This is a genomic window from Nonomuraea sp. NPDC048892 (genome assembly GCF_040649735.1).
In the GTDB taxonomy this organism is placed as follows: domain Bacteria; phylum Actinomycetota; class Actinomycetes; order Streptosporangiales; family Streptosporangiaceae; genus Nonomuraea; species Nonomuraea maheshkhaliensis.
In genome coordinates this window covers 1-43,798 of sequence record NZ_JBEZFZ010000049.1, presented here as the reverse complement: position 1 = coordinate 43,798, position 43,798 = coordinate 1, and the positions used below count along the sequence as shown (strand labels likewise).

The 43,798-nt window shown below is 70.1% G+C and carries 45 protein-coding genes; 19 read left to right on the top strand and 26 right to left on the bottom strand.

What is annotated here, in order from left to right; translation table 11 throughout:
* Window positions 1-738: 738 nt before the first annotated feature.
* Entirely contained in the window at window positions 739-1,821 is a 1,083-nt protein-coding gene (locus AB0C28_RS54570; RefSeq protein ID WP_357863193.1) for a serine hydrolase, read from the top strand.
* Here AB0C28_RS54570 and AB0C28_RS54565 read toward each other — a convergent pair.
* Genes AB0C28_RS54565 through pstS form a run of 5 tightly spaced genes read right to left on the bottom strand, consistent with a single transcriptional unit; the run spans window position 1,790 to window position 6,270 of the window.
* Window positions 1,790-2,488: a response regulator transcription factor gene (locus AB0C28_RS54565; protein ID WP_357863196.1), complete on the bottom strand. Its 699-nt coding sequence runs from the start codon at window positions 2,486-2,488 to the stop codon at window positions 1,790-1,792. The two genes, AB0C28_RS54570 and AB0C28_RS54565, sit on opposite strands and share 32 nt — an antisense overlap.
* 26 nt (window positions 2,489-2,514) lie before the next feature.
* The gene (gene pstB / locus AB0C28_RS54560) at window positions 2,515-3,291 is read right to left on the bottom strand and encodes a phosphate ABC transporter ATP-binding protein PstB (RefSeq protein WP_358085130.1); all 777 of its coding nucleotides are present in this window, start codon (window positions 3,289-3,291) and stop codon (window positions 2,515-2,517) included.
* Window positions 3,292-3,306: 15 nt separating this feature from the next.
* Window positions 3,307-4,182, bottom strand: coding sequence for a phosphate ABC transporter permease PstA (gene pstA / locus AB0C28_RS54555; protein WP_357863202.1), 876 nt, complete (start codon window positions 4,180-4,182; stop codon window positions 3,307-3,309).
* The gene (gene pstC / locus AB0C28_RS54550; protein ID WP_358085127.1) at window positions 4,179-5,159 is read right to left on the bottom strand and encodes a phosphate ABC transporter permease subunit PstC; all 981 of its coding nucleotides are present in this window, start codon (window positions 5,157-5,159) and stop codon (window positions 4,179-4,181) included. The genes pstA and pstC overlap by 4 nt, the downstream gene beginning before the upstream one ends.
* Window positions 5,160-5,163: 4 nt before the next feature.
* Entirely contained in the window at window positions 5,164-6,270 is a 1,107-nt protein-coding gene (gene pstS, locus AB0C28_RS54545; protein WP_346110372.1) for a phosphate ABC transporter substrate-binding protein PstS, read from the bottom strand.
* Between the two features lie 120 nt (window positions 6,271-6,390).
* Between pstS and AB0C28_RS54540 the strand changes: the two genes are divergently transcribed.
* Together AB0C28_RS54540 and AB0C28_RS54535 are read left to right on the top strand one after the other, a co-directional pair.
* Window positions 6,391-6,864, top strand: a complete 474-nt coding sequence (locus tag AB0C28_RS54540) for a low molecular weight protein-tyrosine-phosphatase (protein ID WP_357863209.1) — start codon at window positions 6,391-6,393, stop codon at window positions 6,862-6,864.
* Window positions 6,864-7,649, top strand: a complete 786-nt coding sequence (locus AB0C28_RS54535; protein ID WP_357863212.1) for a fructosamine kinase family protein — start codon at window positions 6,864-6,866, stop codon at window positions 7,647-7,649. The genes AB0C28_RS54540 and AB0C28_RS54535 overlap by 1 nt, the downstream gene beginning before the upstream one ends.
* Window positions 7,650-7,653: 4 nt before the next feature.
* Here AB0C28_RS54535 and AB0C28_RS54530 read toward each other — a convergent pair whose 3' ends face one another.
* Complete coding sequence (locus AB0C28_RS54530) at window positions 7,654-8,487, bottom strand: TetR/AcrR family transcriptional regulator (RefSeq protein ID WP_358085133.1); 834 nt, start codon at window positions 8,485-8,487, stop codon at window positions 7,654-7,656.
* 64 nt (window positions 8,488-8,551) lie between these two features.
* Here AB0C28_RS54530 and AB0C28_RS54525 point away from each other — a divergent pair, with 64 nt between their 5' ends.
* Window positions 8,552-10,279, top strand: coding sequence for a right-handed parallel beta-helix repeat-containing protein (locus AB0C28_RS54525; RefSeq protein ID WP_358085124.1), 1,728 nt, complete (start codon window positions 8,552-8,554; stop codon window positions 10,277-10,279).
* Between the two features lie 31 nt (window positions 10,280-10,310).
* On the opposite strand, the gene hisN is transcribed toward AB0C28_RS54525, so the two are convergent.
* Window positions 10,311-11,108: a histidinol-phosphatase gene (hisN, locus tag AB0C28_RS54520; RefSeq protein WP_357863218.1), complete on the bottom strand. Its 798-nt coding sequence runs from the start codon at window positions 11,106-11,108 to the stop codon at window positions 10,311-10,313.
* A 90-nt stretch (window positions 11,109-11,198) separates the two neighbouring features.
* Between hisN and AB0C28_RS54515 the strand changes: the two genes are divergently transcribed.
* Window positions 11,199-11,663 (top strand): DUF4442 domain-containing protein, encoded by a 465-nt coding sequence (locus AB0C28_RS54515; protein WP_358085122.1) that lies wholly within the window; start codon window positions 11,199-11,201, stop codon window positions 11,661-11,663.
* 579 nt (window positions 11,664-12,242) lie between these two features.
* On the opposite strand, the gene rsgA is transcribed toward AB0C28_RS54515, so the two are convergent.
* Window positions 12,243-13,319: a ribosome small subunit-dependent GTPase A gene (rsgA, locus tag AB0C28_RS54510; protein ID WP_357863290.1), complete on the bottom strand. Its 1,077-nt coding sequence runs from the start codon at window positions 13,317-13,319 to the stop codon at window positions 12,243-12,245.
* A 795-nt stretch (window positions 13,320-14,114) separates the two neighbouring features.
* On the bottom strand, window positions 14,115-15,467 hold the full coding sequence (gene aroA, locus AB0C28_RS54505; protein WP_357863221.1) for a 3-phosphoshikimate 1-carboxyvinyltransferase: 1,353 nt from the start codon (window positions 15,465-15,467) through the stop codon (window positions 14,115-14,117).
* A gap of 247 nt (window positions 15,468-15,714) precedes the next feature.
* Between aroA and AB0C28_RS54500 the strand changes: the two genes are divergently transcribed.
* Together AB0C28_RS54500 and AB0C28_RS54495 are read left to right on the top strand one after the other, a co-directional pair.
* Window positions 15,715-16,461 carry an SOS response-associated peptidase gene (locus tag AB0C28_RS54500; RefSeq protein ID WP_357863224.1) on the top strand — a complete coding sequence of 249 codons (747 nt, stop codon included), beginning with the start codon at window positions 15,715-15,717 and terminating at the stop codon, window positions 16,459-16,461.
* A gap of 154 nt (window positions 16,462-16,615) precedes the next feature.
* A complete protein-coding gene (locus AB0C28_RS54495) occupies window positions 16,616-16,948 on the top strand; it encodes a TraR/DksA C4-type zinc finger protein (RefSeq protein WP_357863227.1) in 333 nt (110 codons plus the stop codon).
* 96 nt (window positions 16,949-17,044) lie between these two features.
* On the opposite strand, the gene AB0C28_RS54490 is transcribed toward AB0C28_RS54495, so the two are convergent.
* Entirely contained in the window at window positions 17,045-17,782 is a 738-nt protein-coding gene (locus AB0C28_RS54490; protein WP_326635444.1) for a methyltransferase domain-containing protein, read from the bottom strand.
* 233 nt (window positions 17,783-18,015) lie between these two features.
* On the opposite strand from AB0C28_RS54490, the gene AB0C28_RS54485 reads away from it, so the two are divergent.
* The 7 genes from AB0C28_RS54485 (at window position 18,016) to AB0C28_RS54455 (ending at window position 24,548) form a co-directional block, all read left to right on the top strand.
* Entirely contained in the window at window positions 18,016-18,621 is a 606-nt protein-coding gene (locus tag AB0C28_RS54485) for a sigma-70 family RNA polymerase sigma factor (RefSeq protein WP_345565875.1), read from the top strand.
* Entirely contained in the window at window positions 18,618-18,884 is a 267-nt protein-coding gene (gene rsrA / locus AB0C28_RS54480; protein ID WP_346110363.1) for a mycothiol system anti-sigma-R factor, read from the top strand. Before AB0C28_RS54485 ends, rsrA begins: the two co-directional genes overlap by 4 nt.
* A gap of 10 nt (window positions 18,885-18,894) precedes the next feature.
* Window positions 18,895-19,836, top strand: coding sequence for an NAD-dependent epimerase/dehydratase family protein (locus AB0C28_RS54475; RefSeq protein ID WP_358085119.1), 942 nt, complete (start codon window positions 18,895-18,897; stop codon window positions 19,834-19,836).
* Between the two features lie 221 nt (window positions 19,837-20,057).
* Window positions 20,058-21,413 carry an HD-GYP domain-containing protein gene (locus tag AB0C28_RS54470; protein ID WP_357863234.1) on the top strand — a complete coding sequence of 452 codons (1,356 nt, stop codon included), beginning with the start codon at window positions 20,058-20,060 and terminating at the stop codon, window positions 21,411-21,413.
* The gene (locus tag AB0C28_RS54465) at window positions 21,410-22,702 is read left to right on the top strand and encodes an HD domain-containing phosphohydrolase (protein WP_357863237.1); all 1,293 of its coding nucleotides are present in this window, start codon (window positions 21,410-21,412) and stop codon (window positions 22,700-22,702) included. Before AB0C28_RS54470 ends, AB0C28_RS54465 begins: the two co-directional genes overlap by 4 nt.
* A 235-nt stretch (window positions 22,703-22,937) precedes the next feature.
* Complete coding sequence (locus AB0C28_RS54460; RefSeq protein ID WP_357863239.1) at window positions 22,938-24,293, top strand: biotin carboxylase N-terminal domain-containing protein; 1,356 nt, start codon at window positions 22,938-22,940, stop codon at window positions 24,291-24,293.
* 42 nt (window positions 24,294-24,335) lie between these two features.
* Window positions 24,336-24,548, top strand: a complete 213-nt coding sequence (locus AB0C28_RS54455; RefSeq protein WP_345389604.1) for a biotin/lipoyl-binding carrier protein — start codon at window positions 24,336-24,338, stop codon at window positions 24,546-24,548.
* Here the strand turns inward: AB0C28_RS54455 and AB0C28_RS54450 are convergent.
* Window positions 24,538-24,918: a thioesterase family protein gene (locus AB0C28_RS54450; protein WP_358085116.1), complete on the bottom strand. Its 381-nt coding sequence runs from the start codon at window positions 24,916-24,918 to the stop codon at window positions 24,538-24,540. The genes AB0C28_RS54455 and AB0C28_RS54450 overlap by 11 nt on opposite strands.
* Window positions 24,919-25,177: 259 nt before the next feature.
* Between AB0C28_RS54450 and AB0C28_RS54445 the strand changes: the two genes are divergently transcribed.
* Window positions 25,178-26,806: a protein kinase gene (locus AB0C28_RS54445; protein WP_358085113.1), complete on the top strand. Its 1,629-nt coding sequence runs from the start codon at window positions 25,178-25,180 to the stop codon at window positions 26,804-26,806.
* 5 nt (window positions 26,807-26,811) lie between these two features.
* On the opposite strand, the gene AB0C28_RS54440 is transcribed toward AB0C28_RS54445, so the two are convergent.
* From AB0C28_RS54440 to AB0C28_RS54415, 6 genes are all read right to left on the bottom strand, one after another.
* Window positions 26,812-28,458 (bottom strand): acetolactate synthase, encoded by a 1,647-nt coding sequence (locus AB0C28_RS54440; RefSeq protein WP_358085109.1) that lies wholly within the window; start codon window positions 28,456-28,458, stop codon window positions 26,812-26,814.
* Between the two features lie 116 nt (window positions 28,459-28,574).
* Window positions 28,575-29,354 (bottom strand): DUF4097 family beta strand repeat-containing protein, encoded by a 780-nt coding sequence (locus AB0C28_RS54435; protein WP_357863250.1) that lies wholly within the window; start codon window positions 29,352-29,354, stop codon window positions 28,575-28,577.
* Window positions 29,351-30,007 (bottom strand): response regulator transcription factor, encoded by a 657-nt coding sequence (locus tag AB0C28_RS54430; protein ID WP_357863253.1) that lies wholly within the window; start codon window positions 30,005-30,007, stop codon window positions 29,351-29,353. The genes AB0C28_RS54435 and AB0C28_RS54430 overlap by 4 nt, the downstream gene beginning before the upstream one ends.
* Window positions 29,998-31,158 carry a sensor histidine kinase gene (locus AB0C28_RS54425; protein ID WP_346110353.1) on the bottom strand — a complete coding sequence of 387 codons (1,161 nt, stop codon included), beginning with the start codon at window positions 31,156-31,158 and terminating at the stop codon, window positions 29,998-30,000. The genes AB0C28_RS54430 and AB0C28_RS54425 overlap by 10 nt, the downstream gene beginning before the upstream one ends.
* 137 nt (window positions 31,159-31,295) lie before the next feature.
* Window positions 31,296-32,015: a dethiobiotin synthase gene (bioD, locus tag AB0C28_RS54420; RefSeq protein WP_358085107.1), complete on the bottom strand. Its 720-nt coding sequence runs from the start codon at window positions 32,013-32,015 to the stop codon at window positions 31,296-31,298.
* Between the two features lie 25 nt (window positions 32,016-32,040).
* Entirely contained in the window at window positions 32,041-32,760 is a 720-nt protein-coding gene (locus tag AB0C28_RS54415) for a GntR family transcriptional regulator (RefSeq protein ID WP_346110351.1), read from the bottom strand.
* Between the two features lie 487 nt (window positions 32,761-33,247).
* Here AB0C28_RS54415 and AB0C28_RS54410 point away from each other — a divergent pair, with 487 nt between their 5' ends.
* Window positions 33,248-34,717, top strand: a complete 1,470-nt coding sequence (locus AB0C28_RS54410) for a histidine kinase N-terminal domain-containing protein (protein WP_346110350.1) — start codon at window positions 33,248-33,250, stop codon at window positions 34,715-34,717.
* 185 nt (window positions 34,718-34,902) lie between these two features.
* Here the strand turns inward: AB0C28_RS54410 and AB0C28_RS54405 are convergent, their stop codons facing one another.
* Both AB0C28_RS54405 and AB0C28_RS54400 read right to left on the bottom strand, forming a co-directional pair.
* Window positions 34,903-35,157, bottom strand: a complete 255-nt coding sequence (locus tag AB0C28_RS54405) for a WhiB family transcriptional regulator (RefSeq protein ID WP_346110349.1) — start codon at window positions 35,155-35,157, stop codon at window positions 34,903-34,905.
* Between the two features lie 269 nt (window positions 35,158-35,426).
* On the bottom strand, window positions 35,427-36,404 hold the full coding sequence (locus AB0C28_RS54400) for a diacylglycerol kinase family protein (protein WP_346110348.1): 978 nt from the start codon (window positions 36,402-36,404) through the stop codon (window positions 35,427-35,429).
* 89 nt (window positions 36,405-36,493) lie between these two features.
* On the opposite strand from AB0C28_RS54400, the gene AB0C28_RS54395 reads away from it, so the two are divergent.
* Window positions 36,494-36,877, top strand: coding sequence for a hypothetical protein (locus AB0C28_RS54395; RefSeq protein WP_357863262.1), 384 nt, complete (start codon window positions 36,494-36,496; stop codon window positions 36,875-36,877).
* Between the two features lie 6 nt (window positions 36,878-36,883).
* On the opposite strand, the gene AB0C28_RS54390 is transcribed toward AB0C28_RS54395, so the two are convergent.
* The 3 genes from AB0C28_RS54390 to sodN form a co-directional block, all read right to left on the bottom strand.
* Window positions 36,884-37,663 (bottom strand): RNA polymerase sigma factor SigF, encoded by a 780-nt coding sequence (locus AB0C28_RS54390; RefSeq protein ID WP_346110346.1) that lies wholly within the window; start codon window positions 37,661-37,663, stop codon window positions 36,884-36,886.
* Between the two features lie 17 nt (window positions 37,664-37,680).
* Window positions 37,681-38,118: an anti-sigma factor gene (locus AB0C28_RS54385; RefSeq protein ID WP_106252184.1), complete on the bottom strand. Its 438-nt coding sequence runs from the start codon at window positions 38,116-38,118 to the stop codon at window positions 37,681-37,683.
* A 128-nt stretch (window positions 38,119-38,246) separates the two neighbouring features.
* Entirely contained in the window at window positions 38,247-38,648 is a 402-nt protein-coding gene (gene sodN / locus AB0C28_RS54380; protein WP_106252185.1) for a superoxide dismutase, Ni, read from the bottom strand.
* An 89-nt stretch (window positions 38,649-38,737) separates the two neighbouring features.
* On the opposite strand from sodN, the gene AB0C28_RS54375 reads away from it, so the two are divergent.
* Complete coding sequence (locus AB0C28_RS54375; protein ID WP_357863267.1) at window positions 38,738-39,055, top strand: S24 family peptidase; 318 nt, start codon at window positions 38,738-38,740, stop codon at window positions 39,053-39,055.
* Between the two features lie 53 nt (window positions 39,056-39,108).
* Here AB0C28_RS54375 and AB0C28_RS54370 read toward each other — a convergent pair whose 3' ends face one another.
* From AB0C28_RS54370 to AB0C28_RS54355, 4 genes are all read right to left on the bottom strand, one after another.
* Window positions 39,109-39,540: a CGNR zinc finger domain-containing protein gene (locus tag AB0C28_RS54370; protein WP_357863269.1), complete on the bottom strand. Its 432-nt coding sequence runs from the start codon at window positions 39,538-39,540 to the stop codon at window positions 39,109-39,111.
* 118 nt (window positions 39,541-39,658) lie between these two features.
* Window positions 39,659-40,402, bottom strand: coding sequence for an amino acid ABC transporter ATP-binding protein (locus AB0C28_RS54365; protein WP_357863272.1), 744 nt, complete (start codon window positions 40,400-40,402; stop codon window positions 39,659-39,661).
* Window positions 40,399-41,226 carry an amino acid ABC transporter permease gene (locus AB0C28_RS54360; RefSeq protein ID WP_357863275.1) on the bottom strand — a complete coding sequence of 276 codons (828 nt, stop codon included), beginning with the start codon at window positions 41,224-41,226 and terminating at the stop codon, window positions 40,399-40,401. Before AB0C28_RS54360 ends, AB0C28_RS54365 begins: the two co-directional genes overlap by 4 nt.
* Before the next feature lie 3 nt (window positions 41,227-41,229).
* Window positions 41,230-42,090 (bottom strand): ABC transporter substrate-binding protein, encoded by an 861-nt coding sequence (locus AB0C28_RS54355; protein WP_357863278.1) that lies wholly within the window; start codon window positions 42,088-42,090, stop codon window positions 41,230-41,232.
* Window positions 42,091-42,364: 274 nt separating this feature from the next.
* Here AB0C28_RS54355 and AB0C28_RS54350 point away from each other — a divergent pair, with 274 nt between their 5' ends.
* Window positions 42,365-43,576: an NADP-dependent malic enzyme gene (locus AB0C28_RS54350; RefSeq protein ID WP_358085104.1), complete on the top strand. Its 1,212-nt coding sequence runs from the start codon at window positions 42,365-42,367 to the stop codon at window positions 43,574-43,576.
* Window positions 43,577-43,798 lie beyond the last annotated feature (222 nt).

Genomic DNA, 43,798 nt, shown 5'->3' with positions numbered 1-43,798 from the left:
GTGGGAGAGTAGGTCACCGCCGGACAATCTTTTGAGGAGAGGGTTCCGACACCTGTTGCGGGTGTCGGGGCCCTCTTCTTGCGTTTCCGGGCCCTGTTCTGGCGTCCTGAAGCGGTGGACATGCTTGTGCACGTCATCGACTGCGCCACTCTTCGAGAGCTGTTCGGGGGCTGTCCGGGGGTTTGGTGGGCTGCCGTCCCCAAGGGGGCTTCGGGTGAGGCCGTCCCCAGGGAAGATCTGGGCCGTGCGGCGGCGAAGGTGGGGTGCGGGGAGTGATGCCCACCCTGGCTCTATTGCTCTCCGGGGTGAGAGCTGGCCTGAACGATGAGGTGCCCTTCTCTCCTGCGTCGCCAGAACTGCTCTTCGGTAGCGCATTCTTTAGAGTCCCAGCGTGCTTGCCGGCGGGCGTTCTCGTCGTCGGTGATGGTCTCCTGCAGCCGTCGCAGTTCCCGCGAGGTGTAGCGCTGTGCGAACGCGACTAGGTGTTCGGGAGGGGCGAGCCGGCGACGGAACCGCGCGGCCAGCGCAGCAGCGCTCCCTGGAACTCTCGGCCGCCGCAGCGGCCACCGCAGCACTCCCCGGAACTGCGCGGCCACCGTGGCTGTCACCGTCTCGGCGTCACTGACGACGCCGAGATGCATCTTCTCCCTTCGGAGCCCAGGCCCTGGCCGAAGCAACCTGGAGATCCCACAAGGGACGCTCTAGCGGCATGTTGGTATATGTCGTGATAATGATCACGTGGTCGAGGCCGTGGCGAAGGCGATACTGCGGCTGGTCGTCGTGCTCGCCCTGATCCTGCCGCTGGTGCCGGTGAACAGATCGCAGGAGCCGGCCGGGGTCAGCGTTGCCGCCGTGCCCAGGGCTGAGAGCATGCGGGACGCGGTGCCCGAAGAGGCCGGGACGAGGCGTGACGTGCTGCCGGGGCCCGAGCTGGGGCGAGCCAGGGTGGCCGGCGACAGTTTGGGCAAGACGGCGGGGGACGGTCTGGCCAGGATCGGTGTCGGCGCTCGGGGCAGGGTCGGTGCGGGTGGTCTGGGCAACCTGGCTGTGGCGAGCGTGAGCAGGGAGGCTGTGCCCGGGGTCTCGGCCGAGCGGGTCTCGCGGCGGCTGGATCGCTTCCTGCGAGGGCGGCCGGGGCCGGTCACCGCCATGGTGAAGGACTTGGCGACCGGACGGGTCTACCGCTACCACGCCGGCGAACGGCTGATCACGGCCAGCACGGCCAAGGTGCAGATCCTCATGGCGCTGCTGCTGCGTACCCCGTGGAAGAAGCTTCCGGCAGAAGTCAGGCGGGACGCGGAGATGATGATCCGCTACAGCGACAACCACGCCGCGGACCGGCTCTGGACGCGGATCGGCGGGGCGGACGGGTTCAACCGGGCGGGGAAGCGGCTCGGGTTGAAGCACACGGTCGGCGTGCCGGGGCAGTGCGTCGATCTCTACTGCTGGGGGATCACCAGGACGTCCGTCGACGACCAGGTCAGGCTCATGGCGGCGCTGGTGTCCGGCAGGAGCCCGCTCAGGGCCGGTGACCGGAAGCAGGTGCTCGGGCTCATGGGTGAGGTCGTCGACGGGCAGAACTGGGGCATCAGCGCCGCCGCCTGCGACGGGGAGCGGGTGGCGCTGAAGAACGGCTGGCTCAAGCGGGTCTCCACCAAGCGCTGGGCCATGATCAGCGTGGGGCTGATCCGGGGCGGCGACGGCCGCGACTACGCGCTCGCCGTACTCACCGAGGGCAGCCCCGAGGTGGCGTACGGCGTGGCGACGGTCGAGGGCGTGGTGGAGCGGATCATGCGTGACTTCCGTGACTGCCGGGCGTGACCAGCCGATAGCCCACGCCGCGTACGGTCTGGATGAGCTGGTCGTCCTCGTCGCCCAGGCGCGCGCGCAGGCGTTTGACGTGCACGGCGATGGTGTTCGTCGAGGTGTTCGCGGCGGCGTGCCAGACGTGGCGCATGATCTGCTCGCGGGTGACCGTGCGGTCGGCGTTGCGCATCAGGTACTGGAGCAGCTCGAACTCGCGCAGCGGCAGGTGTACGGCGCGCCCGGCCACGCGTACCTGGTAGGCCTGGATGTCCAGTTCGACCCCGCCGACGGCCAGGACCTTGCGTGACTCGGGCGAGGCGGCCTGGATGAACGGCAGCAGTTCGGGCACCCGGTAAGGCCTGGCGACGCAGGCGGCCGCCCCGGCGGCGAGCGCGCGCAGCGCCTGCTCGGCGTGTCCTTCGCCGACGCCGAGCAGCACCGGTACGACGCGCGCCAGCCGTACCGCGCGGACGAACTCGACCGCGTCGATGACCGGCAGCGTGGCCGAGACGAGCACCACGTCCGGGCTGAGAGCTCCCGCCTGCAGCAGCCCCTGTGCCCCGTCGGGCGCTCCTGTGACGGCCACGCCCTCGAGTTCGAGGGCCGTGGCCACGTCCTCTACGACCGAGTCGTCCGGGTCGGCGATGAGCAGCACGGGCTTGGTCCTCGTGTCCCCGTTCATCGTGGATGCCGCCTGCTGTCGGGTCATCAGCCGAAGCGCCCCGTGATGTAGTCCTCCGTGGCCTTCTCCGCGGGGTTGGTGAACATGCGGGAGGTCTCGTCCATCTCGATGACCTTGCCGGGTTTGCCCTGCTCGGCCAGGTTGAAGAACGCGGTCCTGTCGCTGACGCGGGCCGCCTGCTGCATGTTGTGGGTGACGATGACGATGGTGAACTCGTCCTTGAGCTTGGCCATCAGGTCCTCGATGGCCAGGGTGGAGATGGGGTCGAGGGCCGAGCACGGCTCGTCCATCAGCAGGACCTGCGGCTTGACCGCGATGGCGCGGGCGATGCAGAGGCGCTGCTGCTGTCCGCCGGACAGGCCGGCTCCGGGCTTGTTGAGGCGGTCCTTGACCTCGTTCCAGAGATTGGCGCCCTTGAGCGACTCCTCGACGATGGCGTCCGTCTGCGACTTGCTGACGCGGCCGTTGAGGCGCAGGCCCGCGGCCACGTTCTCGTAGATCGACATCGTGGGGAACGGGTTGGGGCGCTGGAAGACCATGCCGATCATCCGGCGCACGGAGACGGGCTCGACCGTGTTGGCGTACAGGTCCTCGCCGTCGAGCAGCACCTTGCCGTCCACGCGTGCGCCGGGGATCACCTCGTGCATGCGGTTGAGCGTGCGCAGGAATGTCGACTTGCCGCAGCCGGACGGGCCGATGAACGCGGTGATCGAGCGGGGTTCGATGGTCATGGACACGTCCTCGATCGCCTTGTGCGACCCGTAGTACGCGTCGAGACCCGAGACCTGGATCTGCTTGGACATTGTGCTGATAACCCCCTATCGGCCCCTGGCGGGCGAGCGCCACCAGGCGATCAGGCGCGCCACCAGGTTGAGCAGCATGACGATCAGGATGAGCGTGAGGGCGCCGGTCCACGCCCGGTCGATCGCGGTGTCGTTGGGGCGGGCCGCCTGGTCGAAGACGAACAGCGGCAGCCCCATCTGCGGCCCGGTGAACGGGTCGTTGTTGATGGAGTTGGTGAAGAACACCGTCATCAGCAGCGGCGCCGTCTCGCCCGCGACGCGGGCCACGGCCAGCATGACGCCGGTGACGATGCCGGTGAACGCGGTCGGCAGCACGACCTTGACGATGGTGCGCCACTTGGGGACGCCCAGCGCGTACGAAGCCTCGCGCAGGTCGACCGGCACCAGCCGGAGCATCTCCTCGGCCGACCTGACCACGGTCGGCATCATCAGGATCGACAGCGCGAGCGCGCCCGCCCAGCCGGAGTAGGAGAAGCCGAGGAACAGGATCCAGAACGCCAGCACGAACAGGCCGGCGACGACGGAGGGGACGCCGGTCATGACGTCCACGAAGAAGCTGATAGCGCGGCTGAGCCGGCCGTTGTTGCCGTATTCGACCAGGTAGATCGCGGTCAGCAGGCCGACGGGCACCGAGATGACGGAGGCGAGCAGGACCTGTTGGAGGGTGCCGATGATGGCGTGGTAGGCGCCGCCGCCGGCGTCCCTGGCGCCGATGCCGTTCATGGAGTGGGTGAGGAACTCCAGGTCGAACCGGGGCAGACCATTGGAGATCACCAGCCAGAGCACCGAGATGAGCGGCACCACGGCCAGCGCGAACGCCAGATAGACCAGGCCCTGAACGACCCGGTCCTTGATCCGGCGGCTGGTGGAGATGTGTTGGATCGCGGTCATGCGCCGGCCCTCGCGTACTCCTTGCGGCGGTTGATGATCAGGCGCGCACCCATGTTGACCAGCAGGGTGATGACGAACAGCACCAGACCTGAGGCGATCAGCGCGCCCCGGCCGATCTGGGTGGCCTCGCCGAAGCCGTTGGCGATGTTCGCGGCGATGCTGTTGGCGTGCGGGGTGAGGATCTGGAAGGTGATGTCGAAGGTAGCGGGGAAGATCAAGGCGACCGCGATGGTCTCACCCATGGCGCGGCCGAGGCCGAGCATGGCGGCGCTGATGACGCCCGGCCGGCCGAACGGCAGCACGGCCATCCTGATCATTTCCCAGCGGGTGGCGCCGAGGGCGAGCGCCGCCTCCTCGTTCATCTTCGGAGCCTGGAGGAACACCTCGCGGGAGATGGCGGCGATGATCGGCAGGATCATGATGGCCAGCACGATCGATCCGGCGATCATGGTCTTGCCGCCGATGGCGCCTTCGCCGGCGAACAGCGGGAACCAGCCGAGGTGCTCGTTGAGCCACTGCGACGGCGTCCTGATCAGCGGGATCAGGAACGCGAGCCCCCACAATCCGTACACGACGCTGGGCACGGCGGCGAGCAGGTCGATCAGGTAGCCGAGCGGCGCGGCCAGCTTGCGTGGCGCGTAGTGCGAGATGAACAGGGCCACGCCCACGGCGATCGGGGTGGCGATGACGAGCGCGAGCGCGGAGCTGAGCACGGTGCCGAAGGCCAGGGCGGCGATGCCGAAGACCTGCTCGCCGTTGGGGTCCCAGGTGAGCTCCATGAAGAAGTTCGCCTGGTTGGCGCGCAGGGCCGGGATCGCCTCGCTGATGAGGAACACGGCGATGGCCGCCATGATCCCCAGCAGGACGACGCCCGCGGCCGTGGACAGGAAGCGGAACGGGCCTTCACCGTGGCTGCGCCGCGAGGCGGACCGGCTCGTGGCCGGCCCGCCGTCACGGGTGCGTACGTTGGTCGCCATGAGGTCAGGAGATCGCCTCGACGGCGGTCCGGACCTTCGTCAGCAGTGTGCCCGCGAGCGGGGCGTAGCCCAGCTCCTTGAGCGCTGCCTGGCCTTCGTCGCTGGCGGTGTAGGTGAGGAAGCTCTTGACGATCTTCTGCTCCTCCGCGGCGAGGCCCTTCTCGCAGGTGATCTCGTACGTCACCAGGACGATCGGGTAGGCGCCCGCGGTCTTGGTGGCGTAGTCGATCGAGAGGGCGAGGTCGTTGCCGGTGCCCTTGATCTCGGCGGTCTCGACCGTCTTGGCCGCGCTCTCCGGGGTGAGCTCGACGAACTCGCCGGCGCCGTTGGCCACCTTCGCCTTCTGCAGCGAGGAGTTCTCGGCGTAGGAGAGCTCGACGTAGCTGATCGCGCCCTCGGTGTCCTTGACCGAGGAGGCGATGCCGTCGGAGCCCTTGGCGCCCTGACCCTTGGCCTCGGCCGGCCACGCCTTCGCGGGCTCGTGCGGCCACTCGGCGGTGGCCTTGAGGAACTTGGTGAAGTTGTCGCTGGTGCCCGACTCGTCCGAGCGGTGGAAGGCCTGGATCGGGGTGGAGGGCAGCTTCGCGTCGGGGTTGTCGGCCTTGATAGCGGCGTCGTCCCACTTGGTGATCGTGCTGTTGAAGATGCCGCCGAGCGTCTTGGGCGACAGCTGCAGCCCCTCGACGCCGGGCAGGTTGTAGACGACCGCGACGGGGCCGGTCACCATGGGGATGTTGATCGCCTTGCCGGTCTTGCACCGGGCGTCGGCCTGCGCGGGCTCGTCTTCCTTCAGCGCCGAGTCGGAGCCGGCGAAGGCGACCGTGCCCTGGATGAACGCCTGCACGCCCGCGCCCGAGCCGCTGGGCTGGTAGTTGAGGGTGACACCGGGGTTGGCGGCCGTGAAGTTCTTCGTCCACTCGGTGATCGCGTTGGCCTGGGCCGAGGAGCCCGCGGCGTTGATCGAGCCGCTGAGGGCGTTGTCGTTGCCCGCGGCGGCGGGCGCGCTGGCGGAGCTGGTGCCCGCGGCTCCCGCGTTGTTGTCTGTGCCGCACGCAGCGAGCGAGAGCGCGCCGACGACGGCGACGGCGGCGAGCCGGCCTGCATACTTCACGGTTGGGTCCTCCCACTTGGTCCTTAGTCGCCTCGAAAGTTATGCAGCGAAGGTGACTCAGACCCCCCAACCAGGGTGAACGTTCGGTGAACGCACCAGGTCACCCTCATGATGGGAGCTATGACTTATCGCGTATGCGTGGTGTGCATGGGGAACATCTGCCGTTCGCCGATGGCCGAGGTGGTGCTCCGTCAGACGCTCGAAACCCGCGGCCTGGGCGGGCTTGTGAGCGTCGAGAGCGCGGGGACCGGCGGGTGGCACGTGGGCGATCCCATGGACGAGCGCGCTCTGGAGATCCTCACCAGGAACGGCTACGACGGCTCCGCGCATCGGGCCCGGCAGTTCACCAAGGACTGGTTCGACCGTTATGACCTGGTCCTCGCGATGGACCGGGACAATCTGTCCAATCTGCGCAGGCTGGCTCCGGCCGGGGTGGAGGTGCGGTTGTTCCGCTCGTTCGATCCGGCGGCGGGGGAGGGGGCCGAGGTGCCGGATCCGTACTACGGGGGGAGTGAGGGGTTCGAGGAGGTGCTTTCGCTGGTGCGGGACGCCTCGGAGGGGGTGGCCGAGCACATCGCGGAGGAGCTCGGCTGATGAGGATCACTGATGATCTCGGGGCGTCGCACGGGTGGCGGCTGCGGCGGGGCGTGCTGGACGACGGGCGCGAGGTGTTCGCCAAGAACGGGAACGCCTCCGAGGTCTTCGCCTCGGAGGCCGCCGGGCTGCGCTGGCTGAGCGAGGCCGTCGCCGTGCCCGAGGTGATCGAGGTGGGTCCCGACCGGCTCGTGCTGTCCTGGGTACGTCAGGAGCCGCCGTCCGCCGGGGCCGCCGAGCGGTTCGGCCGGGCGCTGGCGCGGCTGCACCGTGCGGGGGCGGAGGGCTTCGGGGCGCCGTGGCCGGGGTTCATCGCCGAGTTGCCGATGGACAATTCACCCGCTCCCGACTGGCCGTCCTTCTACGGGGAGCGGCGGGTGCTGCCGTTCCTGCGTATGGCGCGGCTGCCCGCGGCGGACGTCGCGCTGGTCGAGCGGGTCGTCGAGCGCCTGGCCGAGGTGTCGGGGCCGGCGGAGGCGCCCGCCAGGATCCACGGTGACCTGTGGAGCGGGAACGTGCTGTGGTCGGGCGGGGGCGGGGTGCTGATCGATCCGGCGGCGCACGGCGGGCACCGGGAGAGCGATCTGGCGATGCTCGACCTGTTCGGGCTGCCGTACCTGGATCGGGTGCTCGGGGCCTACCGCGAGGAGTTTCCGCCGGCGGAGGGGTGGCGGGAGCGGGTGCCCCTGCATCAGCTGCATCCGCTGCTCGTGCACGTGGTGCTGTACGGGGGCGGGTATCGGGAGAGCCTGATGCGGGCGGTGCGGCGGGTGCTTTCGCTGTGAGCGGTCAGGGGCGTCTTCTGTTGCGGTACGCGCGCTGGCGGCAGGCTCGCGAGCAGTAGACGCGGGGGCGGCCCGAGGGGGCGGGCTCCAGCGGGGTGCCGCATTCCTGGCAACTGTCGTCACGGGTTTCGTCACGCTTGTTTATGAGGGCTTCGATGCCGTCAAGGACGCGGGCCAGGCCGAACTCGAAAGAGTCCTCCGGCTGGTCCCAGCCGCCGCACTCCCACAGGTGGGTGAGGGTGGGGTAGCGGTCGAGGCGCTCGTACAGGGACTCGCGGGCGCCCCACCACTCCTGCTCGGACACGCCGCTGCGGCGCTCCTCGCGCTGGGTCTCGACCAGGACCAGGGCCTCGGCGTCCACGAAGCGGCCGACCAGGGCGATCGCCGCGATCACCTCGGACGGCCTGAGCGACGTGCCGGCCAGTGCGGCGAGCATGTGGTCGTAGTGCGCGACGCCGTTGGGCCCCGGCACGTGGCGGGTGCCGCGTACCTCGGCCATCCAGGGATGCCGCCGGCGCAGCTCCCACGCCTGCCTGGCGACCGCCTCCAGCCGGGTGCGCCAGCCGGCCTCTCCTTCCTGGGGCCGCGGATGCTCACCCATCACCTCGTCGAGCATCAGCTCGATGAGCTGCTCGCGCCCGGGGACGTGGCGGTAGAGCGACATGGTCGTGAAACCGAGCCGGTCGGCGACCTTGCGCATCGACAGGCCCTCCAGCCCTTCTGCGTCGGCCAGCTCGACCGCGGCGCGCACGATCCGGCCCGTGGTCAGCCCGCGCCGGGGCTCGTGCTCCTTCTCCCGCCACAGCAGCTCGACGCCGTCGTCCGGATCCCGTGTCATTGGCACCGTCTCAGTTTATGGTGTATTACTTCGTGTACGGCATAAACAGCGAAAGGCGGCTGTCTTGTTCCCATTCCACGTCGCTCCGGCGGGCGACGACTCCTGGCCCGGCTCCGCCGAGCGTCCGTTCGCCACCCTCGAACGCGCCAGGGCCGCGGCCAGACAGGTGAGCGGGGAGGCCGTGGTGCTCCTCAGGAGCGGGATCCACGTGCTCGCCCGGCCCTTCGAGCTCACAGAAGCCGATTCGGGGACCGTCTACCGTGCGTACGGGTACGGCACGCCCGAGCGTGAGGAGGCCGTCGTCAGCGGCGGCCGGGTCATCACCGCCTGGCGGGAGGCCGATGGCGTCTGGCGGGCGGAGGTCGGCGACCTCGACACCCGCCAGCTCTACGTGGACGGCCGCAGGGCCCCGCGCGCCTCCGTACCCGGACTGCCGGGGGAGGCGGTCGCGACCGCGACCGGCTACGTCACCGACAGCGCGGAACCGCGCGCCTGGCGGGGGGCCGAGTTCGTCTACCGGGGCGTCTACCCCTGGACGGAGGCGCGCCTGAGCATGGCGGAGGCGTCGGCCGACGGGGGCTCGACGGTGATCACCATGGCCCAGCCCGGGTTCGGCCTGGCGACCGAGCTGTACAACTCCACCTGGGAGGGCGTCACCAACGCCGGGCCCGGCCTGCCCACACGGATCGAGAACGACCCGGCCTTCCTGCGCGAGCCGGGCACCTTCGTGCTCGACCGGTCGCGGCCGGGCGCGCACGTGCTGCTGTACCTGCCCCTTCCCGGTGAGGATCCGGCGCGTACGCGGGTGGTGGCGCCGGTGCTGGAGACGCTGATGAGCGTGGCGGGGGCGCGCGGGGTGGCGTTCGAGGGGCTGGTGTTCGCCGACGCGACGTGGTTGCGGCCCGGCCGGCCCGAGGGCTTCCCGCACTACCACGGCAGCGGCTACTACGAGGGAGGCGGCGTCGAGGTCGCGCACCTGGGAGAGGGGGCTTCCGTTACGTATCCATCGGATTCCGTCACGATTCCTGCCTGCGTGACGTTCGAGGACACCGACGCCGCGCGGATCGAGGGCTGCCGTTTCACTCAGCTCGGGGCTTCTGGGCTGGGGGTCACGGGAGGTGACGGGCTCGTGGTGCGCGGCTGTTCCTTCGACACGCTGTCCGCGGGGGGTGTCGTGGTGAGCGGCAGCCACGGGACCGAGATCGCGGACAACCTGGTGCGGGAGGTGGGGCTGGAGTTCAGCGGGTCGCCGGGGATCGCCGTCACCGGGACCCGCGGCTGCGTCGTCGCGCACAACGAGATCACGAAGGTGCCCCACTGCGGGATCGTGGCCGGGCCGGGGGAGGGGACGCGGATCCTGCACAACCTGACCGTGAGCACCATGGAGGTGCTGGCCGACGGCGGGGGCGTCTACCTGTCCGGGCCTCAGGGGGATTCGGCGGCCGGCGGGGCCGTGGTGCGGGGGAACGTCATCGAGGACGTGCGGACGCCGTACAACTTCGGGCTCTATGCCGACTACGGGGCCAGCTGGGTGACGCTGGAGGAGAACGTCGTCGTCCGGGCCGACAACACGGCCGTGCTGCACGTGGCGCCGCCGCTGGAGAACGTGGTCTTCCGGGGGAACGTCTGGGACGCCGACCCGATCGGGCATGAGAACCCGCCGGAGGGGGTGACGTACGAGGGGAATGTGACGGTCAAGGACGAACACGAGCTGAACGCCGCCACGGCGACGATCCGGTCGCTCGCCGGCCGCCGCTCGGCTTCGGAGGGGGCACCGCCGGTCGAGGGCTGAGCGCGTGCTGCGGGCTCCGCCTCCCGCGTGCCTAGCCTTTGACGATGGTGCCGTTGAGGCGGTCGATGACCTCGGTGTGCAGGACGCCGTTCGTGCAGACGAGGCTGCCGCCCTCCAGACCCTTCACGCCGGCGACGTCGGTCCAGATGCCGCCGGCCTCCTCGACGATGACCGTGAGCGCCGCCATGTCCCACGGTGAGAGCTCGGGCTCGGCCGACAGGTCCACCGAGCCCTCCGCGACCATCATGTGCGACCAGAAGTCGCCGTAGGCCCGCGTGCGCCAGCAGGAGCGGCTCAGGTCGAGGAAGTTGTCCAGCTTGCCGGACTTCTCCCAGCCGCCGAAGCTCGAGTACGAGAACGAGGCGTCCTCAAGGGTCGACACGGACGACACCCGCATGCGGGTGGCCTTGGTCAGGCTCTTGCCGGTCCACGCGCCGCCCTCGGCCGCCGCCCACCAACGCCGGCCGAGGGCGGGGGCCGACACCAGGCCGACGACGACCTTGCCGTACTCCATGAGCGCGATCAGCGTCGCCCAGACGGGCACGCCGCGCACGTAGTTCTTGGTCCCGTCGATGGGGTCGATGATCCAGGACCTGGCGCCCCATCCGGTCTTGCCGAACTCCTCGCCCACGACCGCGTCACGTGGTCTGGCGCGGCGCAGCGTGCCCCGGATGGCCTCCTCCACCGCGCGGTCGGCGTCGCTGACCGGCGTCAGGTCGGGCTTGGTCTCGACCTTGAGGTCGACCGCCTTGAACCGTCGCATGGTCAGGTCATCGGCGGCGTCCGCCATGACGTGAGCGAGTCGAAGATCATCCGAGTAACCCTGCACGATCGCCCACGCTACCGTGTCGGATATACGGAGCATCAGTCGCAGACGCTCCTTTTCTGGTAACTCTCGTTTCAGTTACTGGCCAGTAGCATGTCCAGCATGTCGCTAGATATCGGTGATCTCCTGCTACAAACGGTCCCCTTTGCCCGCACTTTGGGCCTTGTTTTCGATTCGGTGGAAGAAGGTGTGGCGATTTGCCGCGTTCCTGACCGTGAGGACCTGCGCAACCACGTGGGCGGGCCGCATGCGGGGGTGCTCTTCACTCTCGCCGAGTCCGCGTCGGGGGCCGCCATGCTGTCCCTGTTCGGCGACCAGCTCAGCCGGGCCACACCACTGCCCACCACGGCCACCATCGCGTACCGGAAGGTGGCCCAGGGCGAGATCCGGGCCGAGGCCCGGCTGCTCGCGGGGAGGGAGGAGGTCGTGGGGCGGCTGGAGGCGGGGGAGCGGCCGGAGTTCGACGTGGCGGTGTCGCTGACGAACGAGGACGGGGTGGCGGTCGCGGATCTGACGGTGACGTGGACCCTACGCCCGAACCGGCCAGTGGTGGCGTGATCTGGTCGGCTTGTGTCGGGTGTCTGGCGGGGGCGTCGCGGCCGTTTTTCGTGGTCTGAGGGCGTTGTGATCGGGTTGCCTGACGCGGTCTGCGGGCGGTGCTGCCCGATCGCCTCGCGTGGCCTGGGGCGGCGTGACCCGATCGCCTCACGCGCGGTCTGCGGGTGCCATGACCCGGTCGTCTTGCGTGGTCTGCGGGAGACCTACCCCAAGTGCTGGACGCGTTTGCTCGTGGCGTACCTGATCGCCCGGACATGTCCGCCGACCGCGGAGCTTCCGATCACAGAGCAGTTGGCCCGATCGCCGGGCACTCGGCCGCAGGTCCTTCGATCGAGAGGCCGCCCACCGCCGGACCGTCGACCGCCGGGCCTCCGATCGCGGGGCGGAGGCGGCGATGACGGAGGACTCAGCGGGATGGGCTGAACGGTCGGCGGGACGGCGTGAACGGTCAGTAGGACGGCGTGAAGGGGCTACGGGACATCGACGACGACCTCGTGGACGACCCCGTGTCGTTCTCGACCCCGTGTCGTACTGGCGCTGATCGGGCCCGTGCGGGGGGCAGGAGATTTCGTGGGGAGATCAGGAGATCTCGTCCGGTACGGGCTCGCGGCGTGTCGTGGGTGAGTCGTCCGGGGTGCCGTCGCGGCTGGACAGGAGGCGGCGCAGGGACCTCAGGCGGGCGGGGTCGGCCTTGCCCTCCGCCACCAGTGTGTCCAGCGCGCACCCTTCGCCCAGGTGCGTACAACCCTTCGGGCAGTTGACCGTGCCTTCGTTCAGATCGGGGAAGGCCGCCAGCACCGTCTCCACCGAGACGTGGGCCAGGCCGAAGCTGCGCACGCCGGGGGTGTCGATGATCCACCCACCCTCTGGCAGTTCCAGGGCCACGGCCGAGGTGGAGGTGTGGCGCCCGCGGCCGGTGACCGCGTTGACCTGGGAGACGGCCCGGTTCGCGTCGGGGACCAGGGCGTTGACCAGGGTCGACTTGCCGACCCCCGAATGGCCGACCAGAACGCTGATGCGCCCGGTCAGGTGGTCGCGCAACTCGTCGAGCGAACCACCCTTGTGCACCACCACGTGCGCCACGCCCAGCGGTTCGTACTGTGCCACCAGCTCGTCGGGCGGAGCGAGGTCGGACTTGGTGAGGCAGAGCAGGGCGTCGATCTCGGCGTCGAACGCGGCCACCAGGATCCTGTCGATCATCCGGGGCCTGGGCGGCGGGTCGGCCAGCGCGGTCACGATGACGAGCTGGTCGGCGTTGGCCACGACCGGACGCTCGATGCCGTCCGTGTCCTCGGTGTCGTCGGCCGAGCGGCGCAGCATGGACGTGCGCGGCTCCACCCTGACCACCCTGGCGAGGGTGTCGGGGCGGCCCGACACATCTCCCACGAGCGCCACCCTGTCACCCACGACGATGCCCTTACGCCCGAGCTCGCGCGCCTTCATGGCGACCACGAGACGGCGCTGGGGCGGCTTTCGCTTCTGGGCCGAGCCTTTCGGGCGTTCCGGCTCGATCAGCGTGGTGTAGCGGCCGCGGTCGACGGCCACCACGAACCCCTCGACGGCGTCTTCATGCGCAGGACGAATCCGGGTCCGGGGCCTGGAGCCCTTGCCCGGCCTGACCCGTACGTCGTCCTCGTCGTATTCCCGCTTGCTCAGCGGTCTGCTCCCATGCGCTCGCTTCCTCTCATTGCGGTGCCCGGCTCAGTGCCCATCGGCTCTGTGCCGGCCTGCTCTGTGCTGATCTGCTCAGTGGTGGCCGGTTGTTCGGTGCTGATCGGTTCTGCGGCGATCGATTCCGTGCTGACCGGCTTCATGGCGGCCGATTGGCCTGATGGCGTCGGTGGGTGGGGCCGGTGCTGAGCTTGCGCCTGACCGGTGAGTGCGGCGTCCCGTCCGGTGCGATCGGTGAGTGCGCTGTGCTGACCTGTGGCCCATGAACGGACGTGCTGAGCTGTGTGGCCGGCGCACGTGACGTGCTCTGTTGTGCGCTCGATGAGCGTGATGTCCTGGCTGGTGTGGCCGGGGAACGTGGTGCGCTCTGCTGCGTGGACGGTGAGAGCGGTGTCAGGCCCGGCGTGAGTGGTGGCGGTGCCAGGCCCAGTGCGAATGGTGGCGGCGTCAGGCCCAGTGCGAGTGGTGAACGTGATGTGCCGGCCTGGGTGGCTGGTTGGCGTGGCGACCTGTCGGTGGGTGTGGTCGGTGGGTGTGCTGTGGCGGTGGGTGGAGCTGGTGGTGCTGGTGTGGCGTTTGGTGGGGCTGGTGGTGCCGTGGTGGGTGCCAGCTGGGGCTGGGCGGGTGGCGGTGTCGTGCTGGTGCGTCTGTTCATCGTCATGCGGGCAGCGCCGTCTCACGCGCCGCCGCCCTCTTCCGCTGTGCCCGGCGTGTCCAAGGTAAAACCAGCGCTCGCGGGCCGGCGAGTGTCGGCCCTGGTCGGGCGTATGTGAGCGGTGTTCATCGGGCGTCCAGCATCGCCGTCCACATCTGGACGAACTCCGGCAGGGTCTTGGCGGTCGTCGCGATGTTCTCCACCTCGACGCCGGGCACGGCCAGGCCGATCACCGCGCCGGCCGTGGCCATGCGGTGGTCGGCGTAGCTGTGGAAGGTGCCGCCGTGCAGCGGGCGGGGGCGGATGATCAGGCCGTCCTCGGTCTCCTCCGCGTCACCGCCGAGGCGGTTGATCTCGGTGGCGAGTGCGGCCAGCCGGTCGGTCTCGTGGCCGCGCAGGTGGCTGACGCCCCGGATGCGGCTGGGCGTGGTCGCCAGTGCGGCGAGGGCGGCGATCGTCGGGGTCAGCTCGCCCACCTCGTGCAGGTCGGTGTCGATGCCGGTGATCACGCCTGTCCCTCTGACCACCAGATCGGTGACGCCGGAGCCGGTGGCCGCCGGCGCACTCGTCCTGGACGAAGCCGCATCCGTGGCGGAGGAGTCGGCCGGGGAGCCGGCGGAGCGGGTGACCTCGGCGCCCATCTGGGTGAGCAGGTCGCGGAGGGCGTCGCCTGCCTGCGTGGTGGTGAGGGGCCAGCCGGGGATCGTCACCGTGCCACCCGTAACCAGGGCCGCCGCCAGGAACGGGGCCGCGTTGGACAGGTCGGGCTCCACCGTCATGTCTCTGGCCGCGATCGGGCCGGGCGCCACCCGCCACACGTCGGGCTCGCTGTCGTCGACCGCCACGCCGACCGCCCTGAGCATCTCGACGGTCATCTCGATGTGGGGCTGCGAGGGGACCGGCGGGCCCACGTGGCGGATCTCGACGCCCTTCTCGAACCGGGCCGCCGTCAGCAGCAGGCCCGAGACGAACTGGGACGAGCCGGACGCGTCGAGCACGACCTCCCCGCCCGTCAGCGGACCGCTGATCGTGAACGGCAGGGCGTCGTTGTCGATGCGTGCGCCGAGCGCGCGCAGGGCGTCGAGGATGGGGCCCATCGGGCGCTTGCGGGCATGTGGGTCGCCGTCGAACGAGACGGGGCCGTCGGCGAGCGCGGCCATCGGCGGCACGAAGCGCATGACCGTGCCCGCCAGGCCGACGTCGACGTGGGCGCCGCCGCGGATGGGGCCTGGGGCCACCTGCCAGTCGACCCCCGCCGCGCTCTCCTCGGTCGGGATCAGGGTCGTGCCCAACGAGCGCAGCGCCGACGCCATGAGGTCCGCGTCGCGGCTGCGCAGCGCCTGGCGCACGATGCCCGGGCCGTCGGCGAGGGCCGCGAGGAGGAGCGCGCGGTTGGTCACCGACTTGGAGCCGGGCAGCGGGACGGTGGCGGTGACCGGAGCGGTCGCCACCGGTGCGGGCCAGTGCGGAGCGGGCATGGTCAAAGAGTACTGGCCGTGGCGGGGCGAGGGTCACAGCCTGTGGATAACGACTGTCGCACTGTTGCGGCCTGTGGATGGCCGCGTCCCTCGGCATGTCGGATGGACGTCGCCTCCATATCGGGTGGACTTGGCGCTGGCGTGTCGGGTGGGCCTGGTCCGGGCGTGTCGGGTAGGTCTCGTCCTGGCGTGTCGGGTGCGCGTGCCCAAACATGCGATCGAAAGCCGGACATGGCAGTGTGGGGACATGTGCGGTAGATACGCGTCGGCGCGTAAGAAGCACGAGCTGCTTGAGGAGTTCGAGGTCGAGCAGGACGCCGAGCCCGACAAGGAGCTCGGCGCCGACTACAACGTCGCCCCGACCAAGAACGTCTACGCCGTCCTGAGCCGGGTGCCCAAGGAGGCCGAGCGGGCGGTGCGGCAGCTCAGGGTGGTGAAGTGGGGCCTGGTGCCGGCCTGGGCCAAGGACCCGTCGATCGGCTCGCGGCTGATCAACGCCAGGGCCGAGACGCTGGCGGAGAAGCCGTCGTTCCGGCAGGCGTTCGCCAAGCGCAGATGCCTGCTGCCGGCGGACGGCTACTTCGAGTGGATGCCCGTCGAGGGAGAAAAGAAGAAGAAACAGCCGTACTTCATCCATCCCGCAGACGGCGGGGTGCTGGCGATGGCGGGCCTGTACGAGTTCTGGAAGGACCCCTCGCGCGAGGACGACGACCCGCTCAAGTGGCTCGTCACCTGCACCGTCATCACCACGGACGCGGAGGACCAGCTCGGCCGCATCCACGACAGGATGCCGATGATGATCGAGCGCGAGCGCTGGTCCGAGTGGCTCGACCCCAAGCTCACCGACACCTCCCAGGCCGCCGGGCTGCTGGTGCCGGCCGAGTCGGGGCGGCTCACCGCGTACGCGGTCTCCACGGATGTGAACAACGTCCGGAACAATGGCCCCGACCTCATCAAACCGCTACCCGAGGAGGAGGAAACCGCGCTTTTCTAAAGGTGTAAGAGGCGCGATAAGTGGGCATCCGGTGAGGAAAGCGATGCATCCGTTTACTCGGAGTCACCGCCAAAATGCCCCCTAATTGCGCCGGGCGGGACATCCGGGGAGTCCTAGCCGCGGGTTGCCCTTATTCACCCGGAGGTGCGGATTCGTGGACGTCACGACCGCTCGTGAGCGGCTGGAAGACATGCTCGTGGAGCTGGACCGCTCGATTGGGGTCCTGCGGGGCGACCCCGTCGCCGTACGCGAATACTCCGCGGCGGACGCCGGCTCGGACCTGACCGACAACGACCGCGCCCAGGCCATGCTGACCGTGGCCACCGCGCAGCGGCAGGCGGTCGTCGAGGCCATCAAGCGCGTCGAGGAGGGGGTGTACGGCAGATGCGTCGACTGCGCCCTGCAGGTGCCGGAGGGCCGCCTGGAGGCCCGCCCTGAAGCCGCGCGCTGCGTGCAGTGCCAGGGCAAGCGGGAACGCCGCCGCTGACCACAGGGGTCGTCGCCGAGGGCACGCGAACCGCCCCCGCACGAAGCGCGAGCCGCCGGACACGAAGAACGGCGGCACGGCGTTCGTCGTCGGGCGTCAGGTCTTGCGGGCGCTGGCCACCAGGTGGATGCCGACCGTGTCGTCGTCGTCGGGATGGGCGTCGAGCTCCGTGCGCACCAGGTAGTTGAGCGCGCGCGAGTCCGACCCGAGCACGTGGTCGACCGTCGACGGCGACAGCACCGTGCGTGGCCGCATCCACTCCACTTCGAGCCCGGCCCCCACCAGCAGCTCACGCAGCTGCCCGCTGCTGAAGCAGCGCGTGATGCTGCCGTCGGGCCAGGGCACCAGCATGACCTCGCCGGTCTGCCGCAGGTGCTGCCACTGCCCCTGCTCTGCCAGGATCGCCATGCCCAGCACCAGCGAGTCGACGCACACGAGTGCCCGCCCGCCGGGACGCAGCACGCGGGCCACGTCGCTCATCGCGGACTCGGCCATCAGCTCGATCGACATCACCCGCTCCTCCGCGAGCACCGCGTCCACGCTCGCGTCGGGCAGGAAGGACAGGTCGTCGGCGCGTACGTGGCGGACCCGGTCGGCGTCGCGCAGCCGGGAGCCGTCGAGGGTCCTGCGGAAGTCGAGCACCTCGATCACCCGGTGTCCGGCCCTGGCGGCCTGGCCGGACCAGCGCCCGCGGCCGCCGGAGAGGTCGAGGATCACGGAGGGGTCGGCGGGGAGCCATCGGTTGAGTTGTTCGGCGGCTACGGCACGGTAGAAGGTCCAGTACGGCCCGAGCGTCCCTGAGCCGTTCAGTTCCTCGGCCGGAATGGGCAGCACACGCGACTCCTGGGTTCCGGAAAAAGGGCTACCAGCCGGTACGTATGACGTTCCCCGCACCGGGTCCTTCGTACCTTCTATCTTGCGGGAACAGACAAGGGCGCGGGCGTGTTGCGACGAGCATGCTCACATTGGTCGAACCCCGGCCCACTGACCGACTGGTCGCGGGCCAGCGGGTATCCTCCCCTGAGTACGGTGTTCCGCCACAGCCGGCCACCGGTGATCTTAGGGGGGTGGGTCCGGTGCCCGCGACAGGCGCGGAGACGCTGGAGCAGCGAAGCGAGCGATTCGAGCGCGACGTCATGCCGTATCTCGAGCAGCTCTACTCCGCCGCGCTCCGGATGACCCGAAATCCCGCGGACGCGGAGGACCTGCTGCAGGAGACCTTCGCCAAGGCGTTCGCTTCTTTCCACCAGTTCCAGCAGGGCACGAATCTCAAGGCGTGGCTCTACCGGATCCTGACCAACACCTTCATCAACAGCTACCGCAAGAAGCAGCGGGAGCCGAAGCAGTCGGGCACGGAGGAGATCGAGGACTGGCAGCTCGCCAGGGCCGAGTCGCACACGTCGAGCGGCCTGAAGTCGGCCGAGGTGGAGGCGCTCGAACACCTCCCCGACGGCGACATCAAGCAGGCTCTGGCGGCTCTGCCCGAGGAGTTCAGGATCGCGGTCTACCTGGCCGACGTCGAAGGCTTCCCCTATAAGGAGATCGCCGACATCATGGGGACCCCCATCGGGACCGTGATGTCGAGGTTGCACAGGGGACGCAGGCAGCTGCGGGGCCTCCTTGAGGATTACGCTCGCGGGCGTGGCCTGGTCCCGGCGGAGGGATCGAAATGAGCTGTGGCAACGCGCACGACACCGACTGTCGTGAGGTGCTCGACAAGGTCTACGCCTATCTCGACGGCGAGCTGACCGAGGGTGACGTGGCCGACATCCGGGTTCATCTCGACGAGTGCAGCCCGTGCCTGAAGGAATACGACCTGGACAAGGCGGTCAAGGCGCTGGTGGCCAAACACTGCGGCTGCGACCCCGTTCCCTCGGACCTGCGCTCCAAGGTGCTGGCCCGCATCGAGCAGGTGCGTTCGGAGCTGGCCGACTAAGATTCACCCCATGCGCGTGTTGGTCACCGGGGGTGCCGGGTTCATCGGGTCGAATCTCGTCGATCGTCTGCTCGCGGACGAGCACGAGGTGCACGTGGTCGACGACCTGTCCACCGGCAAGAGGGAAAACCTGGCCGGTGCGGCGGCGCACGACCGCTTCACGCTGCACGAGATGGACATCCGCGATCCCGCGCTGGTCGCGCTGGCGACCGAGCTGCAGCCTGAGGTGGTCTGTCACCTGGCCGCGCAGATCAGCGTGCGCAAGAGCGTGGCCGATCCGGTGCACGACGCCAGGCTCAACGTCGAGGGCATCGCGGCGGTGCTGACCGCGGCCCACGAGGGGCGCACGCGCAAGGTGGTGTTCGCCTCGTCCGTGGCCGTCTACGGGCGGCCCGCCACCATTCCGGTGCCGGCCGACGCCGCGACCGACCCGCGGTCGCCGTACGCGGCCTCGAAGCTCAGCGGCGAGATCTACCTGGCCACGTTCCGCGCTCTTTACGGCCTCGAATACACCACGCTGGTGCTGTCCAACGTCTACGGCCCGCGGCAGTCGCCCGAAGGCGAGGCGGGTGTGGTGGCGATCTTCACCGACGCGCTGTTCAACGGCACGCCCACGGTCCTCTACGGCGACGGCACCCAGACCCGCGACTACGTCTTCATCGACGACGTGGTCGACGGCTTCGTCAGGGCGTGCGGCGCGGAGGGCAACGGGCGCAGGTTCAACCTCGGCACTGGCATCCAGACCACCGACCGCCGCCTGCACTCCCTCATCGCCGACGCGGCCGGCGCCCAGGACAAACCGGGCTTCGCGCCGCCGCGTCCCGGTGATCTGCCGGCGATGGCGGTCGATCCGGTGCCGGCCCACGACGGGCTGCGCTGGCAGCCACGCACCGACCTGCCGACCGGGGTGAAGAAAACAGTCGAATGGGCCGCGAATCGTCGCGTGAAGTAGTGGCATGATTACGCTTTGCTTGCGATTTCCGACTCCGCCCTTGCGCCCACGCCGACTTCTGTAGCGTGAACCCCACAAGTCGACGTGGAGGCATGGGGATGATGAAGGTTATGGTCGCCCGGCTGCTCACGGCCATCGTGCTGATCACCCCGGTGATCATGGTGGTCGGCGGAGCGGTGCCTCCTGGGGTGTCCTGGACCTGAACACCGTGGGGGGCCGCAATGCGTGAACTGCCGTGGCCCGCAAGGGTCTATCTGGTCGCCGTGATCGGTGCGGCGGCCGCTCTCATCGGACGCAGCGTGCTCGTCTCCGGCACGCCCGTGGCCGTGGAGGATCTCGACATCCTCCTGGTGCTCGCCCTGCTGTTCCTGGTGTGCGAGTCGATGCCGACGCTGCTCAACGTGGAGCAGTTCGCGGTGTCGGTCAGCTTCTCGGCCTCGCTGGCGGCCGTGGTGCTGATCGGGCCGGAAGGCGCCGCGCTGGTCGGCTTCACCGCGCTCTTCAGCGTCCGGCCGGGGCTGCCGCTGGTCAAGCGGCTGTTCAACGGGGCCCAGTTCGCCATCTGCGGCTACGTCGCCGGGCGGGTCTACGAGGCGCTGGACGGCCGGGTGGGGGTGCCCGAGGTCAACGCGTTCGACGACCTCATCGGCCCGTACGCCGCGGCGACCGCCGTCTTCGTGCCGCTCAACATCGCGCTCACACTCACCATGATCGGGCTGGCCACCCATGTGCGGGCCACCGAGATGCCGGTGCGGGGCATGGCCCAGTTCCTGCTGTCCTATCTCGGATACGGGACGTTCGGGCTGCTCGTGGCCGGGCTGTGGGCCACCGTGGCGTCGATCTCGGCGGTGCTGGTGCTGCTGCCGCTGTTCGTGGCGCGGTGGGCGTTCGGCCAGTATCACGCCCAGCAGCGCTCCTACGACGCCACGATCGCGGCGCTCTGCCAGGCCGTGGAGACGAAGGACTACTACACCAGGGGTCACTGCACGCGCGTCTCGCACGCCTCCTCCATGATCGCTCAAGAGATCGGCATGGGGCTCGAACGGGTGCGCGCCATCCGCTACGCGGGCATGCTGCACGACGTCGGCAAGCTCGGCGTGCCCACCAAGGTACTGCAGAAGGACGGGCCGCTGACCGAGGAGGAGTTCGCCGCGATCCAGCTCCATCCGATGCGCGGGCTGGAGATCGTGCGCGGCATCGGCTTCCTCGACGAGGCCTACGCCGGGATCATGCACCACCACGAGCGCCACGACGGCACCGGCTACCCGATGGGGCTGGCCGGTGACGAGATCCCCGAGTTCGCCAAGGTGATCGCGGTGGCCGACGCGTTCGACTCGATGACCTCCGACCGCTCCTACCGGGGCGCGCGGCCGGTGCCCGTGGCCGTGGACGAGCTGCGCAAGAGCGCGGGCACCCACTTCGACCCGGTGATGGTGGCGGCCTTCATCAGGGCGCTCGAACGCGAGCCGTGGCAGCCGCCGCGCCGGGTCGACCCGCCGCCGCCCGAGGCCGCCGAGACGCCGATCAAGGACCACGACGACCCGACCATGCCCATCCAGGTCGTGACCGGGCCATGATCACCACAGAGCGCGTCAGGCGTACCGAACGATCCAGGAACACGGTCCTGCGCCGGCTCGACTCCGGGCAGCTGCTGCTCATCTGCGCGGCGGGCATCGTCGCGCTGGCCGGCGTCACCTACACCGCGGCCGTCGGGCTGCAGCGCCCGCAGATCGCGGTCGGGTTCGGAGCGCTCATCGCCGTCGGCGAGCTGGCCAGGCTCACCATGCCGGGCAACAGGGAGGTGGCGCCGATCGGCGCCGCCGCCGCGCTCGGCTACACGCTGCTGCTCGACCTCAGCCAGAACCCGCTCACCCACCCCGCGTTGCAGGTCGTCGCCGTGATCGCGGTCGGCATGGTCGCGGGGGCGCTGCCGCACCTGGCGGTGGGCCGGCCGCCGCGCCTCGACGCGATGGCCAGGCGGCTGCTCACCGGCTCGCTGCTCGCCTTCGCCTTCCGGCCGCTGGCCGGCACCCTCTACGAGCTGACCAAGCCGCCGACCAGCACGTGGTGGCCGGCGCTCGCGGTGATGGTGTCGCTCATCGCGGTCACCCTGCTGATCGACGTGCTGATCGCCGCGATGCTGCGGGCCGAGCAGGTGCGCACGGCGTTCAGGGTGGCCGTGCGCGACGAACTCAACATGGCCTTCCCGCTGGGGGCCGCGGTGGCCTCCTCCGGCGTGCTGCTGGCGCTGGCCACGCACAGCATGGACCTGGTGGCGCTGCTGGTGTTCGCCGCGCCGCTGCTGGTCACGCAGGTGGCCTTCCGTAAATACGCCGGCATCAGGGCCACCTACCTGCAGACCGTGCGCGCCCTGTCGCGGGTGACCGAGGTCGGCGGCTACGTCGAGCCCGGGCACTCGCGCCGGGTGAGCCGCCTGGCCGTGGCCATCGGCAGAGAGCTGGGCATGGCCGAGCCCGAGCTGCTCGAACTCGAGTACGCCGCCCTCATGCACGACATCGGCCAGCTCTCGCTGCGCGACCCGATCCCGGGCGGCGCGACCGTGCTGACCGATCCCGAGCAGGCGCGCCGCATCGCCGAGCTGGGCGCCGAGGTGATCAGGCAGACCGGGGTGCTGGACCGGGTGGCCGAGGTGGTCAGCCGGCAGTGCGACCCGATCAGCGACGACCCGCCGCTGTCGAGCCGGATTATCCGGGTGGCCAACGCCTACGACGACCTGGTGGGGCCGTCGACCGACCGCGACCGCGGGGGTGCGGCGCTGGAGCGGATCCGGTTGTCGTCCGGCAGCGCGTACGATTCTCATGCGGTCGAGGCGCTCGCCCGGGTGATCGACCGCGGCCGCGTCTGAGACCGTACGCGTCGTATCGCGTAAGTTCGAGACGCACAACGCCCGGACATTCCGGGCGCCCTTGCCCGGCGCCGCGATGGGCGCATTCCTGGGGCGCGTTCCTGTCCTACAGTCCGGGGGGCGACAGTCGTGTTCACGGACGCTCACCTTTGTAGGGTTTCTACAGATCGAACTCGCCGGATCGGTGGTTTCGGGGGAAAGGGGTCAGGCCTCCGGCGGCCATAGGCTGGTCGGCGTGCTTAATGAGACGCTCGGATCCGTTCTGATCGCCAACCGAGGGGAGATCGCGCGGCGGATCATCCGTACGGTCAAGCGGCTGGGCCTGCGGGCCATCGCGGTTCACTCCGAGGCCGACGCCGACCTGCCGTTCGTGTGTGAGGCCGATGAGGCCGTGCTGATCGGCCCGGCCAGTCCCGCGCAGAGCTACCTCGACGTCGCGAAGGTGCTGGAGGCGGCCCGCGCGACCGGCGCGAAGGCGATCCACCCCGGTTACGGCTTCCTCGCCGAGAACGCCGCGTTCGCCAGGGCCGTGATCGACGCCGGGATGGTCTGGATCGGGCCGGCGCCCGAGGCCATCGACAAGATGGGCGACAAGATCAACGCCAGGAACCTGATGGAGGCCGCCGGCGTGCCGGTCGCCGCGGGCACCCGCGAGCCGGTCACCGATCTGTCGCTGGCGCTGAAGGCCGCCGAGAACATCGGCTACCCGGTCATGGTCAAGACCGCGGGCGGCGGCGGTGGCATCGGGATGAGCGTGGCGCACGACGACGACGGGCTGCAGAAGGCGTACGAGCAGGCGGCCAGGGCGGCGGCGCGCTTCTCCGGCGACGCGCTGGACGGCCCCGCCGTGCTGCTTGAGCGCTACATCGAGCGGGCCCGCCACGTCGAGGTGCAGATCCTCGGCCTTCCCGGCGGCCGGGTCGTGGCGCTGGGCGAGCGTGACTGCTCGGTGCAGCGCCGCCACCAGAAGGTCGTCGAGGAGTCCCCTTCGCCCGGCATCACCCCTGAGCTGCGCGAGCGCATGCTGGCCGCCGCCGTACGCGTCGGCGAGGCCGTCGGCTACCTGGGCGCGGGCACGGTCGAGTGCCTGGTCGACGCCGACAAGCAGGACTTCGTGTTCCTGGAGATGAACACCAGGCTGCAGGTGGAGCACCCGGTCACCGAGCTGGTCACCGGGCTCGACCTGGTCGAGCTGCAGTTGCGGGTCGCCGCGGGGGAGAGCCCCGAGGTGCGGCCGGAGCCCCGTGGGCACGCGATCGAGTTCCGGGTCTACGCTGAGGACCCGAAGCGGTTCTTCCCGGGGCCGGGCACGATCACGGCCTGGGACGAGCCGTCCGGCGACGGGGTGCGGGTCGACTCGGGCTACGTGGCGGGCAACGCCGTCACGCCGTTCTACGATCCGCTGATGGCCAAGCTCTGCGTCTACGGCTCCGACCGGGCCGAGGCGCTGGAGCTGGGCCGCAAGGCTGTGGCGGAGTTCACGGTGGAGGGGCCGAAGAACAACCTGCCGTTCTGCGCCGAACTGCTGGAGAACGCGGAGTTCGCCACCGGCGACTACGACACCGGTCTGGTCGCGCGGATGCGCGCCTAGACCGCATGAGACCGTTGAAGCACGCGAAGAAGGGGAGTCCCGGTGGCTGAGGTACGCGCTGAGATGGTGGCGAACGTGTGGAAGGTCGTCGTCAAGGAGGGCGACACCGTCTCCGACGGCGACACGCTGGTCATCCTGGAGTCCATGAAGATGGAGATCCCGGTGATCGCCGAGGACGACGGTGTGGTGGCGCAGCTCAAGGTGGCGGAGGGCGATGTCATCCAGGAGGGCGACCTGATCGCCGTCATCGAGTAGCGCGGGCCATGAACCTGGCGCGGTCGACCACGACGCGTTCGATCGTGCCCTTGCCGACGACGGTTCGCCGGTCGTGGGCCTCGAAGGCGAAGACCAGCCGCCGGCCGTCGACCTCCGTGAGCTCCACGCCGACCTGGACGTGGGTGCCGAGCGGGCTGGCGGCGGTGTGCTCAAGCTCGACCCGGGTGCCGACGGACGTCTCGCCCGGGGCGAGGTGCCGCTCGATCGCGCGCATGGTGGCCGCCTCGGCCAGCGCGAGCAGCCGGGGCGTGGCCAGCACGGGCACGTCGCCGCTGCCGAGCTTCTTGGCGGTGTCCTCCATCTCGACCATGATGAGCAGCTGGGCACGCAGGCCGGGAACGAGCGTCATGGGATCACCCTATGGTGGCGAGGGGTGCGGGCCGTCGGATCCGGGGGTGTCGACTTACCGGAAACGCGGACAAGTGTGGCACTAAGGCCCCAGGATAGGCTTTGTACGGCTTGAGGCATTTAAGTGGCATGTGGGACAGGTGAGTCGTACACTCTCTGAGTTCCGTGACCACTGTGTTACCTCACCGCGACACAAGTTCGCTTTGTTGAGAACGGCGGGGTGGGAGAGGTTTCGGACGTAGGGGGGTAGCGGGGGAATCATGGTGGCCCAAGGGACGACGCTGGCGGGGCGGTATCGACTGGATACCCGCATCGGCGCCGGTGGCATGGGCGAGGTGTGGCGAGGCGAGGACATCGTGCTCGCCCGCACCGTCGCCGTCAAAGTGCTGCTCCCAGGCCGTATGGAGGACCCCGGGTTCGTCGCTCGCTTCCAGGGGGAGGCGCGGGCGATGGCCACGATCAACCACTCCGGCGTGGTCGACGTCTACGACTACGGCGTCAGCGGCGACACCGTCTACCTGGTGATGAAGTTCGTCGACGGGGAGCCGCTCGACCGGCTGCTCGGCCGGCTGGGCCGCATCCCGCCGCAACCGGCCATGGAGCTGATCGCGCAGGCCGCCTCGGCGCTCCAGGCCGTCCACGACCAGGGCATCGTGCACCGCGACGTCAAGCCGGGCAACCTGCTCGTGCAGCGCGACGGCACGCTCGTGCTCACCGACTTCGGCATCGCGCGCTCCGACGTCGCCAACCGGCTCACGGACGCCGGCATGGTGCTCGGCACCGCCGCCTACTGCGCTCCCGAGCAGGCCGAGGGCGCGCCCGTGACGCCCGCCGTCGACATCTACGCGCTCGGCGTGGTCGCGTACGAGTGCCTGGTGGGTCAGCGCCCGTTCGACGGCGAAAGTGCGGTCACGATCGCGCTGAAGCACATCCGCGAGGCTCCGCCGCCGCTGCCGCAGGACATCCCTCCGCAGGTGCGCAACCTGGTGGAGATCGCTCTGTCGAAGGATCCGACCAGGCGTTACCCGAGCGCCAGAGCGATGAGCGAAGCCGCCCGTGCCATCGCCAACGGGCAGATGCCCGCCGTCCCCGACCTGCCGGCCGCCCCGCCGGCCACCGGCGCCACCATGGCGCAGCCCCGCGACGGCTATCAGCAGCAGCAGCACCACCAGCAGCAGCAGGGGGACCCGGCCTACCAGACCGGCGTCAGGATGGCCCACGAGGACACCACCCTGAGCCAGCGGCGCGGGGGAAGCAGGCGCGCGGCGGTCAAGGGCTCACGCAGGACCGGGCTGATCGCGGGCATCACCGCGGCAGTCGTGCTCGGCGCCGGCGCCACCGCCGTGGCCCTGACCGGCATCACCAACATGGGGCTGCCCGAGCCGACCGTCAGCACCATCGACATCGCCAACCCGAAGCCCAGCACCAGGTCGCCCAAGCCCAGCAGGACCCCCACCAAGGATCCCGAGCCCACGCCGACGCCCGACAAGCCGACCAGGGTGCCGACGCGAACGCCGACGCTCGACAGGCCGACCAGGACGCCGACGAAGACGGCCACCAAGTCGCCGACGACCAGCCCGTCCCCCTCCAAGTCGCCCACTCCCACGACGACGGTCAAGACGATCCTGGTGCCGGACGTGGTCGGCAGGCGCTTCCTGGAGGCGCAGAGCATGATCGAGGCGGCGGGCTTCCAGTCGAAGACCGACGACCGCACCACCACCGTCGACGGCCGGCGTTGCGGCAGGATCCAGAAGACCACGCCGAACGCCGGAGTGAAGCTGGAGGAGGGCAAGACGGTCGTGATCCTCCTCGTCGACAGCGCCTGCCCCGAGGACGAGCCGCCGGAGACCTCCACCCCGACGCCGACGAAGACGCCCACCGCGAAGTAGCGCGCTCAGACCCCCGTCGTGTTGCGGGGGTAGGCGACCTGCGGGTCGGTGGCGATGTTCACCATGTACGGCAGGCCAGAGTCGAACGCCCGGCGCAGGGCGGGGCCGATCTCCGACGGCTTGGTGACCAGCTCACCCCCGCCGCCGAGGGCCGTCACGACCTGGTCGTAACGGCACTGCGGCTGCAGCTCGGCCGCGACGTCGTAGCCGTACAGCATCTGCATGGGGTGCTTCTCCAGGCCCCACATGCCGTTGTTGCCGCAGATCATCACGACGGGGAGCCGGTGGCGGACGAGGGTGTCGACGTCCATCAGCGAGAAGCCGGCCGCGCCGTCGCCGAGCAGCAGCACCACCTGCGAGGACGGCCTGGCCAGGCGGGCGGCGATGGAGTAGCCGAGGCCGGTGCCGAGGCAGCCGTAGGGGCCCGGGTCGAGCCAGTTGCCCGGCTGCTTCGGCTCGACGTACTTGCCGGCGTAGGAGACGAAGTCGCCGCCGTCGCCGATCACCACGGCGTCGTCGGCCAGGACCTTGCCCAGCTCGCCGTAGATCCGCATGGGGTGGATCGGGTCGGTGTCGGCCGCGAGCAGCTCGGCGTCGCCGGCGATGGCCGCGGCGGCGCTCTCGGACAGCTTCGACACCCACGAGGCGTACGCGTCGGGCTTGACCCCGGCCTCGCCGCAGGCCGTTCCGAGGCTCCAGAAGACCACCGACAGGTCGCCGGCGGCGGAGGCGGCCGGCTGCATGTGGGTGGTCAGCTGCGAGGGCGCGTCGGCGATGTGCACCACCCTGGCCAGCGGCGCGCCCTCCTTGCCGCCGAACCAGCCGTAGCCGAGCCGGAAGTCGAGCGGCGTGCCGACCACGATGACCAGGTCGGCCTGGGCGAAGGCCAGGCCGCGGGCCCTGGTGACGAGCAGCTCGTGCCCTGAGGGCAGGATGCCGCGGCCCTGGCCGTTGGGGATGACCGGCAGCCGCCAGGTCTCGGCGAAGTCGCGGGCGGCCTCCTCGGCGCGGTCCATCCACACGTCGGAGCCGTAGACGAGCACCGGCCGCTCGGCCTCGGCCAGCAGGCGCGCGATGCTCGCCAGGGAGTCGGGGTCGGGTTCGAGCGGCGAGGGGCTCTGCGTGCGCACCTCGTGGAGCGGCGACGGCGAGAACAGGTGGTCCATGTAGACGTCGAGGAAGACCGGGCCCCGGTGCGGCGCGGTCGCCGTGCGGAAGGCCACCTCGACCTCCTGGCCGACGGACTCGGCGTCGGACGCCGTGAACGCCAGCTTGGTGATCGGGCCGAGCAGCGGCGGGTGGTCCATCTCCTGCAGCGCGCCGCTGCCCCAGCGGGACTGCGGCGCCCGGCCGCCGAGCACGACCACGGGCGAGCCGTTGAAGTGGGCGGTCGCGACACCGCTGACGCCGTTGGTGATGCCGGGGCCGGCGGTCAGCACGGCCAGACCGGGTCTCCTGGTCAGCCGGGCCGTCGCCTCGGCGGCGAACACCGCGCTCTGCTCGTGGCGTACGTCGAGGATGCGCATCTCCTCGTGCACCGCGCCGTCGTAGAGGGGGAAGACGTGCCCTCCCGACAGGGTGAACATGGTCTCGACGCCATAGGCCTTGGACACGGCGACGGCGGCGTCACCGGCGTGCTTCGCAGACTCCATGCCGGGGAACTTACCAATGAGTCACAAGAGTAAACAGACCTTCGGCGACGCGTAGATCATCGCGGGGATCATCGCGGGGATCACCGCTGGGATCACCGCTGGGATCACCGCGGGGATCATCGCCGGCAGCAGACGCTCACCATGCCGTCGGTCGTGCCGGCGACGATCTTCTTCGAGGAGGTGGCGCTCCGCCTGACGCCGACCGTGGTGTTGACGCCGGTCGCCTTCACGTCGTAGACGCCCCCCGGCACGTCGAGGGCGACGTCGCCGCTCGTCCGCACCACGGCCTTGACGCTCGACGGCACGGCGGTGAACAGCAGCTTCACGTCGCCAGAGCCGACCTCCACGTCGGCGGTGTTGCCCGACAGTCCGGCGCCGTCGACGTCGCCCGTGCCGGTCCTGGCCCAGACGTCGCCGGAGATGGCGGTGAGGCGGACGTCGCCGGACACCGAGGTCACGCGGATGTCGGAGAACAGCTCGTCGACCGAGAGCAGGCCGCCGACCGTACGGGCCTCCAGGTCGGTCTCCGGCGGCACCGACAGCCGGTAGTTGGCCAGGCACAGCGGGCCGTCCGGCTGGTCGGAGCCGGGGCAGGCGGCGTCGAGCCGCAGCGTGGCCGTCTCAGCGTCCCAGTCTTCCGTGACCGTCGGCCGTTCGCGCGACCAGTGCAGCTCCCGATCGATCCGCAGCTCGCCCGCCTGGCCCGCCACGACGTCCAGGTTGACCTGGCCCCGGCCGGTCCTGATGTGCACCTGGCCGTCCTCGAACGGGATGGACCTGCTGGTGAAGTCGGTCGGCATCCTGGCTCTGGCGAACCCGTCCCAGATGCCGATCGTGGAGATCATCAGCGCGATCACGGTCGCCACGGCGCCGCCGGCCAGCCACGCGGCTCTCACGGCAGGCTCCTGATCTTGAGGAACTGCAGCACCGCCAGGACACGCCGGTGATCGCCCTCGGCGGGCGGAAGGTCGAGCTTGGTGAAGATGTTGCCGATGTGCTTGCCCACGGCGCCCTCGCTGAGCACCAGGGCCTGCCCGATGCCGGCGTTGGAGCGGCCCTCGGCCATCAGCTTGAGCACCTCATGCTCCCTCGGCGTCAGGCGTTCGAGCGGGTCGCTGTTGCCGCGCAGCAGGAGCTGGGCCACGACCTCTGGATCGAGCGCGGTGCCGCCCGAGGCGACCCTGCGCAGCGCGTCGATGAAGTCGGCCACGTCGGCCACCCGGTCCTTGAGCAGGTAGCCCACGCCGCCGGTCGCGGCCGAGGCGAGCAACTGGGCCGCGTAGCGCTCCTCGACGTATTGAGAGAGCACCAGGACGGCCAGCTTCGGCTGCTGGCGGCGCAGCACGAGCGCGGCCCGCAGGCCCTCGTCGGTGTGTGTGGGCGGCATCCTGACGTCGGTGACGACCAGCTCGGGCCGGTGCTCCTCGGCCGCTCTCAGCAGCCCCTCGGCATCGTCCACGGCCGAGACCACCTCCATGCCGGCGGCGTCGAGGAGCCGGATCAGGCCCTCGCGCAGCAGCACGGAATCCTCGGCCAGCACTACTCGCACGGCAAGTCCACCTCGATCGTCGTCGGTCCGCCCAGCGGGCTGGACAGGCGCAGCGACCCGTCGACGGAGTCGATCCGCTGGGCCAGGCCGCGCAGCCCGGTGCCGCCCTCCATTCTGGCCCCGCCGCACCCGTCGTCGTAGACGAGCACGTGCAGCCGGTCACGCTCGCGCCGCACGCTCACCTCGGCCCGCGTGGCCGCCGCGTGCTTGGCGATGTTGGTCAGTGCCTCCGACACGGTGAAGAACGCCACCGCCTCGATCGTCGGAGTGGTCCGCCGCTCGATGTCGACGCGGAGCTTGACGGGGAAGGGGGCGCGGGCGGCGACGCCGGACAGCGCCGCGTCCAGGCCCTGGTCGTTGAGCACGGCGGGATGCAGGCCGCGGACGAAGTCGCGCAGCTCCTTGAGCGCCTGCTTGGCCTCCTCGTGGGCCTGCTCGATGGCCTCGCGGGCCGGCTCGGGCAGGTCGGTCAGGGTGGCCCTGGCCAGGCCCAGGTTCATGGCCAGGGAGACCAGCCGCTGCTGGGCGCCGTCGTGCAGGTCGCGCTCGATCCTGCGCCGCTCGGCGTCGGCCGCGTCGATGACGCCGGCCCGGCTCTCGGTCAGCGTCTCGATCCGCTGCCCCAGCTCGGACCGGCTCGGGCCGAGCAGCGTACGGGCGACCGACAGGTCCAACGCCGCCATGCCGCGCGCCAGCACCGGGGCGAGCAGCAGCAGGGCGGCCCCGATCAGCATGAAGACGACCACGACCCGGTTGTCCCTGAGGTCGAAGAGGAACTCCAGCGGCGGCCGCTGCACCTTCGCCGGCAGGAACGCCAGGAGCCCCACGATCGCGCCGCCCCACACCACCGCCACCAGGAACGCCCCCGCCAGGCTCACGAACGGCGACAGCAGGTGGTAGCCGATCTGCCGCCACGTGGCCGGGCTGCGCCAGCTCCCGGGGGAGCGCACGGGCGGGATGTGCGCGCGCTGGAAGGCGTCGAACCTGGAGCGCTGCACGCCGGTGAACACCGGCACGGCCCGCTTCAGCACGGGCGGGACCGGGGCCAGGATGAGCGTCAGCCCGCCGAGCAGCACGCCGACCGGCAAGCCGATCATCACGTGGGCCGTGTCGAGCCACGCCCGCGCCGACCACGGGCGGGGGACTTTCATGTCGTCAACGGTATTGACCGGGGGCGCGGACGGGAAATGGGCCTGGTGTGCTGGTCCATGGTGGGGTTAGCCCCACCATCGTCGTGGGTCGGTGGGTCGGTGGGTCGGTGGGTCGGTGGGTCGGTGGGCCTGGGGCGTCAAAGGCTGTAACGCGCCCTGAACTCCGCCGGGTCGAACGCGCCGCCGAGCGTGGCGCCCAGCCCCTCGCGGGCCGCCTCGGTGAACGCCTGCCGGTCACCCAGCCCGCCGGCCCCCTCCCGCAGTGCCCCCGCCAGCGGACGCGCGGCCAGCATCTCCAGGTCGGCCACGCTGCTGCGCTCGGCCGTCCCCGGCGTGCCGGGCCAGCTCCCGATGACGATTCCGGCCAGGTCGAGCCCCCGGTGCGCGAGCGCCTCCAGGGTGAGCGCGGTGTGGCCCACGGTGTCGCCGCCCACGCGCACCACGACCAGCACCTGCGCCCGCAGCGTACGGGCCAGGTCGGCCACGGTGGCGCCGTCGTCGTCGTAGCGCTCCAGCAGCCCGCCGGTGCCCTCGACGACCACCAGGCGGTTGCTGTCGGCCAGCTCGCGCACCAGCTCGGCGGCCCCGTCGAGCGACACCGGCGGGGTCCCCGCGACGCGGGCCGCCGCCGCGGGCGGGAGCGCGCAGGGAAAGCGGCCGAGCTCGAACGTGGTGCTGATCCCGGAGAGCCGGATCACCTCGTCCACGTCACCGGGTACGCCGGCCGCCGCTCCGGTCTGGGCGGGTTTGACCACGGCCGCCGCTGACCCGCGGGCCCGCGTCAGAGCGGCCAGCGCGGCCGCGACCACGGTCTTGCCCACGCCCGTGCCGGTGCCCGTGACCACGATGATGCTCATGTTCCCAGCGTAGGAGCATGATCGGTCAGGGACGGCGAAGGCGGGTGACGAACTTGTAGCGGTCGCCGCGGTAGAGCGACTGGGCCCATTCGACGGGGTTGCCGTCGGCGTCGAAGGCGTGGCGGGTGAGCAGCAGCATCGGCAGGCCCACGTCCACACCCAGCGCCTTGGCGTCGTAGGGGGTGGCCAGGACGGTCTCGATGATCTCCTCGGCGTCCGTCAGCCGTACGTTGTAGGCGTTGTGCAGCGTCTCGTACAGGGACGCGTGCACCTCCAGCTCGCGCCGCAGCCGGGGGAAGCGGCGCGCGGACAAGTGGGTCGTGTCGATCGAGACGGGCTCGCCGTTGGCGAGCCTGAGCCGGTGGATGCGCAGCACGCGCCCGCCGGGGTTGATGGCCAGCCGGCGCGCCAGCGCCTCGTCCGCGGTGAGGTAGCCGATCTCCAGTATCTTCGTGTCCGGCTCCAGGCCGGCCGTGCGCAGATCCCCGATGTACGACGTCAGCTGCAGCACCTGCGCGACCTTGGGCTGCGCCACGAAGGTTCCCTTGCCCTGGATGCGCAGCAGCCGCCCCTCGACCACGAGCTCGGTCAGCGCCTGCCGCACCGTGGTGCGCGAGGTCTCGAACCGGACGGCGAGCGTGCGCTCCGGCGGCAGCGCCGTGCCGGGAGGGAGGGTCTTGGTGAGTTCGAGCAGGGCCCGTTTCACGTCGTAGTACTTCGGTACGCGGGGGCTGTCGTCGCTCACGCTCTCACCTTCACTTCTGCCACGGCGGTGAGGGCGTGTCTGATCACCGCGAGATCATCGGAACTCACTTTGGCCCGAGTGGTCAACCGCGGGCTTGCACAGCCGACCGGCGCCGTGCGCGTACGGGTGCGGGCACGCGCGGATCCGGGCAGCTCAGGTTGATGGTGAAGGATATCCACAGCAGCCTGCGCGATCGCAACCGAGGCGGGTTCGCCCGTCGTGTCGCGGCTCGGCCACCTGACCGTGTGGATCACCTCCGGCTCGCCGCTCAGAGTCACGTCCCGGATGCGGGACGGCATCGGCGGTGTGATGGTTCTCACAGTATGAGATTTCGGGAAAAGTCCAGCTAGGTGGGACAGTGCCGTATCAGCGCTCAACATGCGAGTGAGCCGTTGTGCGGCGCCGTACGATTCCGTCGGCGCAGGTCAGAGGGGGTCATGCGCGGGCCGGTTTGGTTGTTGCGGGGAAAAGCACGCATGATGCAGTCGTGCCGACTCTCAGCGACCTCGTAGCCCGCCACACCGCGCTCGACGAGGCGGATCTCGACTGGTTGCACTCGCTGGTCTCCGACTGGCAGCTGCTGGCCGACCTGTCCTTCGCCGACCTCGTCCTGTGGGCGCCGCTGCTGGGCGAGAACGGCTGGATCGCGATCGCCCAGATGCGCCCTACGACCGGCCCCACCGTCTACCACGACGACATCGTCGGCAGCGTGGCCGCCAAGGGCGAGCGCCACCTCATCGACACGGCCTGGAACGAGCGGCGCATCTGCCGTGAGGGCGATCCCGACTGGTCCACCGGCGTCCCCGTCAGGGAGGAGACGATCCCCGTGCGCCGGGCGGTCGAGGGCGGCGAGGCCCGCTTCCTCGCGGTCATCCAGCGCTCCACCAACCTGTCCTCGGCCCGCACGCCGTCCAGGCTGGAGCTGACCTACCTGCAGAGCGCCTCCGACCTGGCGCAGATGGTGGCCGAGGGGCGCTTCCCGTTCTCCGGCGAGGAGCCGATCCTGGTGCGCTCGCCCCGCGTCGGCGACGGGCTGCTCAGGCTCGACCGGGCCGGCCGGGTGACGTACGCCTCCCCCAACGCGCTGTCGGCGTACCGGCGGCTCGGCCTGCACGCCGACCTGGTCGGCGCAGAGCTGGGCCGGGTCACCGCCGCGCTGTGCTATTCGGACGAGCCGATCAACGAAGACCTCATGATCGTGGCCAGCGGCCGCGCGGCCAAGGAGACCGAGGTCGAGTCCGGCGGCACGATCGTGCAGCTCAGAGCCATCCCGCTGATCGTCGGCGGCGGCCGGATCGGCGCGCTGGTGCTCATCAGGGACGTGACCGAGCTGCGCAGGCGCGAGCGCGAGCTGATGACGAAGGACGCCACGATCCGCGAGATCCACCACCGGGTCAAGAACAACCTGCAGACCGTCGCCGCCCTGCTCAGGCTGCAGGCCAGGCGGCTGCAGGTGCCCGAGGGCCGCGAGGCGCTCGAGGAGGCGGTCCGCCGGGTGGGCTCGATCGCCATCGTGCACGAGACCCTGTCTCACGCGCCCGAGGAGTTCGTGGACTTCGACGAGATCGCCGACCGTGTGTTCGCCATGGCCGGTGAGGTGTCGTCGCCCGAGGTGGCCGTCACGCCCCGGCGGGTGGGGGTGTTCGGCGTGCTGCCCTCGCTCATCGCCACGCCGCTGGCGATGGCGCTGACCGAGCTGTTGCAGAACGCGTTGCAGCATGGGCGGCCCAAACGGCTGGAGGTGGTGGCGGAACCCACGGCTGAGCGGCTCACCGTGACCGTCTGGGACGACGGGCTCGGCCTGCCCAGCGGCTTCGACCTCGACAGTTCGACCAGTCTGGGGCTGCAGATCGTGCGCACGCTGGTGGAGGGAGAGCTGTCCGGGCGGCTCACCATTGAGCCGCGCCTGGAAGGCGGCACGGAGGTCGTGCTGTCGATCCCGCTCCCGTCCGGCTGACGGCGCCGCACGCGCGGGGCCGCCGTACATCGGGGGAGAGGGCCGGCCGCTACAGGTCGGCGGTCGGTCGGTGGATCGGGGATCCGGCCCACGCCGAGGCGGGCCGTGCCGGCTCGTGGCCGGGTCGTTCGGCTGGGTCGTGCGGGTTGTGCGGTTGGGTCGTGCGGCTGGGTCGTGCGGCTGGGTCAGGCCGTGAGGCGGGCGCGGGTGCGCGCGGAGCGGCGCTTGAGCGCGCGGCGCTCGTCCTCGCTCAGACCGCCCCAGACACCGGCGTCCTGGCCGGACTCCAGCGCCCACTTCAGGCACGATTCGACGGCCGGGCAGGAACGACAGACCTGCTTGGCCTCTTCGATCTGCATGAGTGCGGGGCCGGTGTTGCCGATCGGGAAGAACAACTCGGGGTCCACGTCACGGCAGGCAGCTCGGTGGCGCCAGTCCATGCGTCCACTCCTTAGTAGATGGAGCCTCTGGTCGGCTCCGTGCGGCTACTTTGTGAAGAGTTTCACTAACTTGCGCGAACAATTACCCGGCTCCGTGTGTGGACCGGGCTTGCCCGCTGACGGTCAGGTCAGAACCTTGGGGTGTTAAAGGTCCTACCTTCCGACATCCCTGAGCTTTTCAGCCACGGAGAGTGCACGCAAGGGGGTTGACGGGAAGTTTTGGCGGTTATGGATGTCGGATGCGTCACACAATGACCGAATGTAACCAGCTAGACCAGCACTTGTAACGCGTTCGGGGTAGACCGGAAAGTTACTGATTCGCGTTCGCCCAGGTAGTCGCCGTCCAGTTGAAAGGCCACCGGGCGTTGCGCGGTGAGCGTGAACTCGGCCTCGTCGTGGAGCTGCACGAGGTTCCGGCCGGACGGAAGAATGTCACTCTCCGTAAGGATATGACGAATGACTCCGGCGAGCGTCATCGGGCCCATCCGGCGCAACCCCAGGAGGTCGAGCCCCGTCTCGAAACTGGCCCAGGGGGTCGGGCGGACGGGCTTGCTGCCCACGTACGTCCACGGTGAGGTGTTGGAGATGATCGCCATGAAGACGCCTCTGGCCGCCGGGATGCCGGGACCGGTCACCGTCATCGCGGGATGCCGCTTGTCCGTGGCCAGATAGTGCCTCAGGGCCGTGTTCACATACCGTGTGGGGGTAGCCTTACGGCCGGTGCCCCGCAGGCCCTCCACGGCCCGTACAACCTCTGCGTCGTATCCCATCCCCGAACAGAAGGTGAAATATCGGGACTGGCCCTCCCAGAGTGCCTGCCCCAAACCCACCGTCCTGCGCCGGCCCTCCCTGAGCGCCTCCAGCACGACTCCGGTGGACTCCGTCGGGTCGTTCGGCAGGCCGAGCGCGCGGGCGAAGACGTTCGCGCTGCCGCCGGGGATGACCACGAGCGCCGGCCGGCCCGCGCTCGGGTCGTCGGTGTACTCGTTCTTGAGCGGGGTCGCGTCGCCGTTCACGGGGTTCAGCAGGCCGTTGACGGTCTCGTTGATCGTCCCGTCGCCGCCGAGCACGGCGACGACGTCGTAGCCCTTGGCCCGGGCGGTCGCGGCCAGCGCCGCGGCGTGGCCGCGGTAGCGGGTCTCCTCGACGGCGAGCTGCACCGCCGCGCCGAGCGCGCGGATCAGCACGTCCCGGGTACGGGCGTTCGTGGTGGTGGCCTTGGGGTTGACCAGCAGCATGGCGCGCATATCGCCAGCGTAGCCGGTGAGGTTGTCCGGCTTATCGGCCGAACGTCCCGTTTCTCGGGGCAACCGGCCCGGAGGGTAGGGTACGGACCGTGAACGGTCGCCCGCTTACCCTTCTCATCGCCGCCGCGGTAGTCGCCGTGGAGGGCCTGGTCGCGCTCGGGCTCGGCGTCTTCGTCGCGGTGGAGACCCTGACCGGGACACCCGACGACATGACCTCCGCCGTGGCGGAGGCGGTGTTCGGGCTGCTCGTCGGCGCCGGTCTGCTCTGGGTGGCGTGGGGCGGGCTGTTTCAGATGGAGCGGTGGGGGAGGTCGCCGGCCGTGGTGACCCAGATCTTCATGCTCCCCGTCGGCGGGACGCTCATCACGTCGGACCTGCCGCAGCTCGGCATCCCGCTGATCGTGGTGGCACTGGCGGGACTCGCGACGCTGCTGGCGCCCCCCACCACCCATGCTCTCTACGGCGACGGTTAGTCGCGGTCAGTCGTCGGCGGTCAGGCCTTCGCGCAGCTGGGCCAGGGTGCGGGCGAGCAGCCGCGAGACGTGCATCTGGGAGATGCCCAGCTCGGTGGCGATCTGCGACTGCGTCATGTTGCCGAAGAAACGCAGCAGCAGGATGCGCTTCTCCCGCGGCGGCAGCCGTTCGAGCAGCGGTTTGAGCGACTCGCGATATTCGACGCCTTCGAGCGACTCGTCCACGATGCCGAGGGAGTCGGACACCGCGGGGGCGTCGTCGTCACCTGAGTCGGGCGCGTCGAGGGAGACCGTGGAGTAGGCGTTGGCCGACTCGAGCCCTTCGAGCACCTCCTCCTCGGTCATCTTCAGGTAGGTGGCCAGCTCGGACACGGTCGGCGCGCGGCCCTCACGCTGCGACAGGTCGCTGATCGCCTTGGTCAGCGAGAGCTTGAGCTCCTGCAGCCGGCGCGGCACGCGCACCGCCCAGCCCTTGTCGCGGAAGTGCCGCTTGATCTCACCGACGATGGTGGGCGTGGCGTAGGTGGAGAACTCCACACCGCGGTTGAGGTCGAACCGGTCGATCGACTTGATCAGACCGATGGTCGCGACCTGGGTGAGGTCGTCGAGCCACTCGCCCCTGTTGCGGAAGCGGCGAGCCAGGTATTCGACCAGGGGAAGGTGAAGCTCGACCAGCTCGTCCCTGATGCGCTGGCGGCGCGGCTCCTCGGGGCCCAGCTCGGCCAGCTCGGCGAAGAGCATGCGGGCGCGCACCCTGTCGGGCACGGCGTGTTCGCTCGTGGCCATGGCTCCAGTCCTTTCCGTCACGCCGGCCCCGCCGCACTGTGGGCCGCGCCTCGGCGCTTGCGCAGGACGATCGCCATGCGATCAGGAGAGTCGGTCACGGCGTCCACGTCGTCGGCCAGGGCGGTCAGCACCATCCAGGCGAAGTCGTCACGCTTGGGCGCGGAGCTGCCGACGGTGGCAACCTCGACCCTGACCTGCATCTCCTGCCCGGTGAGCTCGAACTCCGCGGTCAGGTCGGTGCCGGGCACCGCCTCGCTGAGCAGCATCGCGCAGGCCTCGTCGACCGCGATCCGCAGGTCCTCGATCTCGTCCAGGGTGAAGTCAAGCCGCGCCGCCAGTCCGGCGGTAGCCGTACGCAGCACAGACAGGTAGGCACTCGCCGCGGGGAGCCTGATGCTCACCACGTCACGGATGCCGGCCACGCCTTCTGCGCGCGTCTCGGTTTCCTCGGTCACGTTCCTCCTCGCGAATCCGACGCTGACTGCAACTTACCGCCCCTGAGCGGTGCTTGGACTATTCAGACTCGCCATCAACGGAAAAGGCTCTGCGCGGCCTGCCGCCACGCAGAGCCTTTTGTGCCGTTTTAGGCGGCCTTGGTCTCCCAGAAGATCTTCGAGATCTCGTCGATCTTGCCCAGCAGGTCCTCGGCCTTGGCCACGTCGACGGTGCCCTTGGCACCCGCCGCGCCGGCCAGCTTCGTGGCGTCCCAGAAGAGCTGGTGCAGCTGCGGGTACTGCTCCAGGTGCGGCGGCTTGAAGTAGTCGGTCCACAGCACCCACAGGTGGTGCTTGACGAGCTCGGCGCGCTCTTCCTTGATGGTGATGGCGCGGGCGCGGAAGACCGGGTCCTCGTTGCCTGCGTACTTCTCCATGATCGCCTTGACCGACTCGGCCTCGATGCGGGCCTGAGCGGGGTCGTAGACGCCGCAGGGCAGGTCGCAGTGGGCGGAAGCGACATGCTTGGGTCGTAGCAGTCGTGCGAGCATCAGAAAATCCTTCCTGGATGCTGAATCAGCTTGGTCCACAACCGACCTTACTCGTGTCTCAACACCTGCGGACTAGGGGGTAGCGGCCGATGAGAGTGCGTGTCGAGGGCGACTCGATGCGGCCGGCGCTGGTGCCGGGCGACTGGCTGCTCGTACGGAGGGGCGCCGCAGTGCGTCCTGGCGACCTCGTGGTGGCCCGGCTGCCCGGCGATCCCGATCGGCTCATCGTAAAACGGGCCCAGTGGCACGGGGCGGACGGGTGGTGGCTGGAGAGCGACAACCAGCGGGCCGGCGGGCGCAGGGACAGCTGGGACTTCGGCCCTGTGGAGGACATCGTGGGCCGCGTGGTGCTGCGTTACTGGCCGTGGCGGCGACGGGGCGGGAAACGGGGCGTGAAACGGGGCTGAGCAGGCTGTGGAGTCCGCGTGGAGACCGCGGGGGAGCGGCGCTGAGGGGCCGTTCAGGGGGCTGGGGCGTCGTTCCTGCGGCGGGCGCGGAAGGCGGCCACGTTCGCGCGGCTGGAGCAGCGGGCCGAGCAGTAGCGGCGGGAACGGTTGGAGGAGGTGTCGAGGAAGGCCAGGCCGCAGTGCGGCTCCCGGCAGCGGCCCAGCCGGTCCACGCCCAGCTCGGCGACGACCGCGGCCAGGCCCATCACGGCGGTCGCGGCCGGGTCGTCGGCCAGGTGCAGGTGCCAGGGGCCATCGTGGTCGGAGAGCTGGGGGCGTACGGGATAGCGCACGAGCAGGGCGTTGAGCAGCCCGGCCACGGCCCGGTCGTCGCCGGCCGCGTCGAACACGCCGGCCAGCTCGTCACGCAGCCGCCTGAGCTCGGGCGGCGGCTCGGGATCGTTGGCCAGCCGGACCGCCCACTCGGCGTAAGAGGTGAGGTCCATCCCGATCCATTACAGCAGAGGCGGGCAGGCCCGGCGAAACAGGCGGCCGGGGCTCCGGCATGCCGGTGAGCGGTGGCCGGGGCGCCCGCGTTCGACGCGGGCGCCCCGGCCGCGGTGCTCAGCCCTCGGGGTGCAGGACGCGGTGCAGGAAGGCGCGGGTGCGCTCCTGCTGCGGATCGCCGATCACCTGGGCGGGCACGCCGTCCTCGACGATCACTCCGCCGTCCATGAACACCACCCGGTCGGCCACCTCCCGCGCGAAGCCCATCTCGTGGGTGACCACCAGCATGGTCATCCCCTCCTCCGCCAGCTTGCGCATGACGGTGAGCACGTCGCCGACCAGTTCGGGGTCGAGCGCCGAGGTGGGCTCGTCGAAGAGCATGAGGTCGGGGTTCATGGCCAGCGCCCTGGCGATGGCCACGCGCTGCTGCTGGCCGCCCGAGAGCTGGCCGGGCAGGGCGTCGCACTTGGCGCCGACGCCGACCTTGTCCAGGTTCTCCCTGGCGACGACCTCGGCCTCCTTCTTGCCGCGCTTCAGCACCCGCCGCTGGGCGATCATGACGTTCTCCAGCGCCGTCATGTGCGGGAACAGGTTGAACTGCTGGAAGACCATGCCGATGCGGCGGCGTACGGCGTCGATGTCCACGTCGGGGTCGGTGACCTCGACGCCCTCGACGAACACCTTGCCCCTGGTCGGCTCCTCCAGCAGGTTCACGCAGCGCAGCAGGGTGGACTTGCCCGACCCCGAGGGGCCGATGACGCAGACCACCTGGCCGGGCTCGACGGTCATGTCGATGCCCTTGAGCACTTCGTTCCTGCCGAAGTACTTGTGCAGGTCGCGCAGCTCGATGGCGTGTGTCATCGCGTCCTCCCCTTTCGCCCCTCCAGCCGGGAGGCGAGATAACCCAGCGGGATGGTGACGATCAGGTACGTGATGCCGGCGACCATGATGGGCGTGGCGTTGGCGTACTGGGAGGCCAGGTCGTTGCCGAACTTGGCCAGCTCGACGTACTCGCCGGACACCCCGAGGAACAGCACCAGCGACGAGTCCTTCAGCAGCGACACGAACTGGTTGGTGGTCGGCGGGATGACCATGCGGATCGCCTGCGGGATCACCACGGTGACCTGGGCCCTGGTGGCGGACATGCCCAGGGACCTGGCGGCCTCCGTCTGCCCCTTGGGCACCGCTTGCAGGCCCGCGCGGAAGACCTCCGCCTGATAGGCGGCGCCGACCAGCCCGAGCCCGAGTATGCCCTGTCCGTACGTGCCGCCGGGCACCTGGAAGCCCGGCAGCGCCAGCGGCAGGAACGTGATCATCAGGAAGATCAGCAGCGCGGGCAGGCCGCGGAAGATCTCGATGTAGACGATCGCGATCCACCGGTACGGCAGGACCTGCGAGAGCCGCATGAGGGCCAGCAGCAGCCCGAACACGAACGCGAAGAGGAACCCGCCCACCGTGTAGATGATCGTGTTGCGCAGCGCGACGGTGAACAGGTCGGGCAGTGCCTCCTTCGCCACGTCGATCTTGGCGAAGTTCTGGGCGAGGCTGCCCCAGTCGGCGTACAAGGCGACGGCGACGAGCGCGAGGACCAGCACGATGTACTGGACGCCGCGGCGCACCTGCTGCTTCTTCCGGGGGCTGAGCCTGGCGCGGCCAGGCTCAGCCGTCTTCGGCTGGTCGGCCATGGATCAGCTCAGCTCGCCGGGCTTCTTGCCGAACCACTTCACGTAGATCTTCTCGTAGGTGCCGTCCGCCTTGGCCTTGGCGATCTCGTCGTTGATCGTCTTCAGCAGGACGGGGTCGGCGCCCTTCTTCAGGCCGATGCCGTACTGCTCGCCGGTGTCGAGGCTGCCGATGAGCTCGAACTTGGCGGCGACCTCGGGCTTCTTCAGCCAGGTGAGCACCACGGGCAGGTCCTGCACGATCACGTCGGCCTGGCCGGCCTGGAGGGCCAGCAGCTCCTTGGAGGAGTCGGCGTACTCGGTGGGGTCGAACCCGTTCTTCTTGACGTAGTCGAGGCCGGTCGTGCTGGCCTGGGCGCCGAGCTTGAGCCCCTTGGCCTTCACGTCCGCGAGCGACGTCGCGCCCGTGCCCTTCTTGGCCAGCAGGGCCTGCGTGGCGTCGAAGTAGGGAGCGGAGAAGTCGATGTTCTTCTGCCGGTCGGGAGTGATGGTCATGCCGGCCGCGGCGACGTCGCACTTGCCGGCCGCCATCGCCGCGCCGCTCTTGATCACGGCGAAGTCGATGTCGACGATGTTCTGCTCGACGCCGAGCTTCTTGGCGGCCAGATCGACGATGTCCACGTCGAACCCGACGATCTTGCCGTCGGCGTCCTTGAACTGGAACGGCTCGTACGGGATGTTCGTGCAGACCGTGAGCTTGCCGGGCTGTACCAGCGTGGCGCCGCTGCCGCCGGCGGCGGAGGCGCTGGCACTGGTGGTGCCGGAGCCGGAGCTGGACTCGCTGCCGCACGCGGTCAGGGCGAGAGCAGCCGTCAGGGCGAGCGCGCCGACGGCGTAACCCCGGCGGCCCTGGGGACTGAGGGCCATGTACGGCCTCCTCGAAGTGAAATGCCACGAAACTTGCGTTTTGTGCAGTTTAAATGGCTTTTGCTGCGGTCCGTCATCGGGCGTTTAACGATGCGTCAACAGAACGGCGTCAGGCCCGACACCGCACCGATCCCGACACCATCTCACCATGTGGCACTATGGGGAGACGGGTGACCCCCGAACCCCCTCACGAGACGCTCGGCGAGGGGTTCCTGGCAGCTACAGAAGCCAGCCCGCTCGCGCACGTCGGCCGAAGGTTTACTTCCCGCTACCAATGACTCCAGGGGTCGCTGTGGCTGCCACGCCCGCTTCTGCTGTTTCCGTCGACACACTCGATCAGGACCCGGCCTTCGCGCTGCACCGCGGAGGCAAGATCGAGATCCGCTCCACGGTCCAGGTCCGCGACGCCGACGACCTGTCCCTCGCCTACACGCCCGGCGTCGCCCGGGTCTGCTCCGCCATCGCCGAGACTCCCGCCCTGGTCAACGACTACACCTGGGCCTCCAGGGTGGTCGCCGTCGTCTCCGACGGCACCGCCGTGCTCGGCCTCGGCGACATCGGTCCCGCGGCCGCCATGCCCGTGATGGAGGGCAAGGCGCTGCTGTTCAAGGAGTTCGCGAACGTCGACGCCGTCCCCATCTGCCTCGACTGCACCGACGTCGACGCGTTGGTCGAGACCGTGGTCCGGCTCGCGCCCTCGTTCGGCGGCATCAACCTCGAAGACATCAGCGCGCCCCGCTGCTTCGAGGTCGAGGAGCGGCTGCGCGGCCTGCTCGACATCCCGGTCTTCCACGACGACCAGCACGGCACCGCCATCGTGGCGCTGGCCGCGCTGCAGAACGCGGCCCGCGTGACCGGCCGCTCGCTCGGCGACCTGCGCGCCGTCGTGGCCGGCGCCGGCGCGTCGGGCGTCGCCGTCACCCGCATCCTGCTGGAGGCGGGCATCGGCGACATCGCCGTGGCCGACTCCAAGGGCATGATCTACGACGGCAGAGAGGGCCTCAACCCGGTCAAGCAGGCGCTGGCCCGCGACACCAATCGGGCGGGACACACCGGCTCCACCGAGGAGGCCCTGGCCGGCGCCGACCTGTTCCTCGGGCTGTCCGGCTCCACCGTGTCCGAGGACGCCATCGCCTCCATGGCGCCGGACTCCATCGTGTTCGCGCTGTCCAACCCCACCCCCGAGGTGCACCCCGAGGTGGCCGCCAAGCACGCCGCCGTCGTCGCCACCGGCCGCTCCGACTTCCCCAACCAGATCAACAACGTGCTGGCCTTCCCCGGCGTCTTCCGCGGCGCCCTCGACGTGCGGGCCAGCACGATCACCGAGAACATGAAGGTGGCCGCGGCCACCGCGCTGGCCGGCGTGGTGGGCGACGACGTCTCGCCGACGTACATCATCCCGAGCCCGTTCGACGAGCGCGTGGCGCCCGCCGTGATCGCCGCCGTGTCCGCCCAGGCCGTGGCCGACGGCGTCGCGCGCGTCTGATCCCGTACCACGGCGAGCGGGGGCCTTTCGGCCCCCGCTCGTTCTTTTCTGCAGCTCGAAGGGGCATTCGGAATACCCGATCCGGCCGTGGGTAGGTCACGTCTCCGTCCAGGGGCGCGGGGGGGGGGGCCCCGGGGGCGCCGCGGGGGGCGGGCGGGGGGGGGGGTGGGGGGGTGGGTTTTTTAGAGGGAAAAAAAAAAAATAAAAAAAGGAGAAATAATT

Bases quoted from the DNA above. Each gene is read 5' to 3' on its own strand.
- AB0C28_RS54565 (WP_357863196.1), bottom strand. From the start codon at position 2,488: ATGAACGGGGACACGAGGACCAAGCCCGTGCTGCTCATCGCCGACCCG.
- pstB (WP_358085130.1), bottom strand. From the start codon at position 3,291: ATGTCCAAGCAGATCCAGGTCTCGGGTCTCGACGCGTACTACGGGTCG.
- pstA (WP_357863202.1), bottom strand. From the start codon at position 4,182: ATGACCGCGATCCAACACATCTCCACCAGCCGCCGGATCAAGGACCGG.
- pstC (WP_358085127.1), bottom strand. From the start codon at position 5,159: ATGGCGACCAACGTACGCACCCGTGACGGCGGGCCGGCCACGAGCCGG.
- AB0C28_RS54540 (WP_357863209.1), top strand. From the start codon at position 6,391: ATGACTTATCGCGTATGCGTGGTGTGCATGGGGAACATCTGCCGTTCG.
- AB0C28_RS54535 (WP_357863212.1), top strand. From the start codon at position 6,864: ATGAGGATCACTGATGATCTCGGGGCGTCGCACGGGTGGCGGCTGCGG.
- AB0C28_RS54530 (WP_358085133.1), bottom strand. From the start codon at position 8,487: ATGACACGGGATCCGGACGACGGCGTCGAGCTGCTGTGGCGGGAGAAG.
- AB0C28_RS54515 (WP_358085122.1), top strand. From the start codon at position 11,199: ATGTCCAGCATGTCGCTAGATATCGGTGATCTCCTGCTACAAACGGTC.
- aroA (WP_357863221.1), bottom strand. From the start codon at position 15,467: ATGCCCGCTCCGCACTGGCCCGCACCGGTGGCGACCGCTCCGGTCACC.
- AB0C28_RS54500 (WP_357863224.1), top strand. From the start codon at position 15,715: ATGTGCGGTAGATACGCGTCGGCGCGTAAGAAGCACGAGCTGCTTGAG.
- rsrA (WP_346110363.1), top strand. From the start codon at position 18,618: ATGAGCTGTGGCAACGCGCACGACACCGACTGTCGTGAGGTGCTCGAC.
- AB0C28_RS54475 (WP_358085119.1), top strand. From the start codon at position 18,895: ATGCGCGTGTTGGTCACCGGGGGTGCCGGGTTCATCGGGTCGAATCTC.
- AB0C28_RS54470 (WP_357863234.1), top strand. From the start codon at position 20,058: ATGCGTGAACTGCCGTGGCCCGCAAGGGTCTATCTGGTCGCCGTGATC.
- AB0C28_RS54465 (WP_357863237.1), top strand. From the start codon at position 21,410: ATGATCACCACAGAGCGCGTCAGGCGTACCGAACGATCCAGGAACACG.
- AB0C28_RS54450 (WP_358085116.1), bottom strand. From the start codon at position 24,918: ATGACGCTCGTTCCCGGCCTGCGTGCCCAGCTGCTCATCATGGTCGAG.
- AB0C28_RS54445 (WP_358085113.1), top strand. From the start codon at position 25,178: ATGGTGGCCCAAGGGACGACGCTGGCGGGGCGGTATCGACTGGATACC.
- AB0C28_RS54440 (WP_358085109.1), bottom strand. From the start codon at position 28,458: ATGGAGTCTGCGAAGCACGCCGGTGACGCCGCCGTCGCCGTGTCCAAG.
- AB0C28_RS54425 (WP_346110353.1), bottom strand. From the start codon at position 31,158: ATGAAAGTCCCCCGCCCGTGGTCGGCGCGGGCGTGGCTCGACACGGCC.
- bioD (WP_358085107.1), bottom strand. From the start codon at position 32,015: ATGAGCATCATCGTGGTCACGGGCACCGGCACGGGCGTGGGCAAGACC.
- AB0C28_RS54405 (WP_346110349.1), bottom strand. From the start codon at position 35,157: ATGGACTGGCGCCACCGAGCTGCCTGCCGTGACGTGGACCCCGAGTTG.
- AB0C28_RS54400 (WP_346110348.1), bottom strand. From the start codon at position 36,404: ATGCGCGCCATGCTGCTGGTCAACCCCAAGGCCACCACCACGAACGCC.
- AB0C28_RS54390 (WP_346110346.1), bottom strand. From the start codon at position 37,663: ATGGCCACGAGCGAACACGCCGTGCCCGACAGGGTGCGCGCCCGCATG.
- sodN (WP_106252185.1), bottom strand. From the start codon at position 38,648: ATGCTCGCACGACTGCTACGACCCAAGCATGTCGCTTCCGCCCACTGC.
- AB0C28_RS54375 (WP_357863267.1), top strand. From the start codon at position 38,738: ATGAGAGTGCGTGTCGAGGGCGACTCGATGCGGCCGGCGCTGGTGCCG.
- AB0C28_RS54370 (WP_357863269.1), bottom strand. From the start codon at position 39,540: ATGGACCTCACCTCTTACGCCGAGTGGGCGGTCCGGCTGGCCAACGAT.
- AB0C28_RS54365 (WP_357863272.1), bottom strand. From the start codon at position 40,402: ATGACACACGCCATCGAGCTGCGCGACCTGCACAAGTACTTCGGCAGG.
- AB0C28_RS54360 (WP_357863275.1), bottom strand. From the start codon at position 41,226: ATGGCCGACCAGCCGAAGACGGCTGAGCCTGGCCGCGCCAGGCTCAGC.
- AB0C28_RS54355 (WP_357863278.1), bottom strand. From the start codon at position 42,090: ATGGCCCTCAGTCCCCAGGGCCGCCGGGGTTACGCCGTCGGCGCGCTC.
- AB0C28_RS54350 (WP_358085104.1), top strand. From the start codon at position 42,365: ATGACTCCAGGGGTCGCTGTGGCTGCCACGCCCGCTTCTGCTGTTTCC.